Source organism: Streptomyces sp. PA03-6a (assembly GCF_033792765.1).
Taxonomy (GTDB): Bacteria; Actinomycetota; Actinomycetes; order Streptomycetales; family Streptomycetaceae; genus Actinacidiphila.
This window is the reverse complement of record NZ_JARAVK010000013.1, coordinates 1-55,841: the sequence shown is the minus strand read 5'-3', so window position 1 is coordinate 55,841 and position 55,841 is coordinate 1. Positions and strand designations below refer to the sequence as shown.

Below are 55,841 nucleotides of genomic sequence, written 5' to 3'. Positions count from 1 at the left end.
CCGTCGACCGAGGGGGCCAGCCGTCGGTGACGACGGTGGACGCGAACAGCCGGCGAGTCACCCTCGATCTCCCTCGTTGGCTGACGGTGGCGCACCAGGCGATCGTCGAGGACGGCAGCCCCGGTGCCGCCCTCGGCCGGTTCGACGAGTACCGCCGCTGGTACCGCGAGGGTATGGGCGGAGCCACCGGCGACGCGCCGGCCGAGGCCGTGGTGCGCCTTGCCGGGGACATGGTCGACGGAGCCGAGGTGGACGTGCGGCAGCTCCGTGAGGTGACCGCTCGTTGGATGGCCGCCCACGGCCGGGCCGTCTTCAACCTGATCGGTGACGAGGAGATGGATGCCGCCCCCCTGCTGGCCGGGGCGCTCGTGATGGACGCGCTCGCCGGCCGGGACCGGGACTGGGATCCGGTGGTCGTGCTGTACCTGCACCAGATCGGCCGACGTGCGGCGGCCAGCCTGCACACCGAGCAGCTCGCCACAGCGTGGGTGGGCGAGCCTGAGGTGCATCGTCTCGGCGGTGCGTGGGTCCGGCTGCGCGCGCTCTCCCTGGCTCGTGAGCTTGAGCCGCGGCAGGTGCGGCAGTTGCGTGAATTCTGCAGGGCGATGCTCACCAAACCGGTGCTGCGCAACGTCGAGAACGCCCTGGCGCCCGTGGCCCGTTCGTTGCTCGCCGCCGTCGGCGAACTCGAATCCGCTGAGGAGCTCCTGCGGGACGCGACTGTGCTGGCCGGGCCGGCGACGTGGGCAAGGACGTTGCTGCCTCCGTCCGGTCACGCGACCGCTCAGCCGACGCTGCTCGGGCGGCAGCGCGAACAGCTTCGGGCGCTGGCCGATCACGTGATCAACGACGCCGTTCCGCTCACCCTCCTTCCGGTGGTGGCACCACCGTTCGGGTCCGAGGGCGACCTGGCACGGCGGGTACTGCGCAACCTGCACGGCACCTCGGGCCCGTCCCCCGACTGACCGTGTGCGGCGCCGCAGCTGTCGGGGGGCCTGCGAACGGTCAGGCCCCCGGGGACCCCGGCGCGGTGGGGGAGGGGCGCCGTTCCAGGGCGGCGATCTGCTCGACGCGGCGCTGGTGCACGCCGCCCTTGAACGGGGTCTCCAGCCAGGCCGCCACGATCTCCTCGGCCAGGTCGGCGGTGAGCACCATCGCCGCCAGCACCAGCACGTTGGAGTCGTTGTTCCCCCGTGAGATGCGGGTGCTCCACACGTCGTGGCACAGGCCCGCCCGGATGCCGGGCATCTTGTTGCAGGCGACGGTCTCGCCCAGGCCGCTGCCGCCCAGGACGATGCCGCGGTCGGCGGCGCCGGCGACGACCCGGTCGCAGACGTCCGCGCACAGCGGCGGGTAGTCGACGGTGTCGGCGCTGTGGCTGCCGCGGTCGTCGACGGTGTGGCCGCGGGCGGTGAGCCAGGCGGTCAGCCGGGCCTTGAGGGCGACCCCGTTGTGGTCCCCGGCGATGGCGATGCGCACCGTGTCTCCTCCTTCGGGGGACGTCAGGCGGTCAGGTCGCGGGTGGTCTCGGCGAACAGGCCGTCGAGCGGCACCGCGCGGTCGAGGATGCGCTGGTCCACCGCGTGCCGCAGCAGTTCCTCCAGCACCGCCCTGTTGGGCTCGATGCCGTACGGCAGCGGGTCGGCGCCGGTGGTCTCCATGACCCGGCGGTACATGCCGTCCGTCGCCGTGCCCGAACCGCGGGTGCCGTCCCGCAGCCCCTCGACGTAGCGAGACTTGGCGCGCGCGAAGGCGTCGAAGACCTCGGCACCCAGTTCGGGCCGGGCGGCGAGGAGTTCGTCCTTGACGACGACGAGGTGGTTGACCGGGTAGAGCCCGCGTTCGCGCAGGGCCGTGAAGCCCGCCTCCTGCGCGTCGGGGATCAGCGGCGCCAGGGCGGGCGACTTGGGGGGCGGCCCGATGACGGCGGCGAGTTCGCCGGCGAGCAGCATCTGCTCCAGGGAGCGTCCCGGTTCCATCGGGACGACGTTGGCCGGCGGCCGGTAGTCGGCGACGTGCTCGTCACCGGAGAGCACCCAGGTCACCCGGCTGAGGTCGACCCCGTACTCGTCCCGCAGGACGGCCCGCGCCCACACGCCCGTGGTGACCGTGTAGCCGCGGCTCACGCCGACCCGGCGGCCCTCCAGGTCCTTGGGTCCGTGGACGTCCGAAGCGGGGTCGTGGTGGATCGCGCCGTGGTGGAAACCGCGGACGAGGAAGGCGGGGACGGCCGTGAACCGGGCGCCGTGCGCCTTCGCCACGAGGTAGGTGGTGAGCGCCATCTCGCTGACGTCGAACTCCAGCCCGCGGACCATGCGCCGGAAGGCGTCGACGAGGACGGGCACCTCCTCGAAGTCGAAGCGGAAGCCGTGCGGGGTGACGGCGCCGGTCTTGAGCGCCTCGTTGTTGCCCTGCGTGCGCGTGACCGTCCTGAGCCGCGCCGTGCCGTCCATGCCGTCCGCCCTTCTGACGCTTCCTGACACAGGGAAAGGTACCATGGTCAGACCATAAGGCCATAGACTAAGGTGCCTCGCGAACAGCCCCTACACGAGGAGAGGCCATGGCCGAAAAGGTGCTGGCGGCGGTCAGGACGGGCCCGGGCACGACCGAGCTGCGAGAGTTCGCGATGCCCGACGTCCCTGACGACGGAGCCCTGTTGAAGGTCGAGGTCGCGGGCATCTGCGGCACCGACGTGAAGATGTACCGCAAGCCGCCCTTCGCCGATCCCGTGATCATGGGTCACGAGAACGTCGGCGTCATCGCGCGGGCCGGCCGCACCTTCACCGAGCGCAAGGGCCTGCGCGAGGGCGACCGCGTCTTCGCCGAGCACTACGTCGGCTGCTTCCGCTGCGAATGGTGCCACCGCGGCGAGTACCGGCACTGCGAGGCCACCGACTGGCGCACCAACCCCGACGCCCGCCGCTACGGCTACACCTCGGCCGACCACCCCTACCACCTGTGGGGCGGCTTCGCCCAGTACCTCTACCTGCCCTGGAACGCCGTGACGCACCGCGTCCCCGACGGGGTCTCCGCCGAACTCGCCGGACTGGTCACGCCGTTGTCCAACGGCATCGAATGGGCCCTGGTCACCGCGGGCGTCGGCTACGCCTCCACCGTCCTCATCCAGGGGCCCGGGCAGCAGGGCCTGTCCCAGGTCGTCGCCTGCAAGCAGGCCGGCGCCGCCACCGTCGTCGTCACCGGCACCACCCGCGACGCTGCGCGGCTCTCCCTCGCCCGCGAACTCGGCGCCGACCACGTCGTCGACGTCCAGCGGGAGGACGCCCTCACCCGCGTACTGGAGATCACCGGCGGCCGCGGCGTCGACGTCGTCCTGGACTGCACCGCGGGCGCCGGCACCGCACCCGTCCTCCTCGGCATCGACGCGCTCAAGCGCCGCGAGGGCGTCATGGTCGTCCAGGGTGAACTCGCCGCCTTCCCCGACTTCCCCATGAAGAAGCTCACCGAGAAGTCCATCAGCCTCAAGAGCGCCCGCGGCCACAGCTACCGCTCCTGCGAACTCGCCCTCGAACAACTCGCGTCCGGACGCTTCCCCCTGGAGAAGCTGAGCACCCACAGCTTCCCGCTCGCCGAGGCCGACCGCGCCATCAGGACCGTCGGCGGGGAGACGGGCGAGGACGCCGTGCACGTCTCCCTGCTGCCGTGGGCGGCGGCATGAGCGTCGTCGTCCGCAACCCCCGCCGCGCCGACCGCGCCACCGTCGACGCCCTCGCCGCGTACGGCGTCGCCACCGTCCACGAGGCCCAGGGCCGCACCGGGCTGCTCTCCCCGGCGCTGCGCCCCGTCTGGCCGGGCGCGCACATCGCCGGCACCGCCGTCACCGTCGCCGTCCCGCCGGGCGACAACTGGATGATCCACGTCGCGGTCGAGCAGTGCCGCGACGGCGACGTCCTCGTCGTCGCCCCCACCTCCCCCTCGGAAGCGGGGTACTTCGGGGACCTGCTCGCCACCTCCGTCGCCGCCCGCGGGGTGCGCGGCGTCGTCATCGACGCCGGCTGCCGCGACGTCGCCGACCTGCAGCGGATGGGCTTCCCCGTCTGGGCACGGCACATCAGCGCCTTCGGCACCGTCAAGGAGACCCTCGGCGACGTCAACCTCCCCGTGGTGTGCGCCGGGCAGCACGTCGCCCCGGGCGACGTGATCGTCGCCGACGACGACGGCGTGGTCGTCGTCCCCCGGCTGCGCGCCGCCGACGTGCTGGCGGCCTCCCGCGCGCGCGAGGAGAAGGAGGCGGGCACCCGGGAGCGCTACGCGAACGGCGAACTCGGGCTCGACGTCAACGCCATGCGCGACCGCCTCGCCCGTAAGGGCCTGACCTATGCCGACGCCGACGCCGACCAGGAGGCCACCGGTGATCATTGACGTCCACGGCCACTACACCACCGCCCCGCCACAGCATCAGGCCTACCGCGACGCCCAGCTCGCCAGGCTCCGTGATCCCGCCCTCCCCGCCCCGGCGCCCACCGCCATCAGCGACGACGCCGTCCGGGAGAGCATCGAGGACCACCAGCTCAAGCTGCTCCGCGAACGCGGCGCCGACCTCATGCTCCTGTCCCCGAAGGCCTCGGGGATGGAGCACCACGTCCCCGACCGCGCGACCGCCCGCGACTGGGCCCGCGCGAACAACGACCTCGTCCACCGCGTCACCACCCTTTTCCCCCGGCACTTCGCCGGGGTGTGCCAGCTGCCCCAGACCCCCGGCGGCCCGCTCGACGACGCCGTCGCCGAACTGCGGCGCTGCGTCACCGGCCTCGGGTTCGTCGGCTGCAACCTCAACCCCGACCCCTCGGGCGGCCACTGGACCGCACCGCCGCTCACCGACCCGTACTGGTACCCCCTCTACGAGGTCATGACCGAACTGGACGTCCCCGCGATGATCCACGTGTCGGCCTCCTGCAACCCCGCCTTCCACGCCCTCGGCGCGCACTACCTCAACGCCGACACCTCCGCCTTCATGCAGTTCGTGGAGGGCGAACTCTTCGCCCGCTTCCCCGCGCTGCGCTTCGTCGTCCCGCACGGCGGCGGCGCCGTCCCCTACCACTGGGGCCGCTACCGGGGCCTGGCCGTCCGGCTCGGCCGCCCCGACCCCGCCGAACACGTCATGAAGAACGTCTGGTTCGACACCTGCGTCTACCACCAGCCCGGCATCGACCTGCTCCACCGGGTCGTCGACACCGGCAACATCCTGTTCGCCTCGGAGATGCTCGGCGCCGTCCGCGGCGTCGACCCCGCCACCGGCATCGCCTGGGACGACACCAAGCAGTACGTCGACCGGGCCGGCCTCACCGAGGGGCAACTGCGCAAGGTCTACGAGGACAACGCCCGGCGCGTCTACCCGCGCCTGGACGCCCGGCTCACAGCGGAAGGCAGGTAGCCCGCACCATGACCCGACTGCACCTCACCTTCGCCTGCGGCGACTACGACCACACCCGCGCCCTGGAGGAGGGCACGATCCGCCCCGACGGCATCGACCTGACCTACCTGCGGCTGCCCGTGGAGGAGACCTTCTTCCGGATGATGCGGCACCGTGAGTTCGAGGTCGCCGAGATGTCGCTCTCCTCGTACGTCCTGTCCCTCGGCGACGGCACCGAGCCCTCGCCCTTCGTGGCCCTGCCGGTCTTCACCTCCCGCATGTTCCGGCACGGCGCGCTGTACTGCCACGCCGACTCCGGCATCACCGGCCCCGAGGACCTGCGCGGCAAGCGTGTCGGCACCCCCGAGTTCCAGCTCACCGCCTGCGTGTGGATGCGCGGCATCCTCGCCGACCGGCACGGCGTCCCCTTCGACTCGGTCACCTACGTCACGGGCGGCCAGGAGACCCCCGGCCGCGTCGAGAAGGCCTCGGTCGACCTCCCCGGCACGGTGCGGGTCGAGCGCGTCCCCGAGGGCCGTACCCTCTCCGAGCTCCTCTCCTCCGGAGAGATCGACGCCCTGTGCACCCCCCGCGTCCCCGGTCCCTTCACCGCCGGCGACCCCCGGGTGCGCCGGGTGTTCCCCGACGTCGTCGCCGCCGAGAAGGAGTACCACGCGGCCACGGGGATCTTCCCGATCATGCACGTGGTCGTCGTCCGCCGCGACGTGTACGACCGTCAGCCCTGGGTCGCCCAGTCCCTGTACAAGGCGCTGCTCGCCGCCAAGGACGCCGCGTACGCCACCCTCTACGACACCTCGGCGCTGCGCTTCATGCTGCCCTGGCTCACCCCGCAGCTGGAGGAGGCCAGAGACCTGCTGGGCCGCGACTACTGGTCGTACGGGCTCGGCGCCAACCGCGACACCCTCGCCACCTTCCTGCGCTACCACCACGAGCAGGGCCTCTCCGGCCGCCGCTGGACCCCGGAGGAGCTCTTCGCCCCGGAGTCGCTGGAGGCTGCGGTCATCTGAGGGTGGGGTCCAGGTCCGTGAGCAGGCGCGCCACGTCCAGGCCCGTGGTGAGGTACTCCACGAAGGTCCCGTTGTTGAGCGCACAGGGCGAGCGCCGCTCCCGGACCAGCGCGACGGCGCCGGTCACCTCGTGGCCCCCGTCCACGAGCGCCTGCGCCACGACCAGCCCGGAACGGTTGTAACCGGAGTGGCAGCGCACCAGTGTGCGGCGTCCGCCCCGCACGGCCCAGGCGACCGTGCGGGCGAGCCGCTGCACCGCCTCGATCTGCCCCGAGGTGAGCGGCCCGTCCGGGATCTCGGCCACGAGGTGCTCCACGCCGGGTGCCGGGCCGTGCCCGGAGCGCGTGAAGAGGCTGACGACGAGGTCGAACTCGCAGCCCGCCACGGCCGGTTGCAGCTCGCCCCTGGCGTCGGTCCAGTAGTGGCCGCCCATCCACAGCCCCGGCACGACCTCGTTCCACGCCGCGCCCGGCCCCGGAACGTCGCGATCCTTTTGACGTGTCCTCATGTCGCAGCCCTCCGGTTCCTCCAACGCCGCCCGCCCGGGCAGGGGTTCCCTCTTCCGGAACCGGCTGCATGAACCGGCCTCACCCGGGAAGCCGAGCAGTACGGCCGCGCCGCGACCACCCACCCCCCCCGGTCGCCGGCGCGGCCCATCACGTCTGGCGGATCAGCCGGCCGCCTGGAAGGCCCGGCCCGCGGGGGTCGTGTGGGTGCCGTCGGTGAACAGGCCGCTGCTGGGTTTGGCCGGGTCCGCGCCGAGGCCGAACCAGGCGTAGCGCTGTATGTACGGGAGCGTCTCCAGGGCCTTGGTGGAGGCGGTGACGAAGGCGGCCTGCTGGTCCGGGGTGGGGAAACGGGTTCCGTGGGAGAAGTCGATCAGGGCGTACTCGGTCAGCCAGATCGGCTTGTGATAGCGCTGGTGGACCGCCTCCAGATAGGACGTCAGCTGAGACACGGCCTCCGCGGTGCGGAAGTCGCCGCCGTACCAGTGCAGGGTGACGAAGTCGACGCGGTAGCCCTTGGCCGCGGCGCCCGACATGAAGCGGTCGAGCCAGCCGCCGGGGGTGGCGCCGTTCGTGGCGACGGCCGGGCTGCCGAGGATCCGGCCGGCGTCCATCAGCCGCGGCCACTGGGTCAGGGCCTGCTCCACCGACATGTTCGACTGCTGGGCCATGTCGGGCTCGTTGAAGCCGAGCAGGTACGGGCCCTGCGCCTTCGCCTGGGCCAGGGAGTCCGCGGTGACGGAGGCGGGCCCCCAGATCATGGGAACGAAGCGGCCCGACGGCGGCGAGGCGACGTCCTGGTGGCCCGTGGACCAGGTGTAGTACCAGCTCGCACCGGACGAGGCGAGGGCCTTGCCCACGCCTGGGAAGGTCCACACACCGACGCCCTTCTTGCCGGACGAGGCGACCCGCACCACGGGTGCCTGCCGGGTCGTCTTGGGTGACGGGGCCTTCTTCGTGGGCTTCTTGGAGGGGCTCGGCGAGGGCGACGGGCTGGGGGAGCGGGGCGAGGCCGTCGCCGTGGCGGCCGTGGGGGAGGCCGCCGGGAGCGCGTCCGCCTGCGGCGCCGGCGACGGACCGGTCAGGAGCCGGGTGGCGACCAGCGCCGCGGCCACCACCGCCGCGACCGCCGCCCCGCCGAGGACGGGGGTCCGCAGCCCGCGCGACGCGGCCCGGCCGGTGGCCCGGTGGGCGCCGCGCGCGGCCGGACGGGGCACGGGTGCCGGCCCGGTCCCGGCCTGCCCGGTCACCGCGGCGACCACCCACCCCGGGTCCAGCGCCGACGGCACCGCGAGCAGCGGCAGCCCACTGAGCAGCCGGTCCATGGGGAGCAGCCCCTCCTCCATCCCGCCGCAGCCACCGCACCCGCGGATGTGCCGGGCGAACCGCTTGCGCCACAGCGGGCTCGGCACGCCGTCCCAGGTGGCGGCCGTCGCCCGCAACTCGCCGCAGCCGGGCGCCGCGGACAGCGCCCGGACGACCACGCGGGAGGCCTCCATCTGCTTCTTCATGCGCTGCACCCGTACCGCCGCGTGCCGGTCCGACAGGCCCAGCGCGGCGGCGAGGTCGGCCCGGTCCAGCTCCCCGGTCTCCTCCAGCCACCACAGCGACAGCAGTTCCCGATCGTCCTCGTCCAGCCACCGGGTGGCCTCGGCGACCTCACGGCGCTGCTCGGTGAGCCCGAGGCGCAGGATCGTCAGCCCCGCGAAGTCCAGCGCCGGGTCCGGTATGCGCTCGGCGTCCTCCAGGCCGGCGCTGCGGTGCCGGGCCGCGGCACGGTCCCGCTCACGGTCGCGGACCTGCCGGATCGTGATCGCCACCAGCCAGGACCGGAACGCCGCCGGGTCCCGCAGCTCCGACAGCCCCCGCACCATGCGCAACAGCGTCTCCTGTACGACGTCGTCGACGTCGGCATGGCCGTCCAGCGCCCGTCCGACGATGTTGTAGACCAGCGGCAGGCACTCCGCCACCAGCCGGTCGAGGGCCTGCCGGTCGCCCGAGCGTGCCGCCACCACCACCCCGGCGCCGGGTCCGCTCCGGTGCGTCTTGCGCATGTGGCCCCACTCTTCCCTACTTGCTCTCGCTGTCCACGACCGCGCGGCCGCCCGGCGACCGCGATGCCTCCACCTACAGGAGACGGGCCGCGCGCTCCCGGACAACACAAATCCCGCAGGGTCTGTCAGCGGATTTGTGTTGTCCGCCAGTGGCCCCGGCGGTCCCCGATACGTGCGTACGCACCAGGCGAGGACGAGGAAGGCACAAGAATGGCACGACACAGCCGGCACGGAACCGGATCCAGGACGGGGCGCGGACGGTGGGCGGCCGTCGCGGTGCTCGCGGCGGCCGCCGGGATCACGGTCACGGCGCTGATCGCCGGGGGCACGCTGTCACCGTTCCGGCCCGGCGGGGCGACGGCCGAAGGCGGGCGCGCAGCGACGACGGCCCACGGCACGTCCGCCGCCCCCTCCCGCGGGACGCCTCCGTCCGTGTCGCCCTCGCCTTCGGCCACGCTCCCCTCACCGAGCGCCCGTCCTTCGGGAACGCCCGGCCCTACGGCCGCCACCGCCACGAAGACCCCCGGGACGCGACGGACGTCCGCCGCCGGCGCCCCGCCCGGCGCGCGGCTGATCACCGTGGTCAACCACACGCAGGAAACCGTCTGGGCGGTCGTCACCGACTCGCCGGCCTATCCGCGGGGACGCCGGCTCGCCCCCGGGCAGGGCACCTCGCTCACGGTGCCGGACGGCTGGGGCGGCCGCATCTGGGGCCGGACGGGATGCGACTCCACGGCCGCGGGGCCCTGCCGTACCGGGGACTGCACATCGGTGTGCACCGGGCCCAACCCGCCCACCACGCTGGGGGAGTTCAGCTTCGACGCCTACGCGGGGATGGACTTCTACGACGTCAGCATGGTCGACGGCGCCAACCTGCCCATGTACATCAACATCTCCCACACCACCACCCGCGACCCGGTCAGCCCCGACGGCTGCTACCGCGGGGCGTGCACCGAGCCGGTCGACTGCCCTGCCGCCATGCGGGCGAAGGCCGGCGGGCAGGTGATCGGCTGCAAGCCGCCCTGTGCGGCCTTCGGCGGCGACGCCTACTGCTGCCGCGGTGCCTGGGCGGGCCGCGAGCACTGCGTGCCGTCGAAATGGCCCGTCGACTACACCCGGGTCTTCAAGGACGCCGCGCCGTACGCCTACTCGTACGCCTTCGACGACGCGGCGACCATGGCGTGCAAGGGCCGGTGCGACTACCGGGTGACCTTCGGCACCACGGGGTAGCCCGCGGCGCGCCAGGCGGCGTCGAGGGCACGGCGCAGCGCGGCGACGGCGTTCCCGGCGGCCGGGGTGGCGGCCGGGCGACGCGTCAGGCGGACTTCAGCACCTCGGGAGGCGCGGTGATCAGCGACTTGAGCGGTGTCCCGGTGTCGTCGGCCCGGGACGGGGGGATGGTCGCGTCCCGCGCGAGCGCCTTGCGCACCGCCATGTAGTCGGCCGGGCTGTTGACCGCGTCGGCCGCCAGCAGCCGGCCGCGCCGGTAGTAGAGGACCGAGAAGCGCTCGCTTCCGGGCTCGCCCCGCACCACGTACGTGTCGTAGCCGGTGGAGAGCCCGGCGATCTGCAGTTTGAGGTCGCCTTGGTGGGACCAGAACCACGGGACGCTCCTGGTCTCCCGGGGCCTGCCGAGCAGCGTGGCGGCGGCCACGGTCGCCTGCGCGACCGCGTTCTGCACGGACTCCAGGCGGACCCTGCCCTCGCCGGTCGTCGGGTGGGGCTGGACGGTGCAGTCCCCGGCGGCGGCCACCAGTGGTTCGCTGGTGCGGGCGTGGGCGTCGACCAGGATGCCGTTGTCGCACTCCAGGCCCAGCTGCTCGGCGAGTTCGGTACGGGGGACGACGCCGACGCCGACGAGGACGAGGTCGGCCGGCACGCGGGTGCCGTCGGCCAGGAGCACCGCCGCGACCTTGCCGTCGGCCCCCTCGAACGCGGACACCGCGTGGGAGAGCAGGACGTGCGTGCCGCGGCGCAGATGGGCCTGCCGGTAGAACTCCGAGACGACCGGGGCAACGGCGCGGGGGATGAGCCGCGGGGCCGCCTCGACGACGGTGACGTCCCTGCCGAGCGCCCGGGCCACCGCCGCGGCCTCCAGGCCGATGAAGCCCCCGCCGACGATGACGACCCGCGACGCCGCGCCGAGCCGTGACCGCAGGGCCGTCGCGTCGTCACGGTCGCGCAGGTAGCAGATCCCGCCGAGCCCGGAACCCGGCACCGTCAGCCGGCGCGGGCTCGACCCCACGGTGAGGGCCAGCCGGGCGAAGCGCAGCGTGCGCCCGTTCGCGGTGACCGCGGTGCCCGATCCCGGACGGTCCCCGGTGGCCAGCGACGCCTCCGTGACGCGCTCGCCGCTCACGAGGTCGATGCCCGCGTCGGCGTAGAAGGAGGGCGCGCGGAAGGCGAGCGACTCCGGCCCCACCTCCCCGGCGAGGAACTCCTTCGACAACGGGGGTCGCTGGTAGGGGGCGTGCTCCTCCTCGCCCACCAGGGTGATGGCTGAGGTGTCGCCCAACTGCCGCAGCGAGACGGCCAATTGGAGACCGGCCTGACTCGCGCCCACGATCAGCGTTCCGCTGCCCACTGTGGCCCCTCCCGGTTCCGGGTAACACGTTAATGTCAGACCATTATACCAATGGACTGCCTGCCGTGGGGTTGGTCGAGGGCGGAGGGGTGGCGGCGTCCCGAGTAGCTGCTAAAGTCGAAGCCATAACTTCTGTTCTAGCAGTCACCCGGAGTGCAGTGTGAGCGTCGCCCTGAACGAATCCCTCGCCGGCCGCCGTGCCCTGGTCACCGGAGGCACCAAAGGCGTCGGCGCGGCCATCGCCCGCCGGCTGGCCCAGGCCGGTGCGACCGTCCTGGTGACGGCCCGCCACGAGCCGGTGGACGCCGACCCGAAGACCTTCGTCGCGGCGGACCTGACCGCCCCCGAGGGGGCCGCCGCCGTCGTTCGCGAAGTGATCGACCGGGTGGGCGGGGTGGACGTCCTCGTCAACAACCTCGGCCACTCCGAGGCGCCCGCCGGGGGCTTCGCGGCGCTGGACGAGGACGACTGGGCGAAGGAGCTGAACACCAACCTCCTCGCGGCCGTCCGCCTCGACCGCGGCCTGCTCCCCGGCATGATCGAGTCCGGTGGGGGCGCCGTCGTCCATGTCACCTCGATCCAGAGCCGCATGCCGTTGTGGAACGGCACCCTCGCCTACGCCGCGGCCAAGGCCGCCCTGGCGACCTACAGCAAGGGCCTGGCGAACGAGGTCGCCCCGCACGGCGTCCGCGTCAACACCGTCTCGCCGGGCTTCGTCCGGACGGCGGCCGCCGACGCCCTCGTCGACCGCATCGCCCGCGAGGCGGGCATCTCGGCCGAGGCCGCCCTCGGACGCCTGATGGACTCCCTCGGCGGCATCCCCCTCGGCCGGCCCAACGAACCCGCGGAGGTCGCCGAGCTGGTGGCCTTCCTCGTCTCCGACCGCGCGTCGGCCATCGTCGGTGCCGAACACGTCATCGACGGCGGCACCGTCCCCACCCTCTGACCGGCCCTCACTCCCTGACCCGACCCCCTGGAGGACACGATGAACACCACCGGCCCGCAGTCCATCCCCACCACCGGCCTCCCCGAGGTGATCACCCGTTACCTGGCCGCCCACCGTGTGCGCGACACCGCCACCGCCCTTTCGGCCTTCACCGGCGACGCGGTCGTGACGGACGAGGGCGCGACACGGCACGGCACGGCGGCGATCCGGGAATGGCTGGAGACCGCGGCGACCGAGTACACCTACACCACGGAACTGACCGGCGCCGAGCGCGCCGACGCCCACCACTACGTCGCCGTCCAGCACCTCGAGGGGAACTTCCCCGGCGGCACCGTCGACCTGCGCTACCGGTTCGCCCTGCGCGACGGCCTCGTCGAACGCCTGGAGATCGGCGCCTGACCCCCGGAACCGTGCCCGACGGGTGGTGCCAGGGTTGCTGCTAACATGAAAGCCACGGCGTACGCCGACCCTGGCACCAACCGCACGGAGGTGGTCGACATGGTGAGCCGCATCCGGCTGGAGGACCGTGAGTGCCCGCTGTCGACGACCGTCGGGCACGTCGGCGAGTGGTGGACGCTGCTCATCCTGCACGACGCCTTCGACGGGTACACCCGCTTCGACCAGTTCCAGGAGAACCTCGGCATCTCGTCGAGCATGCTCACCACCCGCCTGAAGACCCTCGTCGAGGACGGGCTGCTGGAACGGCGGCCGTACCAGACCCACCCGACCCGCTACGAATACCTCCTCACCGACCTGGGCCGCTCACTGCGCCCGGTCGTCGTGGCCCTCGCCGCATGGGGCAACTCCCGCCTGACGCCGGAGCAGCGCAGCATGATCCTGGTCGACGCGGAGACCGGCGAGGAGGTCGAGCCGGTCGTGGTCGACGCCGCCACGGGCCGGCGGCTCGACGACAGCGAGGCCTTCGTCTACGCCGCGGGGCCCGCCGCGAGCGAGCTCATGCGCGCCCGCTACGCGGGCCGCGACCGTAGCTGACCCACCGGAGGAAGAGGTCCCGTGCCCACCGCGGACGAACTGCTCGGCCCCGCCGCCGTCGCCGGGCTCGCCGACTGCCTGGCGTCGGCCGGCCAGGCACCGATGGCCGCCGCGGTGCGCGAGGCACTTCCGGCGCTCGACGGCCTGGCACTGCGTGAACGCAGCGACCTCGTCCGGGACGCGATGCTCGCCTCCGGCCCGACCGATCCCGCGGCCCTGGAGGCCGTCGTACGGGCTGCGCTGCCCGACCCGCGCTTCACCGGCTGGATGATCTGGCCGGTCACCGAGGCGGTCGCCGCCCTCGCCTCCGGCACCCCCGAGGGCACGGCCTTCGAGGAGGGACTCCACCTGCTGGCGGACCTGACCCCGCGCCTGACCGCCGAGTTCGCCATCCGCCGCCTGCTCAACGCCGACCTCGACCGGGCGCTCGCCGTCGTCACCCGGTGGACCGAACACCCCGACGAGCACGTACGCCGCCTGGCCAGCGAGGGAACCCGCCCCCGCCTGCCGTGGGCGGTGCGCGTACCGGCGATCCTCGCCCGGCCCGAGGCGACCCTGCCGATCCTGGGCGCTCTCTACAAGGACCCCTCGGAGTACGTCCGCAGGTCCGTCGCCAACCACGTCAACGACATCAGCCACGCCCGGGTGGACCTGGCCGTGGAGACGGCCCGGCGGTGGTCGGTGGCCCCCGACACCCACACGCCCCGGCTCGTCCGCCACGCGCTGCGCACCGCCGTCAAGCGCGGCGACCAAGGAGCCCTGGCACTGCTGGGGTTCGAGCCCGCCACGGGCCTGACCGTCGAAGGGCCCTCCGTGGCCCGGCCCGTCGTCGAGGTGGGCGGGGAACTGCGCTTCGCCTTCACCCTGGAGAACCACGGCGAAACGCCGCTCCGCCTCGTCGTCGACTACGTCGTGCACTACCGCAAGGCCAACGGCACCACGGCGCCCAAGGTCTACAAGCTGACGACCCGCACCCTCCAGCCGGGGGAGCGGAGCGAACACACCGGCACCCGCTCGTTCAAGCCGATCAGCACCCGGGTCTTCCACCCCGGGGAGCACTCCCTCGAACTGCAGGTCAACGGCGAGTCGCGCGGCAAGGTGCCCTTCGACGTCGTCACCGTCTGACACACCGCTCGATACGCTGTGGCGTGTGAAGAGGAAGCAGGCGGCCGCCGAGCAGCCGACGCTGGACGCCGTCGCGGAGACGGCGCTCGCCGTCATCGACGAGGACGGGCCCGCCGGGCTCAGTTTCCGCGCCGTCGCCACGCGCCTCGGCGTCTCGCACGCCACGGTCTTCCGGCGCTGCGGCGACTTCGACGGGCTGCTGAGCGCCTGCGCCGACCACGTCGCCGCGTCACTGGCCCTGGTGCCCCTGGAGGGCGACTGGGCCGTCGCGACGGAAACCCGCTTCACCGGCCTGTACCGCCTGCTCACCCGGCACCCGGGACTGGTGGCGCTGCGCGCCGGCCGTTCCTGGCTGGGCCCGCAGATGCTGGGCCGGCTCGTCGAGCCGCAGATGGCCCACAGCGTCGCCGCCGGCATGGACGCCGGGACGGCCATCCGCGTCTACCGCCGGCTCTACCTGCTCACGCTCGGCGCCGTCGCCTTCGGCGACCAGCGCGACGAGAAGAAGGTCGTCGCCTCAGCCCGCACGGCCCTGGCCGCGCTCGACCCCGAGGACTTCCCCACGCTGACCGGTGCGATGAACGTCGTCCTCCCCGCCCTGGTCGACCACGAGGTCTACTACGAGGCGCTGCGGGCCCTCATCCACGCCGCCGGCGCCGAGCACCTACCGGCCGGGCACCGCTGACGGCACGCGGCCGTGGGCCGAGGTGCCGGGTCACGATCGTGCGCAGCCCTTCCACCTCCGGTCCGCCGCCCACGCCCCACTTCGGCAGCAGGCTCAAGCTGCCGAAGAGCCGCGGCGTCTCGACGTAGTGGGTGAGCGACGTCCAGGGCACCTTGAACTCGGTGAGGGCGGAGGCGGTGCGGATGCCGTCGTCGTCCACGGTGATGGTGCATTCGCCCTGGGACCGGGCGTACGCGGTCGCCTTCCGCAGTTGGCGCCGCAGGTCGAACACTCCGGCCACGAGCCAGGTCAGCGTTCCCAGGCCGCCGGCGGCGGTCAGACCGGCGATGTCGGCCGCATCGGAGGGAACACCCGCAGTCCGGCGATCACCGCGACCATGGCCGCGGCGAAGAACAGCGGGCCACGCCAGAGCTCGAGGCGGCACCTCTGCGCGCCGAGCAGCTCGGCGATGTCGTCCTTGCCCGGCAGCCAGGTGAACTCGACGGCTCGTACGCCGTCGTCGGCTTGCCCGGCCTCGCCGGAGTCCGTCGTGTGCATGTCGTTCGTCACCGCGGCATTCCACCGCCCGGGGGGCGGAGGGCGCCAGTGCCGTGACCCCCTGTCGGACAGGACGTCAGGCGGCGCGCGTCAGGTCCGACGGATCGGTGTTGGCCCCGCAGACGATGACGGCGACGCGCTCGCCGGGGGCGGGCCGGTGGGCGCCGCACGTGAGGGCGGCGAGGGCGGTCGCGGCGCCGTGCTCGACGGCGAGGCGGCGGTGGTCCCACAGCGTACGGCGGGCCGCGACGATCGCCTCGTCGGGGACGAGGACGGAGCGCACGCCGTCCTTCAGCGCCCACTCCAGGGCCGTGCGGGAGGCCCGGCGCGCGCCCAGGGAGTCCGCCGCGACGGAGTGGACGGGTACGTCCACCACCTCGCCGGCCGCGACGGCCGCGTGCAGCGCGCACGACCCCTCGGGCTCCACCGCCACCACCCGCACCCCGTGCTCCAGCGCGGAGGCCGCGACCCCGGCGAACAGTCCGCCGCCCCCGACCGCGACGACCACCGTGTCCAGGCCGGGGAGCGCCGCGACGATCTCCTCCATCAAGGTCGCCGCCCCGGCCGCAATGAGCGGATGGTCGTAGGCGTGGGACTCCAGCGCGCCGCTCTCGGCGGCGTACTTCTGCGAGGCCTCCAGGGCCTCGGCGTACTCGCTGCCGACTTGGCGCACCTCCGCGCCAAGGTCGCGCAGCTTCCCGACCTTGACCGCGGGCGCCGTCTCGGGGACGAAGACCGTGGCGGGGACGCCGTGCCGGGCCGCGGCCCAGGCACACGCCAGGCCTGCGTTGCCCCCGGAGGCGATGACCACGCCGGCCTCGGGCATGGCGTCCCGCTCGACGTGGCTGCGGACGAAGTTGAACGCACCGCGCGCCTTGAACGACCCCGTGTGCTGCATGAACTCCAGTGCCAGCACGCCCTGTACGGCGGCGCCGAACGCCCCCTGGTCCACCGGGGCGAGCGTGACGGGGCGGATGTGCCCGGAGATGCGGGCGGCTGCGGCCCGTACGTCGGCGTGGGTGATGGTCACGGTTCTCTCCGGGCGGGTGATGGAGTCGTCGTCCGGAGAAACAGTGTAACAACCACTGTTCCGGAAGATCGGGCCGCCGGCCGGACGATCAGCGGAGGACGAGCGGGTGCTCACCGGCCGGCACCAGCTCCCCGATGACCGGGGCACCGGGCACCTCCCCGGCCACCAGCAGGCCGCCGGAGGTCTGGGCGTCCGCCAGCAGCAACCGGGTCACCTCGTCGGCGCCGCCGAAGTCGGTGTGCGGGGCGACCCAGTCCAGGTTGCGGCGCGTGCCGCCGCTGACGTAGCCGTCCGTCGCGGCTTCCCGGGCGCCGTCGAGGTACGGGACCCCCGAGGCGTGGATCACGGCGCTCACCCCGGAGGCGCGGGCGAGCTTGTACAGGTGGCCCAGGAGCCCGAAGCCGGTCACGTCGGTCGCGCACACCGCGCCCGCCGCCAGTGCCTGCTCGGCGGCGTCGCGGTTGAGCGTGGTCATGGTCCGCACGGCCTGCGGGAAGACCTCGCCGGTCGTCTTGTGGCGGTTGTTGAGGACGCCCAGTCCCAGGGGCTTGGTCAGCGACAGCGGCACGCCGGGCCGGCCGGCGTCGTTGCGCAGCAGGTGGTCCGGGTCGGCGGTGCCGGTGACGGCCATGCCGTACTTCGGTTCCGGGTCGTCGACGCTGTGGCCGCCGCCCACGGCGCAGCCCGCCTCGGCCGCGACGTCCAGCCCCCCGCGCAGCACCTCCCGGGCCAGCTCCAGCGGCAGGACGTCCCGCGGCCAGCACAGGAGGTTGACGGCCACCAGCGGGGTGCCGCCCATGGCGTAGACGTCGGAAAGGGCGTTGGCGGCGGCGATCCGCCCCCAGTCGTACGGATCGTCGACCACCGGGGTGAAGAAGTCGGCGGTGGTCACCACCGCCCGCCCGCCGGATCCGCCGGGCAACCGGACGACGGCGGCGTCGTCGCCGGTGTCCAAGCCGACGAGCAGGTCGTCCCCGAGGGCGCCCGCCATGCCCCCGGGGGTCAGCCCCGCCACCATCTGCTCCAGTTCCCCCGGGGGGATCTTGCAGGCGCAGCCGCCGCCGTGGGCGTACTGCGTCAGCCGCACGCTGTCCTGCCGGACGCCGGTTTGCGTCATGGCTGTGGTGGTCCTTCCGCCGTGTGGCGCGTTGACTTGGGTGGGGGCCGGAGGTTCGATGGGCGTCCGGCCCGGCAGGGAGACGTCAGGGTGCCTGGTGGCCCTCCCGGTCTTCAAAACCGAGGTGTCCGAGCAACTCGGGCAGGCGGGTTCGATTCCCGTCCGTCTCCGCCGGCCGGTCCGCCGTCTCCGTGTCTCACCGCGCATCGCTCCCCTCCTCCGCGTCGGGGGACCCCGCGCAGCGCCGCAGCGCACCGTCCAGCCGGATGGTGCAGCCCTGCCGGTCCAGGTGCTCCAGCAGGGGGATGACGACGCGGCGGGTGGTGTCCAGGGCCCGGCGCGCCTCGCTCGCGGTGAACGGCTGCTCCAGCCCGGCCAGTACGGCCGCCGCCCGCGCGTCCGCGCCCGGCAGCAGCACGATGCCCTCGCCGATCCTCAGCAGCGCGCCCGCCGATTCGGCCGCCGCCAGGAGTTTCGGGGTCAGCCCGAGCCGCTCCAGCCGTTCGGCCTCCGGCGCGCGGAACGGCGTACGTGCCAGATCGGCGCGCACCGCCTCGACGGCGGCCTGGGCCGCGGGTGGCAGCGTCGGGCGCGCGTGGCTCCCGTACAGCCTGCCGTCGCCGTGCCGCAGGCCCGCTACGGCCGAGGCGAGTGCCTCCACCAGGGAACGGTCCGGCAGGCCGAGCGCCTGGCGGGCTGCCTCCAAGGGCATGCCCGGCTCCAACGGGTGACCTACGGCATGCTCCTCGACCGTCTCCCGCAGCCGCTCATGCAGCGCCGCCCAGTGCTCCGGGTCCGCCAGCCAGTCGCCCGCCACCGGGTCGCCCGGTGCCGGGACCCCCATGGCGAGCAGTTCCGCGCGCCGGACCAGGCCACGGCGGCGCAGTTCCGCCGGCCCGTCCGCGACCCCGGCGAAGGACCGGAGTTCGGCGGCCCGCGCCGCCGCCGCGCCGCGGCGGGTCAGGCGGGGCGGACGGACGTCGAGGACGGTGAGCCCCGCGGGGATGCGGTGCCGCCCCGGGTCACGCAACAGTGCCGTGTCGGCGACCCGTAGGGGCAGCGCCGTCGCCAGCCGCAGGCGCGCACTGTCCTTACCGAGCGGACGGACCGTCACCGGCACGGCGGCCGAGCCGGCGTGCAGCATGAGCTCGCGGGGCAGGTCGCCGGAGGGGTCACCGCGCAGCCGCACGTCGACGAGGTCGGTGGTCAGCCAGCGGTCCGGGGTGAGGAGCGCGTCCCCGCGCCGCAGGTCGCCCGCCGCGGGCCCGGTGACGTTCACCGCCACCCGGGCGACGGCGCCCACCTCCTGCCGCGGCTCCTTCAGGGACTCCAGGCCCCGCACGCGCAACGGCCTTCCGTCACGGGCGAGATGGAGGTGGTCGCCGACCCGGACGGTGCCCGCCGCGAGCGTGCCGGTGACGACCGTGCCGCGGCCCCGCACGGTGAACGCGCGGTCGACCCACAGCCGTACGTCCGCCGCCGGATCGGGGGCGGGCAGCCCGCGCGCCAGCCGGACCAGGGTCGCCCGCAGTGCGTCGAGGCCCGCGCCGGTGACGGGGCTGACGGCCACGCACTCCACGTCGCCGAGCGAGGACTCCGCGATGCGGGCCACGGCCTCCTTGCGTGCCGCGTCGGGATCGGCGAGGTCGCAGCGGGAGACGGCCAGGACACCGTGCCGCACGCCGAGGGCGTCCAGGACGGCGAGGTGCTCCTCGGACTGCGGCTGCCAGCCCTGGTCGGCGGCGACCACGAAGAGCACCGCGGGAACCGGGCCGACACCGGCCAGCATGTTGCCCACCAGGCGCTCGTGGCCGGGCACGTCCACGAAGGCCACGTCCCCCGCGCCGGGGATCCGCGTCCACACGAACCCGAGGTCCAGCGTCATGCCGCGCCGGCGCTCCTCCGCCCAGCGGTCGGGCTCCATCCCGGTCAGGGCCCGCAGCAGCGCGGACTTGCCGTGGTCGACGTGGCCCGCGGTGGCGACGACGTGCACGTCAGCCCCCCGTCCCCGGCAGGATGCCGGCCCGGCGCACGGCCACCGCCAGCTCCTCGTCCGCCTCCTCCGGCACCGCCCGCAGATCGAGCAGGCACCGGCCCTCCTCCACGCGGGCCACCACGGCGGGATCGGCCCGTCGCAGCAGGACCGCGTACGCGGCGGGCAGCGACACGGCGGCGCTGGGCAGGGTGACGCCGGGCGCACCGCCACCGCCGACGACCGCCTGCGTCTCGCACGCGTGGCTGTCGAACCCGTCGGCGCGCAGCCCGGCGGCGAGGCGTCCGGCGCGGTCCCGCAGCCGCGCGGGGTCGGCGTGCAGCGCCGTCCGGGTCGGGGTGGCGGGGCCGCGGACGGTCGCCTCCAGGGCCGCCAGGGTCAGCTTGTCCACGCGCAGCGCACGGGCCAGCGGGTGACGGGCGAGCCTGCGCACCAGGTCGGCGCGGCCCAGCACGAGGCCGCACTGCGGTCCGCCCAGCAACTTGTCGCCGCTGGCGGTGACCAGACAGGCCCCCGCGCGCAGCCAGCTCGTCGCGTCGGGTTCGTCCGGCAGCACCGGATCGGGCACCAGCAGCCCGGAACCGATGTCGGCCACCACGGGCACGCCGAGCCGCGCCAGTTCCGCGACGGGCACGTCCCGCGTGAAGCCGGTGATGCGGAAGTTGGAGGGGTGCACCTTCAGGACGAACCCGGTGTCCGGTCCCACGGCCGCGGCGTAGTCCTCCGGCGCGGACCGATTGGTCGTCCCCACCTCGCGCAGCCGGGCGCCCGTGGAGACCAGCAGGTCGGGCAGCCGGAAGCCGTCCCCGATCTCCACCAGCTCACCGCGGCTGACGACGATCTCCCGGCCCTGTGCGAGCGCCGTGGCCGCCAGCACCAGCGCCGCGGCGCCGTTGTTGACCACATGGGCCGCCTCGGCGGCGGGTACCTGCCGCAGCAGCGCCTCCAGCGCCGAACGCCCCCTGCGGGAGCGCGCGCCGGTGGCGAGGTCCAGCTCCACGTCCGTCGTCCCGGAGGCGGCCAGCACCGCGTCGCGGGCCGCCTCCGACAGCGGGGCACGACCGAGGTTCGTGTGCAGCAGCACGCCGGTGGCGTTGAGCACCGGACGCAGCCCGGCGGCGGTCGCCGGGAGCGCCGCGACGGCCCGCTCGGCGAGTTCGTCGACGGGGACCTCCCCTGACCGCGCCCGCTCCTGCACCCCGGCCACCACGTCCTTGACCACGGTCCGCCCGAGCCGCTCCGCGGCCGCGGCGAGCCGGGGGTCGGCGAGCAGCGTGTCCGTGCGTGGCACCCGGCGGCGCGCGTCGGCGGGCGGGGAGGGAGCGGTGGAGGTCGGGTCGCGGTCCATCAGCAGCACCTTCGCTCTGGCCTGGCTGCGGCCAAGGGTACGGCGGCGGTGGCCGCGGAGCGCTCCCGCCACACCGGCGCGCAGCCCGGTGCCGCGGGATGCTGTGGTCCGGGGCTTGCGGTTGCCGCAGCGGCAACTTCTACCGTCCTGACGAGGGCCGGAGGGACCGGCCCGAGGAAGCGGTCGTGAGGGAGCGGTGATGGAGTGGCCGATCGCGGAGGTCGCCCGGATGTCCGGCGTGACCGCCCGGACCCTGCGGCACTACGACGAGACGGGTCTGCTGCCGCCGGCCAGGACCGGCGCCGGCGGTCACCGCTACTACGGGCAGGCGCAGCTCCTGCGGCTGCAGCAGATCCTCGTCCTGCGGACGCTGGGGCTCGGCCTGCCCGAGATCGGCCGGGTCCTCGCCCGTCAGGTCGACGAGGTGGACGCGTTGCGCGGGCACCACCGGCGGCTGCTCGCCGAACGGGACCGGCTCGACGCACTCGCCCGCACCGTCTCCCGCACGATCGCCGGACTGGAGAAGTCCAGGAAGGACGGCACACCCATGGACGCCATCAACCGCCCCGACAACCTCTTCGAAGGCGTGCGGCCGGACCAGTACGGCGAGAGCCTGCGCGACTTCCCCGAGCACGCCGAAGCGGTCGCCCGCAGGACCGCCGGCATGAGCGAGGCCGAGATCGACGCCGGGCACCGCGAGCGCACCGCGCAGATGATCCGGCTGGCCGAACTGATGGCCGCGGGCGTCCCGGCCGACGGGGCACCCGCCCAGGCCGAGGCCGACGCCCAGTACCGCGCGCTCACCGCAATGCGCCCCGTCACCGCCGACGAGTACCGGGCGATCGGGCGCGCCTGCGTCGACAACGAGCAGTGGCGCACCGCGTACGAGGCGATCGCGCCTGGCCTCGCGGCCTACCAGCGCGACGTCAACCTGGCCTACGCCGACTCCCGGCTGGGCTGAGCACCCGGGCCCCGGTAGGGGAGGCGTGCCACGCCCGGCGGCCGGGCCGAACCGCGCCGGCTCGCAGGCGGGCGCGGGAACGGCCCGAGGAGGCGTCGTCCGTTCATGGCGCTGCACCACCGGGCACAGCGCCGTCCGCACACGCACCGGTGCCGGGGCCGCGGTGGTGGCGGCACCGGGGCACGGGCCAGTGCGGTGAGCGCGCCGCCCAGTGTGACGCACGCGGATGCCGTCCGCAGTCCGTCTCCGTCACGGGCCCGCTCGCGGGTCGATGGCCGGGAGGCAGCGATCTCGGCCGCCGTACCGACCACGTCGAGCCGCAGTGCGGCTGCGCCGGGCGAGGTCGGCACGGTCATCGCACCGCCAGGGTGAGGGCGGCCCGCCTCACGTCCCGGCGGGACCGTCGTCGCCCTCGGCGCGTGCCTGGAGGCGTTCGCGCTGGGGCTTCACCACGTAGGCGGGGTCCTTCGTCGAGGTGACGCCCGCCTCGAAGGTGCCGAAGCGCTGCAGCACGCTGCCCGCCATCAGGGCCAGTCCGCCCACGGCGGCGCAGACGCGGCTGCGCCGGGCGAGGGTCAGTGCGGTGAGCGCACCGCCCAGGGTGAGGTACTCGGACGCCTTGCGCAGGCGGTGCGGCCGGCCCGTGGTGTAGGCCTCCGTCACCAGGCCCGGGCGCCGGTCGATCAGGCGGGAGGCGACGACCTCGGCCGCCGCGCCGACCACGCCGAGCCGCCGCGCGGGGCCCGCCTCGGCCACGGGGGCCAGGAGCATGCCCAGGCCCGCGCCGCTCGCCGCCGCCGAGCCGGTGAAGACGAACGGCAGCTCGCGACGGGCGTCGTGCCACGCCGGTACGGCCGTCTGCGACAGGAGCACGGCCGTGTACGAGGCGACGCCCGGCGCGAGCAGGGCCGCCGACAGTCCGGCCGGGCGGGCGGCCGCGCGGAGCAGCTTCCCGGGCAGCGTGGCGCGCACGCCCGCGGGCAGCACCTCGGCCGCGGCCGCCAGGGCGCTGCCCGGCCCGTACGCGACGAGGATCCAGGTGCCCACCGACATGGGCGAACTCGGCTTGGCGACCCGCAGCATGTGGTGGAAGCGCTCCGGCCGCCCGAGGTCCGCGACGAGCAGGTACATGCTCGCGAGCAGGGCACCGAAGCCGCCGACCCGGCCCGCCCGGGCCAGCCCGGGACGCCGCGTCAGGTCCGCGCCCGCCGCGAGCAGCGCGGCGCCGGCCGACAGCCCGCCGGTGAACAGGTACGCGGGGATCTTCCACTCCCACACCGGCGGCTTGAGCACCGGACGCCCGTAGTACGAGCGGAACGTGGCCCGCGGAACCACGGGGCGTTCGCGGCTCCCGTCGTCGTCGCGGCCGCCCCGGCCGCGCCGCACGGCCCGGTCGCCGCTCACCGCCGCCGCCCGCCGAGGAACACCGCGGCCGAGGCCGCGAGCAGCGCCGACGCCGCCACGCCCGCGTGCTTCCACATCGAGGCCAGGTCGCGGGTCGGCACGACCGGGTCCGGCGGGAACCCGTACACCTCCGGGTCGTCGAGCAGCAGGAAGAACGCGCCGTCCCCGCCGACCCCGTCGCCGGGGTCGCGTCCGTACAGCTGGGCCTCGGGCACCCCCGCTTCGTGCAGCGTCTCCAGGCGCCGGTCGGCGCGTTCGCGCAGCTCGTCAAGGGGGCCGTACTGGATGGAGTCGGTGGGGCAGGCCTTGGCGCACGCCGGTTCCATGCCGTCGCGGAGCCGGTCGTAGCACATGGTGCACTTCCAGGCCCGGCCGTCGTCGGGCCGCCGGTCGATGACGCCGTACGGGCAGCCGGACACGCAGTAGCCGCAGCCGTTGCAGATGTCGGGCTGGACGACGACCGTGCCGAACTCGGTGCGGAACAGCGCACCGGTGGGGCACACGTCCAGGCAGCCGGCGTGCGTGCAGTGCTTGCACACGTCCGAGGACATCAGCCAGCGGAACTCGGTACGGGCCTCCGCGCCCGTCCCGGCGCCCGGCAGGTCGAAGGAGGGGAAGCCCAGGTCCACCGGGGCCGTGCCCAGGTCGCCGCCACCGCGCTTCGCGACTTCCAGGGCGTCGGCCACCACCTCCTCCGTCGCCTCCGTTGAGGACGGGCCCACGGGCAGCCCCGCCAGCCCCGCGTCCTGGCGGCCGAGCGGGCGCTGCTGCTCGATGAAGGCCACGTGCCGCCACGAACTCGCGCCGAGCATGCCGGTGTTGTCGAACGACATGCCCAGCAGGTCGATGCCGTCCTCGGGGATGGCGTTCCACTCCTTGCAGGCCACCTCGCACGCCTTGCAGCCGATGCACACGGAGGTGTCGGTGAAGAAGCCCATGCGCGGCGGGTGGTCGCGGTGGCCGGCGTCCTCGGCGGGGTCCGCGAGCGGCCCGTGGAAGCTGTTGTCGTGGGTCATGACGGCTCCTCCGGCGGGTCCGGTTCGAGGTGCGCCCGCTCGGCGCGGCCGCCGGCCGTCGCTATGCGGGTGCCGGTCTCCGGCGTGATCCCGGCGCGGCGGCGGTAGTCCTCGACGTACGCGAGCAGTTCGGGCCCCCGCGGGCGCCGCCCGGGCCGGACGTCGCAGGTCAGCACCTTGCTCTCCTGGATGAACACGTTCGGGTCGGCCACCACGCCGATCAGGTCGTTGACCACGTCGCCCTTGGTGAGCCCGGTCTGGCCCCAGTGGTAGGGCATCCAGACCTGGTGGACGACCCGTCCGTCGACGCGCAGCGGCGCCATCCGGTCGGTCACCATCACGCGCGCGTCGACCGCGGTCCTGCTGGTGACCACATGGGCCCAGTCCAGGTGGCGCAGCCCGCGCTCGGCCGCCAGCTCCGGCGAGACCTCCACGAACAACTCCGGCTGGAGCTCCGCCAGGTAGGGCAGCTGCCGGCTCATCGCGCCCGCCGTGTGGTGCTCGGTCAGCCGTGCCGCGGTGAACACGTACGGGAACACCTCGGAATGCGCCTCGGGCGGAGCCGGGTTGGACGGGTTGTCGGGGCGACCGTAGACCTTGCGCACCGGGTTGCCCTGCTGGCCGTAGAGCAGGTTGCGCATCGGCGACTCGTGCGGCTCGTAGTGCGTGGGCAGCGGGCCGTCCGCGAGCCCGGCCGGGGCGAACAGCCAGCCCTTCCCGTCGCGCATCATGATGAACGGGTCGTCGCCGTCGAGCGCCTCGACGCCCGACGCGCCCTCCGGTGCCCGGTAGTCCGGCGGCTTGTTCCGCTCGAAGTCCGGGGTGTCGTGGCCGGTCCACTCACCCGCCTCCGCGTCCCACCAGACCAGCTTCTTCCGCTCGCTCCAGGGCCGGCCCTGCGGGTCGGCGGAGGCGCGGTTGTACAGCACCCTGCGGTTGAGCGGCCAGGTCCAGCCCCATTCGGCGTCGTACGGGCCCGTCTCGAAGCGGGAGGTCCGGCGCCGGGACTGGTTGGTCTCGTTCGCGTAGACGCCGCTGTAGATCCAGCAGCCGCAGGCGGTGGTGCCGTCGGCCTTCAGGTCGAGGTAGCCGTCGACCGTGCGGCCGGTGCGCAGGTCGATGCCGTTGATGTGGCGCAGCACGTCCGCCGGGGACGGCTCGTCGCCCTCCGTCTCGTAGTCCCAGGCCAGGTCCAGCAGGGGGCGGTCGCGCTCGTCGGTCGAGCCGGCCAGCTTCTCCTTCAGCAGCACGCCCAGTCGGTGGAAGAACCACAGCTCCGAGCGCTGGTCCCCGGAGGGTTCGACGGCCTGGTCGCGCCACTGGAGCATCCGCTGCGTCTGCGTGAAGGTGCCGGCCTTCTCCACGTGCGAGGCGGCGGGGAAGAAGAACACCTCGGTGCGGCACCGCTCGGTGGCGATCTCCCCGGTCTCGATCTCGGGCGCGTCCTTCCAGAACGTGGCGCTCTCGATCATGGTGAGGTCGCGGACGACCAGCCAGTCGAGGTTCGCCATGCCCAGGCGCTGCAGCCGGCCGTGGGCCGAGCCGACCGCGGGGTTCTGCCCGAGCAGGAAGTAGCCGAAGACCTTCCCGCCGTCGACCATGTCCATCACGGTGCGGTAGGTGCCGTGGTCACCGTTGATCCGGGGCAGGTAGTCGAAGCAGTAGTCGTTCTCCGCGGTCGCGGCGTCGCCCCAGTACTCCTTGAGCAGCGAGACCGTGTAGGCGTCGGCGTTGCCCCAGAAGCCCTTCTGCCCACGGCCTCGGATGCCGTCGAGGTACGTGGCCAGGCCCTCGTGGGCGACGTTCGGCATCGGCAGGTAGCCCGGCAGCAGGTTGAACAGCGTGGGCACGTCGGTGGAGCCCTGGATGCTGGCGTGTCCGCGCAGCGCGAAGATCCCGCCGCCCGGGCGGCCGATGTTGCCCAGCAGCAGCTGGACGATCGACCCGGCCCGGATGTACTGGGCGCCCACCGAGTGCTGGGTCCACCCGACGCTGTACACCAGCGCGGTGGTGCGGTCCCGGCCGGAGTTCTCCGTCCAGGCCCGGCACACCTGGAGGAACAGCTCCTGGGGCACGCCGCAGATCCGCTCCACCATCTCGGGGGTGTAGCGGGAGAAGTGCCGCTTGAGCACCTGGAACACGCAGCGCGGGTGCTCCAGCGTGGGGTCGGATGCGATCCGGCCGGTGGCGTGCTCGACGAACGGGCCCTTGGCGCCGTGCTGGTAGGGCTCGCAGGTCTCCTTCGCATGGTGACCCGGCCTGGCCTCCGCCGGGACGCTCGCGTACGTCCAGCTCGACGCGTCGTACGCGGCGGTGTGCGGGTCGTACCCGCTGAACAGCCCGTCCAGGTCCTCGGTGTCCTGGTAGCGCTCGCCCAGCAGGAAGGGCGCGTTGGTGTACGCCTCCACGTACTCCCGGAAGTCGAGGTCGTGCGCGAGGACGTGGTTGATCACGCCGCCGAGGAACGCGATGTCGGTGCCGGCCCGGATGGTGACGTGCTGGTCCGCGTGCGCGCTCGTCCGCGTGAACCGCGGGTCGATGTGGATGACCCTGGCGCCGCGCGCCTTGGCCTCGACGACCCACTGGAACCCGACCGGATGGGCCTCGGCCATGTTGGATCCCATGATGACGATGCAGTCGGAGTTGACCAGGTCCTGCTGGTAGTCGGTGGCGCCGCCACGTCCGAACGAGGCTCCCAGACCGGGAACCGTGGCGGAGTGTCAAATGCGGGCCTGATTCTCGATCTGCAGGGCGCCCAGGGCGGTGAACAACTTCTTGATGAGGTAGTTCTCCTCGTTGTCCAGCGTCGCCCCGCCGAGACTGGCCAGGCCCATGGTGCGGCGCAGCGTCCTGCCGTCCGCGTCCGTGTCCTGCCAGCCCTTGCGCCGTGCGTCGAGCACCCGGTCGGCCACCATGTCCATGGCCGTGTCCAGGTCCAGCTCCTGCCAGGCGGTGCCGTACGGCGGGCGGTAGAGCACCCGCTGCTCCCGCTGGGGCCCGGTGACCAGCTGCTTGCTGGCCGAGCCCTTCGGGCACAGCCGGCCGCGGGAGATCGGGCTGTCGGGGTCGCCCTCGATCTGGACGACCTTCTCGTCCTTGACGTACACCCGCTGCGCGCAGCCCACGGCGCAGTAGGGACACACCGAGCCGGCCACCCGGTCGGCGCTCTCCGTGCGGGCCCCGAGCGTGGCCGAGCGGGCCGACTGCGCGGCCTTCCCCCGGCCCAGCGGGTCCGTCCCGGTGAGCTGCCGGTACACCGGCCATGCCTCGATCCACCGTTTCACGCCCATCCGCGTGCTCCTTCGTGCGGGGGCCGTGCCCTTCATCCGCCTTTTCGACGCTACCGCTCGGGGGGCCGCCCGCAAGTCCGTGGCGGCTCCCGGTTCAGGCGAGGGCGCCGGCGGCCGCGGCGAGCAGCCCGGAAGCACGGTCAACGTCGTCCGCGGTGGTCCAGCGCCCCACCGACAGGCGTACGGCGGCCTGGGCGCGGGCCTCGTCCAGGCCCATCGCGCGCAGCACCGGGGACGCCGTACGACTGCCGCTGTGGCAGGCCGAGCCGGTGGAGGCCGCGAGCCGGGGCACCGAGGCGAGCAGTTCGTGGGCCGGGACGCCGTCGATGCTGACGTTCAGCGTGGTGGGCAGGCGGTGGCGGACGGACCCGTTGAGGTGGACCCGGCCGGGCAGCGCCCGCGTCAGGCCCTGGTGCAGGCGGTCGCGCAACGCCTCGGCCCGCGCGGCCCCGCCGTCGGCGAGTTCGGCGCCGGCCAGGTCGGCGGCGGCCCCCAGCGCCACCGCGAGGGCGACGTTCTCGGTGCCGGCCCGCAGCCCGCCCTCCTGCCCGCCCCCGTACACCAGGGGCTCCAGGCGGATCCCCGGGCGCACGTACAGGGCGGCGACCCCCTTCGGCGCGTACATCTTGTGCCCCACCACCGTCAGCAGGTCCACCCCCATCCCGCGCACGTCCAGCGGGACCTTCCCGGCGGCCTGGGCGGCGTCGCAGTGGAACAGCGCGCCCCGGGCGCGGGCGAGCCGGGCGAGTTCCGCGACGGGCTGCAGGGTGCCGGTCTCGTTGTTGGCGGCCATGACGGAGACCAGCACGGTGCGCCCGGTGAGGGCCGCGGCCAGCGCGGCCGGGTCGACCCGGCCCTCCCCGTCCACCGGCAGGTACGTCACCCGCACCCCGTGCAGCCGCCGCAGTGCGCGGCAGGTCTCCAGCACCGCCGGGTGCTCGGTGACCTGGGTGATCACATGCGGACGGTCGGTACCCGCGGCGAGCACCGCACCGCGCAGGGCGAGGTTGTCCGCCTCGGACCCCGAACCGGTGAACACGATCCCCTCCGCGGTCGCCCCGATGAGCGCCGCGACCTGGCGGCGCGCCCGCGCCAGCGCCGCGGCCGGCTCCGCGGCCCAGGCGTGCCCGCTGGAGGGGTTGCCGAACCCGGTGGTGAGGCAGGGCCCCATGGCCTCCACCACCCTCGGGTCGACGGGCGTGGTGGCGTTGTGGTCCAGGTAGACGCGGTCCCCGCCGAGGCCGGGATGCGGCGGCACCTTCATGGGCGAGGGTCCTTCCGGAGGGGGTGCGGTCAGCCGATCGCCGGCTGACCGCCGTACGCGTCCAGGACGGCGCCGGTGACGTATCCCGCGCGGTCCGAGGCGAGGAAGACGATTGCCTCGACGATCTCGTCGACCTCGGCGACCCGGCCCAGGACGGTGTTCCGCGCGACGGCCGCCAGCGCGTCCTCGCCCATCCCGACGGTTCCGGGGGTGCGGACAGGACCGGAGGCCACGGCGTTCACCCGTACTCCGCGGGCGCCGAACTCGTCGGCCCACACGCGGGTCATGAGCTCCAGCGCCGCCTTGGAGGCCCCGTAGGCGGCGGCCCCACGGGCGGGGACGCTCGCCGCCAGGGTGCTCAGGTTGACGACGGCACCCCGGCCCCGCGCGGCCATGCCGGGCGCGAGGGCCCCGACCAGCAGCAGGGGCGCGCGGGCGTTGACGGCCATGTGGAGGTCGAACATCCCGGCCGTGGTGTCGGCGGCGCCCGCGAACCGGTAGATGCCCGCGTTGTTGACCAGCACGTCCACCGCGCCCGCCGCCTCGGCGAGGCGCAGCACGTCGCCGGGGTCGGACAGGTCGGCGGCGACGAACCGGGCGCGCCCGCCCGCGTCCGCCACCTCCGCGACGACCTCCGCACCGCGCTCCGCGTCCCGCCCGTGGACGACGACCTCGGCTCCCAGTGCCGCCAGCCGCAGCGCGACCCCCCGCCCGATCCCCGCGGTGGCGCCCGTGACGAGGGCGGTGGATCCGGAGAACTCCTGGGTCACGGCTGGCTCCTCGGGGCGGTGAAATGAGTGGCGGACACATACGCTCCGTGTCCGCGCTGGTTGTCTACCTCACGTACCGTCACCCCCGAGGTCGGCTCGCCGCCCGGGCGGCCGTTCGGGGCGGCCGCCGCCGCGGCCCGGTGGTCACCGCGCCGTCGTTCAGCCCTCTCCCTCCAGGACGCCCGCGAAGTGCCGGAACCCGGTCCGTTCCCGGTGGATCGCCCACAGGGTGCGCGCCAGCGCGGCCGGATCGTTCCTCGGATGCCCGGGCGCGATGACCCCGGGGATGATCATCTGCGCGACGTGGATGGCCTCGGCGGCCAGCGTGTCGTGCAGCATCCGCGCGTAGGCGGTCTCGGCCGCGTACGCCACGGAGGTCCCCGCGCGGGCCGGCAGCGGCCGTACCGCACTGCCGCCGTTGACGAAGAGGATCGTGCCCCGGCCCAGGAAACGCATGTCGGGCAGCACCGCGTGGACGGCGGTGACCACGCCGTACAGGGAGAACTCCAGCGGTCCCGCAAAGTCGGCGGGCGTGCTGTCGAGGAGGGGCTTCATGAAGTCCCGGTGCGGCGCCGGACTGTACTGCAGCACCTCGATCGGCCCGAGCGCTGCCGCGGCGGCGTCCAGCGCGGCCCCGAGGGCGACCGGGTCGCGGACGTCGGCGGCGAACCCCCGCGCGGTCACTCCGTCCTTGTCCAGGTCGGCCGCCAGGCAGTCCACGCGGTCCTGGTCGCGGGAGACGAGCGCGACGTCGAAGCCGTCGCAGCCGAACTGGCGTGCCGCGGCGGCGCCCAGACCCTGCCCCGCCCCGACGATGACCATGGTCGTCATGTCAGCGCGGCACGAGCTTGAGCGTCGCGGCGCGCGCGGTCCCGGCCACCATGGGCTCCACGTACTCCGCGCTGTAGTGGCCGTACTTGCCGCGGTAGGCGGCGTCGAGGCGTTCGTTGACGTCCGGGTCGTCGACCTCGACGAAGGTGACGTCCCGCTCGACGCCGCCGGCGGTGATCCGGCCCTCGTGCCGCGCCTGCGCGGCGCGGAACCAGGTGCCGCCGCGCCCACGGTAGGCCCGTACGTACAGGTCGGCGCCGTCGCGGACCACCCAGATGGTGGTCGGCGGGTCCAGCGTGCCGGGGTTACGCCGCGGCGCGATGGCGAGCTCGTCGGCGTGCTCGATGCGGTCCAGTTCGTCCTTCGTCCACGTCGTCATCGGCGCGACTCCTCGGCGGTGGCGGGAACCAGGTCCGTGCGTCCTGCTGCAATGATCGACAATTTCGGCCCCCGCCTGTAGCCGCGTGGGGCCAGACGGGTACCCGACCGGGCGGTTCACTCCACGGGAGGGTCTGCGGTGGCTGCCGGGGCGATTGCCGGGGAGCGTGTAGGGATCGCCAGCGGGAGATGCCGGGAGGGTGTGTGGGGAGGGCCGACGACGAGATCTTCGGTGGCCTGGCCGAGGTGGGCTGGTACGTCCGGCTGCTCCCGGTCGTGGTACTCGTCGGCGGTCTCGTCATGGACTTCCTCACCCCGAGGCAGTACACGAGCGCGTCGTTCTACTCCGTCGCCCCGGTGCTCGCAGCTCCGCTGCTGTCGATGCAGGGCACCATGGTGGTCGGTCTGGCGGCGATCGTCGCGGACGCGGCGATCCTGGCCCACTTCGGCCGGCTGCGGGGGCTGAGCGGGATGAGCGAGCTGCTGACCGTCTCGCTGGTCGCCGTGGTCGCGGTGTTCATCAACCGGCTGCTGGAGGCGCGTGAGGACCGGTTGCGCTCCGCCCGCTCGATCACCGCGGCCGTCCAGCGGGCGGTGCTCCCCGAACCGCCCGCGCGGGTCCGGGACCTGCGGATCGCGGCCCGCTACGAGGCGGCGGAGGCCGAGGCGGAGATCGGCGGGGACCTGTACGCCGTCCAGGACACGCCGTACGGGCTGCGCTGCATCGTCGGGGACGTACGGGGCAAAGGCCTGGACGCCGTGGAGGCGGCGACGCTGGTCCTCGGCAGCTTCCGGATGGCGGCCGACGAGCAGGCGACCCTGGCGGACGTGGCGGGGCACATGATGCGGGCCCTGTGGCGGGAGTTGGGCCGGCGCGAGGAGGGCGAGCAACTGGAGTGGTTCGCCACCGCGGTCCTGGTCGAGTTCCCGCAGCGCGGCGACCACGTCCGGTTGGTGAACCTCGGTCACCCGGCACCGCTGCTGCTGCGGCGCGGAAAGGTGCGCGCCGCCGAGCCCGCGCAGTACGGGCTGCTGCTGGTGGAGGGCCTGGGGGAAGGGGAGGCCGTGGTGGACACGGTGCCGTTCCCGCCGGGTTCGACCTTGCTGCTGTGCACGGACGGCGTCACCGAGGCCCGCGACGCCAAGGGGCGCTTCTACGACCCGCTGGCGCGGCTGGCCGGGGTGGAGCGCGGCGGGCCGGCCGAGTTGCTGGAGGCGCTGCTCGACGACGTGCACCGGCACGCGGGCGGTCCGACCGACGACGACATGGCGCTCCTCGCGGTGGCGCGCGACAGCTGAGGCGGCGCCCGCCCGGCCCTCGCGCGGTCCGTCGCCCACCGGGCGAGTCGCCGACCGCCTCGGCCCCGCCCGTGTGGGGGCCGTGTGGTTCGCCATGGCCGCTGTCGGCATCTGCCTGCTGGGCGTCCACATGCGTCGGCGGTCACCTTCGTCGTGGCCGGCGGCTCCACGACGGAGAACCGCGCCGCAGCTCTGGGCCGGCCCGCCGGACAGGCCGCTTCGCCACGGTCATGATCGGCCTCACCGGCCTCACCGGCCTCACCGGCCTGCGCGGCCCGCGTCCCACCTCCCGGAACCCCACCGACCAGCCGCTGTCCGCCACCGGCTGACCGCGCGGGCACGGCGCCGCGGGACGCCTCCCTTGTGCGGTCCCGCGGCGCCGCGGCCAGGCCCGTGAAATGCGGTGGAGCCGGACGGAGCCCGCTGCTTAAGGTCGGCGGATGAGCACACGCACCTTCCGCGTCACCGTCCGCGGCGCCTTCGACGGACTCACCGCCGAGCAGCGCGCCGAACTCCTCGCCCGCGCACCGGAACACGACGTCCTGCACGCCGCCTTCACCCCCGGGGGCCACCTCAGCTACGACATCGCGGCACGCCCCGCCTTCACCTTCCGCTTCGTGGACTCCGGCGAGGCGGAGGAGGACATCCTCGACGCGACCGAACGCGCGGAGGAGGCGGCCAGGGTCTGGCTGGACGAGCGCGGCTACGGCTACAAGAACCTCAGGTCCCAGGCCGAGGACCTCTCCCAGGCGCCGCTGGGCAAGCGGCAGCGCCGCGCCGCGGCGCAAGGGCACGCCTGACGTCCCGACCCCGCCCCGCCCCGCGCCCACGGCGCTGTCAACCAGCGTTGACAGCGCCGTGTCTGTCAACGTAAATTGACAGACATGACCGAGGCAACCGATCTCGCCGAGCGGGCGGGCGACCGCGACCCGAGGGTCGGGCTGCGGGCCGTCGCCGCGCTGCGGCGGCTGCTGGAGCAGCTGGAGACCGTACAAGTCAGGAGCGCGCGGGCGCAGGGGTGGTCGTGGCAGGAGATCGCCCACGAACTCGGCGTCAGCAGGCAGGCCGTGCACAAGAAGTACGGGAGGCATTGAGGATGTTCGAGAGGTTCACCAAGAGCGCGCGCGAGGTCGTCGAGGGCGCGGTCGGGCACGCCGAACGGGCGGGCGACCCGACGATCGGCGAGGAGCACCTGCTGCTGTCGCTGCTCGACCTGGAGGGCACCCGGGCCTCCGCCGCCCTGGCCGCGCTCGGCGTCGACCGGCGCCGCGAGGCGCTGGAGGAGGCGCTGGGGGAGACCCGGCGGCGCGGCGGGGTCTCACGGGCCGACGCCGAGGCGCTCGCCGGGCTCGGCATCGACGTCGCCGCGATCGTCGCCCGCGTGGAGGACGCCCACGGCACCGGTGCGCTCGCCGCCCGCCGCGGGCCCCGGCGGTGGCGGCCCGCGGGACGACGCCCCTTCACCCGCGGGGCCAAGGGCGTCCTGGAGCGCTCCCTGCGCTCCGCCGTGGCCCGGGGCGACCGTCACATCGGCGACGAGCACGTCCTGCTCGCCCTCACCATCGGCCCCGGCGTGGTCGCGGACGTCCTCGCCGAGCACGGGGCGTCGTGGGCCGACGTCGAGCGTGTGCTCGCGACGGACGGCCAGGGCCGGGCCGAGGCGAGCTGAACGCCCGCTCCCGGCGGGCAAATCGGTTGAGCGGCCGACGGCGACCGTGCTAACCCTTTCGGGTTCCACGACGTCGATCATGCCGACCCGAAGGAGGCCGCCCCCATGGTGCCCGGACGACTGGTGAAGTTGCGCCCGATGGAGCCCGCGGACGCCGAGGCGCTGTGGCGCTGGAACCACGACCCCGAGGTCATGCGCTGGATGGACGACGACTACGCCCAGCCCCTCGCACAGGTGAGGAAGCGCATGGAGGAGCGGCCCCGCAACGCCTACGGCGACGTGCTCTACGGGATCGAGGTGCCGCAGGACGGCCGGCTGATCGGCCTGGTGCGGCTGCGCGACGCCGAACCCGAGACCGGATGCGCCGAACTCGACATCTACCTCGGTGAGAAGGAGTACTGGGGCCGCGGCTACGCCACCGACGCCATGCGCACGATGTGCCGCTACGGCTTCGAGAAGATGCGCCTGCACAAGATCTCGCTCACCGTCGTGCCCGAGAACGAGGCGGCGCACCACGTCTACCGGAAGGTCGGCTTCGTCGAGGAGGGCCGGCTGCGGCAGGTCTTCCGGCGCGACGGCCGGTGGTACGACATGTTCACCATGGGCCTCCTCGAGGGCGAACTCCTCGACTGAGCCGCGGGGCCGCCACGGTGGGACGCCCCGGCACGCTGATCGCGCACGGCGTGCGCTTGACGTAGCCTGGGGCGTCCATCAGCAGTGATCCGCAGACGGCACAGGGGGCCGGCGTGACGACAGCAGCATGTCCCGATCTCGAGCAGGCCCCGGCCGACGTCGCGGCCGCGCCGCCGGTCGACGGCTGCGCCGACTGCCTGGCCGCCGGACACCACGACTGGGTCCACCTGCGGCTGTGCCTCACCTGCGGCCACATCGGATGCTGTGACAGCTCGCCGGGCCGGCACGCCACCGCGCACCACGAGGCCACCGGCCACCCCGTGATCCGCTCCTACCAGCCCGGCGAGAACTGGCGCTGGTGCTACGTCCACGAGTCGATGGGCTGAGGCCCTTGCCCACCGCTACTCGCGCTGCAGCGCCGCCTCCTCCAGGTCCAGTTCGCGCATGACGCGGCGCAGCACCTCGTCGTCGATGAGCCGTTCGTCGCGGAAGCGCACGAACTCCTGCCGTTCGGCGTCCAGCATCGCGCGGCGCAACCGCCGGTAGGCCACGCTCGGCGGCTCGGCGCCCCCGCCGGTCGGGCCGCCCAGCCGTTCCCAGGCGGCGTTGCGGCGGGCCTCCGCGGTCTGCCGCAGGGTCTCCAGCACGGCCTGGTGGGAGCGCTTGTCCCCGCCCAGCTCCTCCAGGCGCGCCAGTGCCGCCCGGGCGGCACTGTGCTGCGCGCTCGCCTCGGCCAGGGCGTCCTCGTACGCCTCCTTGTTGCAGATGCCGAGCCGCCGGATGAGCGGGGGCAGCGTCATCCCGTGCAGCAGCAGCGTGGCGACCGTGACGAAGAAGGTCAGGAACAGGATCTCGTCGCGCCCGGGGAACGGCGCGCCGCTGTCGGTGGTCTCCGGCACCGCGAAGGCCGCGGCCAGCGAGACCACGCCGCGCATGCCCGCCCAGGAGAGCACCACCGGGTACTGCCACGGGGGGTACGGGTCGCGTGCCCGGATCCGCGGGAACACCAGCCGTGGCAGGTAGGTCGCGGGGTAGACCCACACGACGCGCGCCAGGACGGTCACCGCCGTCAGCGCGGCACCGGCCGCGACCAGCCGCCCCACGCCCGTGTCGACCGTGTCGACGATGCCCCGCACCTGGAGGCCGATCAGGGCGAAGACGAGGGCCTCCAGCACCGTGTCCAGGGCGCTCCACACCGCGTACACCTGCAGCCGGGAGGTCGCCTCCGTGTCGGGGGACCGGTGTCCCAGGTAGAGGCCGGCCACGACCACGGCCAGCACTCCCGAGGTGTGCGCCTCCTCGCCGACGAGGTAGGCGAGGAACGGCACGAGCAGTCCGAGCGCGCTGGCCAGGTCCCCGGGCAGGAACCGGTGCCCGATGCGGGCCAGCCAGCCGATCGCCAGACCGATCAGCGAGCCCCCGACGGCCGCCATCAGGAAGACCCCGACGCCCTGCAGCAGGGTGTAGCCGGCGCCGGCCACGGACGCGATGGCCACGCGGTAGGCCGTCAGCGCGGTGGCGTCGTTCACCAGGCTCTCGCCGCCGAGCACGGTCAGCAGCCGGCGCGGCAGCCCCAGCCGGCGTCCGATGGAGGTCGCCGCGACCGCGTCGGGCGGCGACAGCACCGCGCCGAGCACCAGCGCCGAGCCCAGCGGCAGTCCCGGCACCAGCCAGAACGCGGCGTAGCCGATCGCGACCGTGGTGAACAGCACCAGCCCCACGGCCAGCAGCCCGATGGGGCGCAGGTTCTCCCGGAAGCGCAGGTAGGAACTCTCCCGTGCCGAGGAGTACAGCAGCGGGGGCAGGACCAGCACCATCACCAGCTCGGGCTCGATGGCGTACGCGGGGATGCCCGGCACGAAGGACGCGCACAGGCCGACGGCGACCAGCAGCAGCGGGGGAGACACCCCCAGACGCCGGGCGACGGCGGTGACCAGCACCGCACCGACCATGAGCGCGACGAGCGCCAGCCCCTCCACGGACGTCTCCTCCACCCCTGTGGCGGCACGCGCCGCACGTGTGGCTCGACTGTACTGGTGCGCACCGGTGACGCGGCCGGGTCTCAGCCCTCGGTGGTGGCGGCTCCCGGCACGGCGCCGGGGAGGCCGATGAACATCGTCCGGTGCAGTGCCTGGACGTGTTCCTGGGCGACCGCGGCGGCCGCCGCGCGGTCGCCCTGCCGCAGGGCGCGGACCAGGGCCCGGTGCTCGGCGTTGGAGGCGCGCAGCGCGTCGAGCGGGTAGGGCAGGTAGTACCGGTAGAGCTCGCGGACGACGGCGGCGTACGGGACGACGACCGACGGTGTCCCGGTGGCGGAGGCGACGGCGAGGTGGAACTCCTCGTCATGGCGGTGGAACTCGGCCCAGCTGGTCACCGCGTCCATGAGGTCGACCAGCCGCTCCAGTTCGCGCAGCGCGGAGTCGTCGGCGTGGCCGGCGGCGAGATGGGCGATGCCGCACTCCAGGACCAGCCGGTGGTCGATCAGCCGGCGCACCGCGTCGGTGTCGGAGCGGTAGCTGCCGACGGCGCTGACCGAACCCTTCGCCGGTTGCCGGGCGACCAGTGTGCCGCCGTTGCGGCCGCGGCGGCGCTCCAGCAGCCCGTCGTCGCACAGGGCCACCAGGGCCCGGCGCACCGTGATCTCCCCGACGTCCAGCGCCGCGGCGATCTCGCCGGCGGCGGGCAACCGCTCCCCGGGGGCGAGCAGGCCCAGGTCGATGGCCATGGCTATCCGGGCGCGGACGGTGTCCAGCGCGGACAGGCGGCGGATGCCGCCGAGGGCCGGGGTGCTCAGGGGCGGGCCGGCGGCTGCCGTGACCTGGCCGGTCCGGTTCTCCGTGTCGGGCATGGGACCGACTGTAGTACCGGAAAACATCTCACCTTGAGCACTCTTGTTTATCTGATCAGAATGCTCTAATTTCCTCAGCACTCGAACGAAGCAGGTGCACCATGTCCCGACCCCTTCCCGTGACCCTCGCCCAGGCCGGGCCCCGCCCCGCCGGGGAACCCGTGTCCGGCTTCGCGGAAGAGGCGGGGACCCTGCTCGCGCGCTTCCCGCAGACCCGGCTGCTGGCCTTCCCCGAACTGCACCTGTTCGGCGCGGACGGCGGGCCGCAGGACACCGAGCGGCTCCTGCGCGATGCCGCGCAGCCGCTGGACGGACACCTCGTACGGGAGCTCGGCGAGATCGCCGGGGACCTGGGCGTGTGGCTGCTGCCCGGCAGCATCTGCGAACGCGGCCCGGAGGGCGAGCTGTTCAACACCGCGCTCGCCTTCTCGCCCGAGGGGCGGCTCGTCGCGCACTACCGCAAGGTCTTCCCCTGGCGGCCCCGCGAGCCCTACACCCCGGGCGACCGGTTCGTGGTCTTCGACATCCCCGAGGCCGGCCGCGTCGGATTCTCCATCTGCTACGACGCGTGGTTCCCCGAGGTCGCCCGGCACCTGGCCTGGATGGGCGCCGAGGTCATCGTCAACCCGGTCATGACCACGACCGGCGACCGCGCCCAGGAACTCGTCCTGGCCCGTGCCAACGCCATCACCAACCAGGTCTACGTGGTCAGCGTCAACACCGCCGGCCCGCTCGGCACCGGCCGCAGCCTCGTCGTCGACCCCGAGGGACGCGTCCGCACCGAGGCGCCCGACAGCGCCGCCACCGTCCTCACCGACGTCCTGGACCTGGACGACGTGACCCGCGTCCGCACCTACGGCACGGCCGGCCTCAACCGCATGTGGTCCCAGTTCACCGACACCGACCGCCCCCTCGAACTCCCGCTGTACGACGGGCGCATAGACCCTCGCAGCTGGCGCCCCGCCCGCCGCGGCTGACCCTCCCCGGAGCCCCACGATGACCGACCACGCCGCGCGCGCCGCAACCACCCCCGCGCTGTCCCGCACCCTCGGACTCAGAGCCGTCGTCTCCTTCGGCCTGGCCTACATGACCCCGCTGATCGTTCTCGGCACCTTCGGCGTCGTCGCGGAGAAGACCGGCGGCGCGGTCCCCACCGCGTACGCCCTGGCACTCGTCGCCATGCTCTTCACCGCCTACAGCTACGGGAAGATGGCCGCCGAGCACCCCGTCGCCGGCTCCGCCTACACCTACGTACGGCGCTCCATCGACGGACGGGCCGGCTTCCTCGTCGGCTGGGCCACGCTCCTGGACTACTTCTTCCTGCCCATGGTCATCTGGCTGATCGGCGGCGCCTACCTGCAGGCGCAGTGGCCCGGCGTGCCGATGTGGGTGTGGATCCTCGCCTTCATCCTCACCACCACCGCGCTCAACCTGCTCGGCATCCAGGCCGCGGACCGGGCCAACTCCCTGCTGATGGCGTTCCAGATCCTCGTCATCGTCATCTTCGCGCTGCTCTCGCTGCGGCACGTCTTCCACATCGAGGGCGCCGGCGGCCTGTTCAGCACCGGGCCGTTCCACAACGACGCCACCACGCTGGCCGGGATCTCCGGCGGCGCGGCCATCGCGGCGTACTCCTTCCTCGGCTTCGACGCCGTCACCACGCTCACCGAGGAGACCGTCGAGCCCCGCAGGACCATGCCCCGCGCGATCCTGCTCACCGCCCTGATCGGCGGCGGCATCTTCGTCGCGCTCGCCTACACCACCCAGCTCGCCCACCCCGGCAGCCGGTTCGACGACCCGAGCTCGGCCGCCTTCGAGATCGCCAGGACCATCGGCGGCGACCTCTTCTCCTCCGTCTTCCTCGCCGGACTCGTCGTCGCCCAGTTCGCCTCCGGCGTCGCCGCCCAGGCCAGCACCTCCCGCCTGCTGTACGCCATGGGCCGCGACGACGTCCTGCCGCGCAAGGTGTTCGGCTACCTCCACCCCCGCCACCTGACGCCGGCCCTCAACATCCTCCTGACCGGCGTGGTCGGGCTGATCGCCCTCCGCCTGGACGTCGCCACCTCCACCTCCTTCATCAACTTCGGCGCCTTCACCGCCTTCACCTTCGTCAACCTCAGCGTGATCGCGACGTACCTGCGCAAGCGCCGCGCGGGCGAGCACGCGGGCGTGTTCGCCTACGTCGTCGTCCCCGCCGTCGGCGCCCTGATCGACCTCTGGCTCCTGCTCCACCTCGACGGCAAGGCCCTCACCCTCGGCGTCATCTGGCTCGCCCTCGGCGTCGCCTACCTCGCCTACCTGACCCGCGGCTTCCGCAGGCCGCCGCCGGAGCTCACCTTCGACGAGCAGCACGGCACCGCGAAGGCCGTCTGACGTCCCGGCGGTCCCGCTGTCGGTGCCCACTCCTACAGTCGCGGCATGACGACTTGGATGCGCGGATCGTTCCCCGGGCACGAGGTGAATCTCGTCTTCGCCCGCGGCATGACCCTCGACGCGCTGACGCGGCGCCTACGGGGCGCGCAGCGGGAACCGCTCATGCTCGGTGAGGCGGGCGCATGGGCGTGGGCGGTTCACGACATGCACGACTACGACGCCGATGACTACGACGGAGTGGACTACAACCGCCTGTGCCGTGACGGCGCGGAGGTCGTCGTGTTCGAGACGGAGCCCTGCAGCGCGAAGGCCCATCCGCCGTCCTTCACCTACTTCCGCGACGGCCGCACGGTCCTCTACCTCTCCTTCGGCAGCCCGCAGCTTCGCAGCGGAGAGAACCCCGACCACCTCTCGCCCGAACTGCTGGCCGCGAACCTCATCGGTCCGGACTCGGAGTGCGCGCGGGAGGCCGACCCCGGTCACGACTGCTTCGACCACCGGGACGAGGACCACGCGCGCCTCGTGCGGGCGATCGCCGGTTTCTTCATCCTCCCCTCGCCGCCCCTGTCCCCGGAGGTCTGCGCCTGATGGCCTGGCTCAATCCGAACACGTTCGTCACCTTTGTGAGGGGCATGACGCTGCCGACGGTCGCCGCCGTCTACGCCGAGGCCGGCCGGCCGGCCCTCGCGAGCGGATCAGGGGCGGGCTGGGTCTGGCTGACCCACGACGCCTGCAGTGCTCCGCGCCGGTCGCAAGCCTGGGAACTGGCGCGCGATCTCACCGGCTTCCGTCACGCACATCGTGCGAGCGACCCTGGAGGTGCGCCGGTGGAAAGTGTCTTCCTGGCCTCCACGCCCCCATGCACCTGCCCGCACGGGCAGGACTACGTGGTCCCCCACTGCGCCGAGCACCCGATCCAGTTCACCCACGCTTCCGGCGGATTCGAGGGGACCTACTTCAACTTCGGCATGCGACGCGAGTCCCGGCGCGCCGGCGGCTCGGCCGACCTGCTCGTCCGTGAACTCCTGGACGCGGGCATCGTGGGCCGCGACACCCCGCGGTACGACGCGGACCCCGCCTTCAACGCCGACGGCACCCACACCGTGCGCATCATCGCCGACCACTTCGGGCTGCCCTCACCGCCCCTCGCGCTCGCGCCGGCGGGGTGAGACCGCAGCGTGGCGACCCGGTTCACCGGGCCGGTCAGCGGCCGGCCGCGCGGAGCCGGGCGAGGGTGCGCAGGCCGCGTTCGAGGACCTCGGGATCGTCGTGTGCGGCGCCGTACCGGATGCCCGAGACCGCGTCCAGGGCGGAGTCGACAGCCAGGCGTTCGTGCTCGAGCGGGGTGAGCTCCCGCCCGTAGCCGGTCAGGAAGGCCTCGTGGAGGTCCGGACGGCCGGACCAGGCGTCGGAGAGCCGTACGACGTCACGGAGCGCCGGCTGCGGCTCGCTGCGCTCGAAGTCGATCACGGCGAGCCGGCCCGACCACAGCAGGTTGCGCAATTGGAAGTCGCCGTGCGTGGGCACCAGGTCGAGAGCGGGAAGCGCGGCTGCCCGGGCCGTCAGCGCGCGGACGAACTCCTCGTCACCCGGGGCCAGGTGGCAGCGGGCGCCGTCCAGGTGCAGGTCGAGCTTCCCCGTGGCAGGCCCCTTGTCCCCGGAGGCGGGCCGTGGCGGTGCGCTGCCGTGGACGGCGGCGGCGAGCGCGCCGACGCGGACGAAGATCGCACGTTCCTCCTCCGGGGGCCGGACGCCGACGTGGAGCGGGCGTCCGGGGACGGCGGTCACGACGACCGCGCGCAGCCGCTCGTCGGCCGCCACCAGGCGTGGCGTGGCGGCTCCCAGGGTCGGCACCCAGGTCCGGTAGGCCGTCACCTCCCGGTGGTGGAAGCGGTCGTTCTGGTGGATCTTGACGTAGCCGACGAGGCCGTCCGCACCGCGGACCCGCCACACCCGACTGCTCTGGCGGGGCCAGGACGTGTCCGTCCACCGTTCGATCGAGCCGACGGCGCGTTCCGCGAACCGTCGCACCGCGGTTTCCGGCAGGCCCGGTCCGCAGGTCATGCCCAACCCGACTCGGTGTAGTGGCGGCCGGCCCGGATGCCCTCGATCGCGGCCCGGGTGTACGGCACGAGGCGTTCGGGGAGGGCGTCCGGGTGCCACCAGCGCCAGGACAGGCACTTGTCGGGCTCGCGGACCACCGGTTCGCCCTGCCAACGGCGTACGCGGAAGACGAGTTGCAGCCGGGGGCGGCCGCCCGGCGCGTCGATGAGGTGCACGGCGTGCGCGAACTCGGCGTCCTCCGGGCTGATCCGCAGGCCCGCCTCCTCGTCCGCCTCGCGGACCAGGCACGCGACGGCGCTCTCCTGCTCGCAGTGCCCGGCGGGGAAGTGCCACTCGCCGCCGGCGAATGCGGAGCCGGGGTGACGCAGTCCGAGCAGGACCTCGCCGCCGGGGTTCTCCAAGTACAGGTGCGCGCCGACGACGTGGAGGACGCCCCGCCCGGCCGCCCGGACCCCGGTGCCGGGCGGCACGGCCGGGCCGGCGTGCCGGCGGACGAGCTCCAGGGTCGCGTGGCCCAACCGCAGCCGCGGCATGACCTCGGGCCGGAACCAGCGCAGCAGGACGCCTTCGCTCGGCTGCAGGGCGTCGGGATCGCCGTTCCAGCGGCCGGTGAACACCTGGACCGGCAGGAGCGACCCGTCCGGCTCGTGGACGTGCTCCACCGCGAAGGCGCGCAGCACGGGCAGGTCGAGCCCCGCCTCCTCGCGCAGTTCACGCCGGGCGGTCGCCTCCAGGGACACGTCGCCCGGCTCACTGCCGCCGCCGAGCAGTGACCAGGCGCCGGGGTTCCGGATGTCCGGGCGGTCGTCGCGAAGGTGCAGGAGGTACTCGCCCCGGTCGTTGTGGATGAGCACCGAGGTCTTGCGCGGTTCACCGGCGGCCGGTGCACCGTCGTGGATCGACGTCAAGCGAGCCTCCAGGGGAGCTCCGGGGGTGTGCGGTCACCAAGGTCAACGAGCGGGGACGGCCGACGGGAGGGCAGGTTCCGGCCTTTCTGCGCGCCCCTGCCCGGGCCGCCCGCACGAGTGGGCAGGGGTGGCGCCAACTCGCCGCTTCACCAGCTAAGTTGTGTGCTGATCAGTTCGCGTATTCGAGTCCCCAGGGGATGGCCATGACCAGCGGCAGCGACGCTCCCGACGACTACGACTCCGCCGAGCAGCTCCGCCGGCGGATCGACACCACCAAGGCGCACCCGGCGCGCGTCTACGACGTCTTCCTCGGCGGCAAGGACAACTACCCCGTCGACCGTGAGGCGGCCGCGGCCGCGCTGGCCGCCAATCCCCGGGGCTACCTGGACGTGCGGCACAACCGGGACTTCCTGCGCCGCGCGGTGAACCACATCGCGGGGGAGACCGGCACACTCCAGTTCCTCGACATCGGCACCGGACTGCCCACGCAGGAGAACGTGCACCAGATCGCGCAGCGGATCGCCCCCGAGGCGCGGGTCGTGTACGTCGACAACGACCCCGTCGTCCTGGCCCACGCGCGCGCCCTGCTGACCAGCGGCCCCGAGGGGCGGACCGACTACATCGACGCGGACCTGCGCGACCCCGCCGCGATCCTGCGCCAGGCGGCCGGCACGCTGGACTTCACCGAGCCCGTCGCGCTCGTGCTCGTCGCCGTCCTGCACTTCGTCGAGGACGACGAGGCGTACGGCATCGTCAAGCACCTCGTCGACGCGCTGCCCTCGGGCAGCCACGTCGTGCTGAGCCACCTCACCTCCGACCTCAACGCGGAGCAGATCGCCAAGGTCGCCAAGACCTACCAGGACCGCGGCTTCTCCTTCGTGCTCCGCGAGCACGCGGAGGTCCTGCGCTTCGTCACGGACAACGGCCTGGAGATCGTCGAGCCCGGGCTCGTCCCCGTCCACCACTGGCGCCCCGACGACGTCGACGACACCTTGGCCACCCACGCCGACGCCTCGCCGGAGTTCGTCGAGGGCCTCGAGGACATCGACGCGATCCGCTACCGGAGCATCACCGACGTCACCGACGCGGACATCAACGTCTACGCCGTGGTGGCCCGCAAGCCCTGACCCCGCCGTGCCCGGCGCCGCCCCTCCCGGACGGGGGGGGCGGCGCGGTCGTCAGCCACGGCGGTAGATCGTGATCGAGTGCCCCACCTCGTCGATCGGCTCGCTGCCGGCGATGAGCTCGGCCAGCCGGCCCTCGGCCTTCGCGACCGAGGAGTCCGACACCACGAGCAGCCCGTGGACCTGGTCCTCGGGGACCTGGCGCGGATCGGCGGCGTGGATGCCGTAGTGGGCGGGGACCCCGCTGCCCTTGTAGACCAGCCAGACCCGCTCGCCGGGGTAGCGGTCGCGGAGCCGGTCCGCGAGGCGGCCCAGGTCCTGGCCCCAGTCGACGTTGGAGTCGTGCAGGCGCAGATGGGTCCGGGACGTGCCGCCGAAGGCCTCGTTGGAGTACTGCAGGTAGTACGGGAAGGTCCGCAGCGAGCTGACGGCGACGAAGGCGACGAGGGCCGTCGCCGCCACGTCCGCCCACCGCCGTCGCAGGGCGGTGACGCAGGCCGCGGCGACCGCCCCGAACATCGGCAGGAAGACCACGTAGCGGACGCCGAAGTCCCGTGAGCCGGTCATGGCGGCGGCCGTCAGCACGGCCGCCGGGACGAGCAGGTACGGGGCTGCGGGGCGCAGCCGGGGGAGGGCGAGCAGCGCGGCGGTGCCGGCGAGCCACAGGGCCAGCATGCCGAGCGGAGCCTTCACCAGCACCGCGGCGGGCAGGTAGTACCAGAGCGCCCCGCGGTAGTGGCGGCCGAAGAGGAAGCCCTCGAAGGTCGAGTCCTCGAAGCCGAACTGGACGGCCATCCCGTCCCGGTACGCCCGCGGGAGCGGGAGCGCGTCCACGGCCCAGCCCCGCAGTCCGTGCAGGGCCGGCAGGGTCTCCGGCGCGGTCCAGCGCAGACGCGGGTCGACGAGGAGGTAGGCCGCCCACACCACCGCGACGGCGACGAGCCCGACCCCGCCCGCCGCGATCGCGGCACGCCGCAGCGACCGGACGGTGCCGCGCCGCTGCGCGCCCCGCGCACCCATGTGCCACACCGACAGCGCAGCCAGGAGCAGCAGGACCGGCACCGCGGGGAGCGTGCTCATCCGCGTGGCGACCGCCGCGCCCAACGCCGCACCGGCGAGCGGCAGGTACCGCCGGGGACGCTCCCGGGCCCGCCACAGCGCCCACACCGACGTCAGCAGGAAACCGGCCGCCGGGACGTCGAGGGTGGCGAGCGAGCCGTGCGCGATGACGTCCGGCGAGAACGCGTACAGGACGAGCGCGAGCAGCCCCCCGGCGGGCCCGGTGAGATCGCGCGCGAAGGCGAGCACCACCAGCCCGAACAGCAGGGTCAGCGCGATCACCGGCAGGCGGGCCGCCAGCATCAGACGCCAGGGATCGTTGCCCGACTCGTAGAGCACGCTGCGGCCGAGCTCCGTCTGGTCGCCCTCGAAGGCCGGGTCGAGGTGGGGGTGGGCGAACGCCAGACCACCGGCGATGACGAGCTTGCCGAGCGGCGGGTGCTCGGGGTTGAAGCGCAGGCTGTGCTCGCGCAGATAGACCGTCGCGGTGCCCACGTACACCGGCTCGTCGATGGTGGGCGTCTGCTGGACGGCCGTGGTGACCATCGCGAACGCCATCTGCGCCAGGAGCACGAGCACGGCCAGGACGTACAGCGGACGCCGGTGGCGCAGACCGGCCGGGAACCCGCGCACCGGCACCGTGGCGATGGTGGTGGGCGTCGCCGGTTCGGGGGACACCGCGGCGGGCGAGGGCCGTTCCTGCGTCATCGTGCGCTTACCCCGTCGCCTGTCCCTGTGGCGCCACCGCTGCGCGCCGGCGCCCTCCCGGTGGGCGCCGCGGGACACACTAGCCCCGCCGTCGTCACGGCGCGTGGGGTTCGGGGTGTTGCGCGGGACGTGTGCCGGACGCCGTACCGTGGGCGCATGGCAGTCCCCGAGCTGATCCGCATCGTCTCCCGTTCCTCCCCGATGGCGCTGGCCCAGGTCGAGCGCGTACGCGCGGGACTGGCGGCGCTCCACCCCGGCATCCGGACGGAGGTCGTGCCCGTCACCACGTCCGGTGACCGCTGGATGGGCGACCTGGCCCAGCTCGGCGGCAAGGGCGCGTTCACCAAGGAGGTCGACGCCACGCTGCTGGAGGGCCGGGCCGACCTGGCCGTCCACTGCGTGAAGGACGTCCCCGCCGACCGGCCGCTGCCCGCCGGGACGGTCTTCGCCGCCTTCCTCAAGCGGGACGACATCCGCGACGCCCTGGTGCACCCCGGCGGCCTCACCCTCGACCGGCTCCCGCCCGGCACGCGCATCGGCACCTCCTCCGTACGCCGCATCGCGCAGATCATGGCCTCGCACCCGCACCTCACCTGCGTCCCCATGCGGGGCAACGCCAACCGCCGCCTGGAGAAGCTCGCGGCGGGCGACGCGGACGCGCTGCTGCTGGCCGTGTCCGGGCTCGAGCGGATCGGCAGGACCGACGTGATCAGCGAGGTGCTCCCGGTCGAGACGATGATCCCGCCGATCGGCGCGGGCGTCCTCGCCCTGCAGTGCCGGGAGGGCGACGCCGACACGATCGACGTCGTCAGCGACCTCGGCGACCCGGCCGCACACCGGGAGACCACGGCGGAGCGGATGTTCCTCCACGTCCTGCAGGGCCACTGCAACAGCCCCATCGCCGGCTACGCCCACGCCGAACGCGACGGCCGGCTCTCGCTCCGGGCCCGGGTCTTCTCCCCGGACGGCAAGACCGTCCTCGACGCCCACGAATGGGCAGGTCCGCTGGACCCCGCCACCCTCGGGACGTCGGTCGCGGTGGCACTGCTGCGGCAGGGTGCGCGCGAGCTGATCGACAGCATCGGCCACTGACGGGACCCGGGCCGCCGTCGACGCCCGGACCGCGGCGGGGAGACTGGTGGGCGCTGCCCGTCGTCCGTCACCGTCCTGGGAGAGCCGATTGTCCCGCCGCGACCCCCGTGTGCTCGTCTACACCCGCACCACCGACTACCGGCACGAGTCGATCCCCGACGGCGTCAGGGCCCTCACCGAGCTGGGAGCCGGGAACGGCTTCCGGGTGGACGCCACCGAACGGCCCGAGGACTTCGAGGGGGCCGGCCTGCGTGCGTACGACGCCGTGGTGTTCCTCTCCACCAGCGGGGAGGTGCTCAGCGACGCGGGCCGGGACGCCCTCGCGGCGCACCACGCCGACGGCGCGGGGTTCATGGGCGTGCACGCCGCCGCCTGCACGGAGTACGACTGGCCCTACTACGGGGAGCTGCTGGGCGCGCGCTTCACGGGGCACCCGCCCCTGCAGGCGGGCACGGTCCTCGTCGAGGACGCCGCCCATCCGGCCACCGCGCACCTCGGCGCGGCGTGGAAGGTCACCGACGAGTGGTACGACTTCGACCGCAGCCCCCGCCCCGGGGTGCGGGTCCTGGCCTCCGCCGACGAGTCCTCGTACACGGGCGGCTCGATGGGCGCGGACCATCCGCTGGTGTGGTGCCACGAGTACGGCGGAGGGCCCGTCTTCTACACCGCGCTGGGGCACTCCGCGCAGGCCTACCACGACGCGGCCTTCCGGGCCCATCTGCTCGGCGGGCTCCGGTCGGTGCTGCCCGGGGCGACGGACTGAGCGGGCGTCGGCGCGCGGCCTCAGAGGCGTCGCAGCACGGCGACCACCTTGCCCAGGATGACCGCCTCCTCGCCGGGGATCGGGTCGTAGGCGGGGTTGTGCGGCATGAGCCAGACCCGGTCGCCCTCGTGCTTGAGCCGCTTGACGGTGGCCTCGCCGTCGATCATCGCGGCCACGATGTCGCCGTGGTCGGCGGCGTCCTGGCTGCGCACCGTGACCCAGTCGCCGTCGCAGATCGCGACGCCCGTCATGGAGTCGCCGACGACCTTGAGGGCGAACAGCTCGCCCGCGCCGACGATCTGCCGGGGGAGCACGAAGACCTCGTCGACCTGCTCCTCGGCGAGGATCGGGATGCCGGCCGCGATCCGGCCGATCACCGGCACGCGCGCGGACGGGGAGGCGCTGACGGGCTCCGCACCCGGCTCGGAGTCGTGCTGGGACGGCCAGGAGCACCGCACACGGTAGGCGCGGGGCCGGTGCGGATCCTGCTCGAGCACGCCCTTGCGCTGCAGCACCGCCAGCTGGTGGGCGACGGAGGAGGTGCTCGCCAGCCCCACGGCCTCACCGATCTCGCGCATCGACGGCGGGAAACCGCGGCTCTCCACCGAGCCCAGGATCGCCTCGACGATACGGGTCTGACGGTTGGTCAGCCCGTCGGGGCCGGGGTTGTCCGAGCCCTGCGGGCGCCCGCGGCGCACTGTCGTCCTGGTGGGCTCCATGCCCCGTCCCTCCCTGTGCGGATCTTGCTGCGATACGTAACGTTACCCTGCTCCACGGCGTTTTTGGAACGCGTGTGCGAAATTCCGTGAAGATCTGTGAGCACGCCGCGCGGAACCGGCCGGGATCACCCGTGGAATCCCGCTGTCACAAACGGAGCCACTGCCCGGTCAGACTTTGGGGCCCGTGCGTCCGGCGCCGGCGACCGGAATGGGTCCGCAATGGCTCCGGAATTCCCCGACCCGGCGGGCAGGCCCCCCGCGGGCCCGCCACGGCAATTCGCGCGAGGCGCGGGAAATGCCTGCCGTACGGCGGCGGCGCTCCTCAACCGCGCCGAATGGGGCCAGGGCGAAGTGGCCCCGGGCCCGGCGGAAATCGCCCTCTGTGTAGGCTGGAACGGGCAGTCGGGCGGATCTGACGGTGGAGGAAAACGCGACGATGCAGCCAGGCGACGCGGAACGCGACGGCTCGCTCGACGAGGCCGCGGAGGTGTTCACGGCCCTGCGCCCCCGGTTGTTCGGCATCGCCTACCGGATGCTCGGCAGCGCCGCGGAGGCCGAGGACGTCGTCCAGGACGTCTGGCTGAGGTGGCAGGCCGCCGACCGCGACGCCGTGGAGAATCCGACCGCGTTCCTGACCACCGCGACGACCCGGCTGGCGATCAACGTCACCCAGTCCGCCCGCGTGCGGCGCGAGGGCTATGTCGGGCCCTGGCTCCCGGAACCGGTCGACACGCGCGCCGACCCCGTACTCGGCGCCGAGCGCGGCGAGGCGGTGGAGTTCGCGGTCCTGCTCCTGCTGGAGCGGCTGACGCCCACCGAGCGCGCGGCGTACGTGCTGCGCGAGGCGTTCGACTACCCGTACCGGGAGATCGCCACCGTGCTGGACCTGAGCGAGGCCAACTCCCGCCAGCTCGTCAGCCGCGCCCGCAAGCACATCGCCGCCGGGCGGCGCGAACAGGTGGGGAGCGCGGAGCACCGCCGGCTCCTCGAGGCGTTCGTGGCGGCGGCCAGGGCGGGCGACCTGGCCGGCCTGGAGAAGCTGCTCGCCACGGACGTGGTGAACTACGGCGACGGCGGCGGCGCCGTGCGCAACGCCTCCAAGGTCCCCGTGGTCGGCAGCGCCAAGGTGGCGAGGTTCGTCACCGCCTTCGCCCCGCGCTTCTGGCCCGACACCGAGGTGGTGTGGGTCGAGGCGAACGGGCAGACCGCGGCGCTCGTGTCCCAGGCCGGCACGCCGATGGCCCTGCTGGCCATCAGCGCCTCCGAGCAGGGCATCGACCAGCTCATGTGGGTGCTCAACCCGGCGAAGCTGACCGGCTTCAGCTCCTTGGCGGCGGGCCCGGACGCGCCGTCCGCGTAGGACCGGGCCCGGGGCGGCGCCCCGGGCCGCACGTGGCGACCGCCCGGCCTACGGTCAGAGGTCGGACGCTGCCCGGCCCGGGGCGATGTCGCCCGCCCGCAGCAGCCGGAGGAAGGCCTTGAGACCCGTGATGATCTCCTCGTTGTCCGTGAGCCGGTTCACCGTGGCCTCGAACTCCCGTGCCAGCGCGGTGATCCGGCGGTCGGTGTCCTCGGCCCGCTCGTAGACCGACACGCCCAGCACGTCCACCGTGCGCCGCAGCTCCGCCAGGGCCCGGTACTGCTCCTCGGCCTTCTCCTCAAGGACCTTGATGCCGCTGTCCGTGCGCTCGACGCCCTTCTTGAGCTCCAGCACGTCGTCGCGTGGGTAGGTGACGTCCTTCAGCAGGGTGCCCAGCCGCTGCCGCAGCTGCCCGAACCACGCGCCCGCCGGGCGGAACACCGTGCTGAGCAGGAAGAACCCGGCGATCCAGTACCCCGCGCCGTGACCGGTCGCGAGCGTCACCGCCACCACGCCGGCCGTCGTCAGCAGGTGCCCCGCCAGGGCGACGCGCAGCATCGTCCGGGCGATCCGCGCGGCCTCGGCGTCCCGCGCCTGGGGGACCACCAGCCCCTTCTCCCGGCTCACGGCGATCTCGGCCAGCACCGCGTGCGCCCGGAAGTGGACGTTCCACGGCACCGTGAGCAGCACCAGCAGCCACAGCAGGCAGAGCACCCCGGCGCCCACGCCCAGGACCACCGGCAGCGGCGCGCCCACCGCGTAGACCAGTGCCAGCACCCCCGCGGTCACCGCCAACGCCAGCACCGCGCCAAGGAATCTCCCCATGGCCGTCTCCAACCTCCTTCGTCCGAGCGTTCGTTGCCGCCATCGTCCCGCCCGGTCGGCCCGCGGGCATGAGTACGGCTACTCACCCCGCCTGCGCCCCGGTGCTGTGGCGCCGGGGCCGGTGGGACCGAAGCGCATGCCTGCCGGAGAAGCGGGCAGCAACCGCGTGAATCCGTCCGCCGGAACGTGATTCCCCTGCCCCACGTGGCATGCGACAGGAAGGTCGTGCTCCCAGGAGGTCAGCGATGGTCCCGGTCCACCACCTCACGGCCGCCGTCGCGGACCGGGAGGTCTTCTACCGCGAGGCGGGGCCCCGCGACGCCCCCGTCGTCGTCCTGCTGCACGGCTTCCCCGCCAGCTCCCACATGTTCCGGCACCTCATCCCGCTGCTCGCGGACCGCTACCGGGTCCTCGCGCCCGACCACATCGGCTTCGGCCGGTCCTCGATGCCGTCCCTGCAGGACTTCCCCTACTCCTTCGACGCCCTGGCCGACGTGACGGCCGCCCTGCTGGAGCACCTCGGCGTCGGACGCCACGCGATGTACGTCCACGGCTACGGGGCGGCGATCGGCTGGCGCCTGGCACTGCGCGCCCCGGCGCGGATCACCGGGATCGTCACGCAGAACGGCAACGCCTACGCGGAGGGCCTGCTCGACTCCTTCTGGTCCGACGTGCGCGCCTACGCCGCCGACCCGTCACCGGGGAACGAGAAGGCCGTGCGCTACGCCCTCACCCCGGACGCCGTCCGCTGGCGGTACCTCAACGGCGTCCCCGACCCGGGCCTGGTCAGCCCGGACACCTGGGCCCACGACGTCGCGCTCCTGCAGCGTCCCGGCAACGACGAGATCCAGCTGCGGCTGTTCCGCGACCACCCGCGTGACGTGGACCTCCAGCCGGCGCTGCACGAGTACTTCAGGGCCGGCCAGGTGCCGCTGCTGGCGGTGTGGGGCGCGAACGACGAGGTCTACGCCCCGGTCGGCGCCCGCGCCTTCCTCGGCGACCTGCCCGAGGCCGAGGTGCACCTCCTCGACACCGGGCACTTCGCCCTGGAGAGCCACCTGGACTCCGTCGCCGGGTACGTGCGGGGCTTCCTCGGCCGCGTCGTGCCCTGACCCCGGGTGGCCCGGGTGCGCTCAGCGGGGCCGGGTGATCGTCCGGTGCGCGACGTACGCGTCGACGCCGGCCGTCCCGTCGAGGCCCGCCGGAGCCCCGTTGACGGTCACCGGGCCGGTGCGCAGCCTGCGCGCGACGGCGACGGCGCGTTCGGGGTCGGGGTCGACACGCCGCCGGACACGCGGTACTCGCAGTCCTCGGCGATCCGTACCGCGTCGTCGTCCCCGTCGTGCGGGATGACCGTGACCACCGGGCCGGAGACCTCGTCCTGCGCGATGCGCATGCGGGGGTCGACGTCCGCGAAGAGCGTCGGTGCCACGTAGTAGCCCTCCTCAAGGCCCGCGGGGACCCGGGGACCGCCGGTCACCAGCCGGGCGCCCTCCTCGATGCCCAGCTCGATGTACGACATCGCCCGCTGCTGCCGCTCGCGGCCGGCCATCGGCCCGATGGTGGTGTCCGGTGCCGCCGGATCACCGGCCTTCAGGGACGTGACGGCTTCCTCGACCGCCGCGACGACCTCCTCGTACCGGCGGCGCGGGGCGAGGACACGGGTCCGCGCGGCGCACGTCCCGCCGTCGTCACCGGGCGACGCGAACAGCCCCCGCACCGTCCGCGGGACGTCGGCGTCGTCCAGGACGATCGCGGCCGCCTTGCCGCCCAGTTCCAGCCGGACCCGCTTGAGCTGCTCGCCGGCGAGGGCGGCGACGCGGCGGCCGGACCGGGCGGAGCCGGTGAAGGCGATCGCGTCGACGTCCGGGTGGGTGACCAGGTACTCGCCGGTGTCCCGGTCGGCGGGCAGTACGCTCAGCGCGCCCTCGGGCAGTCCGGCCCCGGCGTACAGCTCGGCCAGCAGTCCCATACCCAGCGAGTTCTCCGGCGTGACCTTCAGGATGACGGTGTTGCCCGCCAGGAGGGCCGGGGTCAGCCGCGCCGTGGCGGCCGAGAACGGGCACTGCCAGGGGATGACCGCCGCGACCACGCCTACGGGATCGCGCCGCACGATGGTGTCGAACCCCGGGGTGGGGTCACTGGGATGGACGACCTCCTCCCAGCCGAGCTCCTCGGCGGCCTTGAGGCAGGCGTCGACCCGCCGCGTGAGCGAGGCCTGCTCCGCATCGGTGAACCGGCGGGGCGTCCCGGTCGCGGCGGACACCCGCGCGGCCGCCTCCTGCGCACGCTCCTCGCGCAGCCCGTTCACCCGCCGGATCACCTCCTGCCGTTCCTTGGGGTCCAGGTGCGGCCACGGCCCGCTGTTGAAGGCGGCGCGCGCCGTGGCGACGGCGGCGTCGGCGTCGCCCGGCGCGGCCTGGGCGGCGCGGCCGATCAGGGAGCGGTCGTGGGGTGAGCGGATGTCCAGCAGCCCGGGATGCGCCGGGGCGGTCCAGGCACCACCGATGTACAGCCTGTCGTACACGATCATCGAGTGTTCCTCTCGGAGTCCGGGTCCTGGACGGTCCTGTCGCTCCGCGGAATCGACGGGATGCCCGATATAGGCTCGTTGGCAGTGACTTCCGTGATCGGCCCGCACGGGGCGCTCCAGCGCGGGGCGGGCGGGCCGACCGCAGGACGGAGCGGGGAATGAGCGCAGCGCGCGGAGCGGGCGCCCGGGCGGCCGAGGGGACCGACGAGGCGCCGCGGCCCGGGCAGGGCCGCAGGCCGGCCGCCCTGGTCCGCGGCGAGGTGCTCGCGGCCGCGCGTGAACTGCTCCTCGCCGAGGGCATGGCCGCCTTCACCGTCGAGAAGGTGGCGCGGCGCTCCGGGGCGAGCCGGATGACCATCCACAAGTGGTGGCCGTCGCGGGGCGCGCTGGCCCTCGACGCCTACGTCGCCGTCGTCGAGGAGCGTCTGGTCTTCGAGGACACCGGCGACATTGAGGCGGACCTGACGGCCCACATGCGGAACTTCGTACGGCATCTGTGCGGCACCCCCGCGGGACGGGTCGTGTCCGAGCTCATCGGCTGCGCCCAGACCGATCCCCCTCTCGGCGAGCTGTTCCGCGAGCGCTACTCCGGGCCGCGCCGCGCGCGCATGGCCGCCGTCCTGGAGCGGGCGCGGGACCGGGGCCAGCTGGCGGCGGACATCGATCCGCAGGTGCTGATCGACCAGTTGTGGGGGGCCTGCTACTTCCGGCTCCTGGTGGCCGACCACCCCGTCAGCGAGGGGTTCGCGGAGACCATCGTGCGCAATCTGCTGCACGGCGTGGGCGGCCATGTCACGGGCCCGGCATGAAGACGGCCTTGGTCTCCAGGTAGGCCTCCAGCCCCTCGGGGCCGCCCTCGCGCCCCATGCCCGAGGACTTCCGGCCGCCGAACGGGACCGAGGGTGCCAGTTCGAATCCGTTGACGCTCAGCTGGCCTGTCGTCACCCGGCGCGCGACCTCGTAGGCGCGTTCGGGATCGGCACCGTGGACGCTGCCGCTGAGGCCGAAGTCGGTGGCGTTGGCGATCGCCACCGCCTCGTCGACGTCCTCGTAGGCCTGGACGGTCACGACCGGGCCGAAGATCTCCTCGCGGGCGATCGTCATGCCGGGCTCGACGTCGGCGAACACCGTGGGCAGCACGTAGTGGCCGTGCTCGTGGCCCGGGCTGCGGCCGCCGCCGGTCACCACCCTCGCGCCCTCGCGGCGGCCGCTGTCGATGTAGCCCAGGACGCGGCGCAGCTGCCGGGCGTTGAGGACGGGGCCGACCTGCGTCGTACGGCTCCAGGGGTCGCCGACCCTGAGCAGGCGCACGCGGTCGGCGTACGCCCCGAGGACCTCCGTGATCCTGGAGCGCGGCGCGAGGATGCGGGTCTGGGCGAAGCAGATCTGTCCGGCGAAGGGCATGCTCAGCGGGGTGAGGGTGTCGAGGGTGTCCTGCAGGTCCACGTCGTCGAGCAGGATCGCGGCGGACTTGCCGCCCATTTCGAGGGTGACCCGGGCGAAGCGCTCCAGTGCGGCCGTGGCGACGGCACGGCCCGTCGGCACGCTGCCGGTGAAGCTGATCTTGTCGACGCCGGGCGAGGCCACCAGCGCCTGCGACTCCTCGCGATCCGCCGTGATCACGTTGACGACCCCCGGCGGCAGTCCGGCCGCCTCGGCGCACTCGGCGACCACCAGGGCGTCCAGCGGACTCTCCGGCGGTGACTTCACGACCACCGTGCAGCCTGCCGCCAGGGCCGCGGGGATCTTGTGCGCGAAGATGTTGAAGGTGGCGTTCCACGGGGCGAACAGCGCGGCGACGCCGACGGGTTCACGGGTCACACGGGCGTGCCCCCGGGAGGTGGGACGGCGGTCCTCGAACGCGTACGAGCCGGCGAGCTTGGCGAAGTAGTCGAAGCGGCTCTGGCCGGCCTGGACGAGTCCCTCGGCGAAGGCGACCGGCGCCCCGACCTGGGCCGTCCACAGACGGGCCAGCAGCGGCAGCCGCCGGCGCACCTGGTCGGCCAGCCGTCTGAGGTGTGTGGCGCGTTCGGGCGCGGACATCCGCGGCCAGGGGCCCTCGTCGAAGGCCGTGCGCGCGGCGGCGACCGCGCGTTCGACGTCCCGGGTGTCCGCGAGCGGCACGTGCAGCAACTCCTCCTCCGTGGAGGGGGAGACGATGGGTGTGCGGCGGGTCCCGCTGGGGGAGACCCAGCGGCCGCCGATGTAGAAGCCCTGGCCGGTTCCCGCGGAGACTGCTGAGGACAGGTCGAACATGGCGCTTCCCTGAGGTCGGCCGGACCGCCGCCACCCCATCGGCCGGATCCGGCGATATGAGCACAGTGTCAATATAGTACTTAAGGAATGTTTCACGGGAAACATTCCTTATCGGGCAATTCGCCGTACGCAAGTGATGTGCCGGGGCGCGAGGGCGCGAGGGCGCGAAGAGCGGAAGCCGCGCCCACCGGTCTCCCGTGGGCGCGGCTTCCGCTTCCGTGAGGTGCGCGACCGGCCAGTCGCTGGTCAGAGGCCTGCTGTGGCCGGTCGCCAGATGTTCGGCCGGTGTCGGGGGCCAGTCGAGGACCGGTCCCCGGTCGGGGTGTTACCGGCCGCCACCGCCGCCGCCCTGTCACTTATACACATCTCAAGCTAAC

The 55,841-nt window shown here is 73.8% G+C and carries 54 protein-coding genes, 1 tRNA gene and 1 pseudogene (1 of these 56 running past the window's edge); 29 read left to right on the top strand and 27 right to left on the bottom strand.

The features are described 5' to 3' along the window. A protein-coding gene (locus PV350_RS05605) for a hypothetical protein (protein ID WP_500333049.1) crosses the window boundary here: on the top strand, positions 1-965 show its 3' portion. The gene continues 8,413 nt to the left of window position 1, outside the view; only the last 965 of its 9,378 coding nucleotides appear in the window; its start codon lies off the left edge, out of view; the stop codon is at positions 963-965. Between the two features lie 40 nt (positions 966-1,005). Here PV350_RS05605 and PV350_RS05600 read toward each other — a convergent pair whose 3' ends face one another. Together PV350_RS05600 and PV350_RS05595 are read right to left on the bottom strand one after the other, a co-directional pair. Beyond that, positions 1,006-1,479, bottom strand: a complete 474-nt coding sequence (locus tag PV350_RS05600) for an RpiB/LacA/LacB family sugar-phosphate isomerase (protein ID WP_500333048.1) — start codon at positions 1,477-1,479, stop codon at positions 1,006-1,008. A gap of 23 nt (positions 1,480-1,502) precedes the next feature. Further along, a complete protein-coding gene (locus PV350_RS05595; RefSeq protein WP_500333047.1) occupies positions 1,503-2,453 on the bottom strand; it encodes a substrate-binding domain-containing protein in 951 nt (316 codons plus the stop codon). Between the two features lie 107 nt (positions 2,454-2,560). On the opposite strand from PV350_RS05595, the gene PV350_RS05590 reads away from it, so the two are divergent. Genes PV350_RS05590 through PV350_RS05575 form a run of 4 tightly spaced genes read left to right on the top strand, consistent with a single transcriptional unit; the run spans position 2,561 to position 6,399 of the window. Beyond that, on the top strand, positions 2,561-3,676 hold the full coding sequence (locus PV350_RS05590) for a zinc-dependent alcohol dehydrogenase (RefSeq protein WP_499509325.1): 1,116 nt from the start codon (positions 2,561-2,563) through the stop codon (positions 3,674-3,676). Continuing rightward, positions 3,673-4,380, top strand: coding sequence for a 4-carboxy-4-hydroxy-2-oxoadipate aldolase/oxaloacetate decarboxylase (locus tag PV350_RS05585; RefSeq protein ID WP_499509324.1), 708 nt, complete (start codon positions 3,673-3,675; stop codon positions 4,378-4,380). Before PV350_RS05590 ends, PV350_RS05585 begins: the two co-directional genes overlap by 4 nt. After that, positions 4,370-5,392: an amidohydrolase family protein gene (locus PV350_RS05580; protein WP_499509323.1), complete on the top strand. Its 1,023-nt coding sequence runs from the start codon at positions 4,370-4,372 to the stop codon at positions 5,390-5,392. Before PV350_RS05585 ends, PV350_RS05580 begins: the two co-directional genes overlap by 11 nt. An 8-nt stretch (positions 5,393-5,400) precedes the next feature. Beyond that, the gene (locus PV350_RS05575) at positions 5,401-6,399 is read left to right on the top strand and encodes a substrate-binding domain-containing protein (RefSeq protein ID WP_500333046.1); all 999 of its coding nucleotides are present in this window, start codon (positions 5,401-5,403) and stop codon (positions 6,397-6,399) included. On the opposite strand, the gene PV350_RS05570 is transcribed toward PV350_RS05575, so the two are convergent. Together PV350_RS05570 and PV350_RS05565 are read right to left on the bottom strand one after the other, a co-directional pair. Continuing rightward, entirely contained in the window at positions 6,392-6,907 is a 516-nt protein-coding gene (locus PV350_RS05570; protein ID WP_500333045.1) for a protein-tyrosine phosphatase family protein, read from the bottom strand. The two genes, PV350_RS05575 and PV350_RS05570, sit on opposite strands and share 8 nt — an antisense overlap. 162 nt (positions 6,908-7,069) lie before the next feature. Next, a complete protein-coding gene (locus tag PV350_RS05565; RefSeq protein WP_500333044.1) occupies positions 7,070-8,959 on the bottom strand; it encodes a sigma-70 family RNA polymerase sigma factor in 1,890 nt (629 codons plus the stop codon). A gap of 210 nt (positions 8,960-9,169) precedes the next feature. Between PV350_RS05565 and PV350_RS05560 the strand changes: the two genes are divergently transcribed. Further along, a complete protein-coding gene (locus PV350_RS05560; RefSeq protein ID WP_500333043.1) occupies positions 9,170-10,189 on the top strand; it encodes a thaumatin family protein in 1,020 nt (339 codons plus the stop codon). A gap of 85 nt (positions 10,190-10,274) precedes the next feature. On the opposite strand, the gene PV350_RS05555 is transcribed toward PV350_RS05560, so the two are convergent. Beyond that, on the bottom strand, positions 10,275-11,543 hold the full coding sequence (locus PV350_RS05555) for an NAD(P)/FAD-dependent oxidoreductase (protein WP_500333042.1): 1,269 nt from the start codon (positions 11,541-11,543) through the stop codon (positions 10,275-10,277). 160 nt (positions 11,544-11,703) lie between these two features. Between PV350_RS05555 and PV350_RS05550 the strand changes: the two genes are divergently transcribed. The 5 genes from PV350_RS05550 (at position 11,704) to PV350_RS05530 (ending at position 15,292) form a co-directional block, all read left to right on the top strand. Next, the gene (locus PV350_RS05550) at positions 11,704-12,489 is read left to right on the top strand and encodes an SDR family oxidoreductase (protein ID WP_500333041.1); all 786 of its coding nucleotides are present in this window, start codon (positions 11,704-11,706) and stop codon (positions 12,487-12,489) included. A 39-nt stretch (positions 12,490-12,528) separates the two neighbouring features. Beyond that, positions 12,529-12,888: a nuclear transport factor 2-like protein gene (locus tag PV350_RS05545; protein ID WP_500333040.1), complete on the top strand. Its 360-nt coding sequence runs from the start codon at positions 12,529-12,531 to the stop codon at positions 12,886-12,888. A gap of 99 nt (positions 12,889-12,987) precedes the next feature. Further along, a complete protein-coding gene (locus PV350_RS05540; protein ID WP_499516703.1) occupies positions 12,988-13,482 on the top strand; it encodes a winged helix-turn-helix transcriptional regulator in 495 nt (164 codons plus the stop codon). Between the two features lie 21 nt (positions 13,483-13,503). Beyond that, complete coding sequence (locus PV350_RS05535) at positions 13,504-14,607, top strand: DNA alkylation repair protein (RefSeq protein WP_500333039.1); 1,104 nt, start codon at positions 13,504-13,506, stop codon at positions 14,605-14,607. 25 nt (positions 14,608-14,632) lie between these two features. Then, a complete protein-coding gene (locus PV350_RS05530) occupies positions 14,633-15,292 on the top strand; it encodes a TetR/AcrR family transcriptional regulator (RefSeq protein ID WP_499509314.1) in 660 nt (219 codons plus the stop codon). Here PV350_RS05530 and PV350_RS05525 read toward each other — a convergent pair. From PV350_RS05525 to selD, 4 genes are all read right to left on the bottom strand, one after another. Then, positions 15,246-15,572: a YcxB family protein gene (locus PV350_RS05525; protein ID WP_500333038.1), complete on the bottom strand. Its 327-nt coding sequence runs from the start codon at positions 15,570-15,572 to the stop codon at positions 15,246-15,248. The genes PV350_RS05530 and PV350_RS05525 overlap by 47 nt on opposite strands. Before the next feature lie 35 nt (positions 15,573-15,607). Beyond that, positions 15,608-15,841: a hypothetical protein gene (locus PV350_RS05520; RefSeq protein WP_499509312.1), complete on the bottom strand. Its 234-nt coding sequence runs from the start codon at positions 15,839-15,841 to the stop codon at positions 15,608-15,610. A 64-nt stretch (positions 15,842-15,905) separates the two neighbouring features. Further along, positions 15,906-16,859 carry a threonine/serine dehydratase gene (locus PV350_RS05515; RefSeq protein ID WP_499509311.1) on the bottom strand — a complete coding sequence of 318 codons (954 nt, stop codon included), beginning with the start codon at positions 16,857-16,859 and terminating at the stop codon, positions 15,906-15,908. Positions 16,860-16,947: 88 nt separating this feature from the next. Further along, complete coding sequence (gene selD, locus PV350_RS05510; protein ID WP_500333037.1) at positions 16,948-17,976, bottom strand: selenide, water dikinase SelD; 1,029 nt, start codon at positions 17,974-17,976, stop codon at positions 16,948-16,950. Between the two features lie 78 nt (positions 17,977-18,054). Between selD and PV350_RS05505 the strand changes: the two genes are divergently transcribed. After that, positions 18,055-18,147, top strand: a tRNA-Sec gene (locus PV350_RS05505). 25 nt (positions 18,148-18,172) lie between these two features. Here PV350_RS05505 and selB read toward each other — a convergent pair. Together selB and selA are read right to left on the bottom strand one after the other, a co-directional pair. Next, positions 18,173-19,969, bottom strand: a complete 1,797-nt coding sequence (selB, locus tag PV350_RS05500; RefSeq protein WP_499509309.1) for a selenocysteine-specific translation elongation factor — start codon at positions 19,967-19,969, stop codon at positions 18,173-18,175. A 1-nt stretch (position 19,970) separates the two neighbouring features. Continuing rightward, on the bottom strand, positions 19,971-21,317 hold the full coding sequence (gene selA / locus PV350_RS05495; RefSeq protein ID WP_500333036.1) for an L-seryl-tRNA(Sec) selenium transferase: 1,347 nt from the start codon (positions 21,315-21,317) through the stop codon (positions 19,971-19,973). A 199-nt stretch (positions 21,318-21,516) separates the two neighbouring features. On the opposite strand from selA, the gene PV350_RS05490 reads away from it, so the two are divergent. Then, the gene (locus tag PV350_RS05490) at positions 21,517-22,278 is read left to right on the top strand and encodes a MerR family transcriptional regulator (protein WP_499509307.1); all 762 of its coding nucleotides are present in this window, start codon (positions 21,517-21,519) and stop codon (positions 22,276-22,278) included. 384 nt (positions 22,279-22,662) lie between these two features. On the opposite strand, the gene nrfD is transcribed toward PV350_RS05490, so the two are convergent. The 7 genes from nrfD to PV350_RS05455 form a co-directional block, all read right to left on the bottom strand. Then, the gene (gene nrfD / locus PV350_RS05485) at positions 22,663-23,682 is read right to left on the bottom strand and encodes an NrfD/PsrC family molybdoenzyme membrane anchor subunit (protein ID WP_499509306.1); all 1,020 of its coding nucleotides are present in this window, start codon (positions 23,680-23,682) and stop codon (positions 22,663-22,665) included. Next, on the bottom strand, positions 23,679-24,698 hold the full coding sequence (locus tag PV350_RS05480) for a 4Fe-4S dicluster domain-containing protein (RefSeq protein WP_499509305.1): 1,020 nt from the start codon (positions 24,696-24,698) through the stop codon (positions 23,679-23,681). Before PV350_RS05480 ends, nrfD begins: the two co-directional genes overlap by 4 nt. Next, complete coding sequence (gene fdh / locus PV350_RS05475) at positions 24,695-27,988, bottom strand: formate dehydrogenase (RefSeq protein ID WP_500333035.1); 3,294 nt, start codon at positions 27,986-27,988, stop codon at positions 24,695-24,697. The genes PV350_RS05480 and fdh overlap by 4 nt, the downstream gene beginning before the upstream one ends. Positions 27,989-28,082: 94 nt before the next feature. Continuing rightward, complete coding sequence (locus PV350_RS05470; RefSeq protein ID WP_500333034.1) at positions 28,083-29,252, bottom strand: cysteine desulfurase family protein; 1,170 nt, start codon at positions 29,250-29,252, stop codon at positions 28,083-28,085. A gap of 29 nt (positions 29,253-29,281) precedes the next feature. Then, positions 29,282-30,022, bottom strand: a complete 741-nt coding sequence (locus PV350_RS05465; protein ID WP_500333033.1) for an SDR family NAD(P)-dependent oxidoreductase — start codon at positions 30,020-30,022, stop codon at positions 29,282-29,284. A 159-nt stretch (positions 30,023-30,181) separates the two neighbouring features. Further along, on the bottom strand, positions 30,182-30,853 hold the full coding sequence (locus tag PV350_RS05460) for an SDR family NAD(P)-dependent oxidoreductase (RefSeq protein ID WP_500333032.1): 672 nt from the start codon (positions 30,851-30,853) through the stop codon (positions 30,182-30,184). Position 30,854: 1 nt separating this feature from the next. Then, positions 30,855-31,232, bottom strand: coding sequence for a DUF2255 family protein (locus PV350_RS05455; RefSeq protein ID WP_500333031.1), 378 nt, complete (start codon positions 31,230-31,232; stop codon positions 30,855-30,857). A 203-nt stretch (positions 31,233-31,435) separates the two neighbouring features. Between PV350_RS05455 and PV350_RS05450 the strand changes: the two genes are divergently transcribed. The 6 genes from PV350_RS05450 (at position 31,436) to PV350_RS05425 (ending at position 35,218) form a co-directional block, all read left to right on the top strand. Beyond that, on the top strand, positions 31,436-32,530 hold the full coding sequence (locus PV350_RS05450; protein WP_500333030.1) for a PP2C family protein-serine/threonine phosphatase: 1,095 nt from the start codon (positions 31,436-31,438) through the stop codon (positions 32,528-32,530). 440 nt (positions 32,531-32,970) lie between these two features. Beyond that, positions 32,971-33,330 carry a DUF6204 family protein gene (locus PV350_RS05445; RefSeq protein ID WP_500333029.1) on the top strand — a complete coding sequence of 120 codons (360 nt, stop codon included), beginning with the start codon at positions 32,971-32,973 and terminating at the stop codon, positions 33,328-33,330. 84 nt (positions 33,331-33,414) lie between these two features. Next, entirely contained in the window at positions 33,415-33,624 is a 210-nt protein-coding gene (locus PV350_RS05440; protein ID WP_018557908.1) for an HTH domain-containing protein, read from the top strand. A gap of 2 nt (positions 33,625-33,626) precedes the next feature. Next, entirely contained in the window at positions 33,627-34,199 is a 573-nt protein-coding gene (locus tag PV350_RS05435; RefSeq protein WP_499509296.1) for a Clp protease N-terminal domain-containing protein, read from the top strand. 105 nt (positions 34,200-34,304) lie between these two features. Continuing rightward, on the top strand, positions 34,305-34,832 hold the full coding sequence (locus PV350_RS05430) for a GNAT family N-acetyltransferase (RefSeq protein WP_499509295.1): 528 nt from the start codon (positions 34,305-34,307) through the stop codon (positions 34,830-34,832). Between the two features lie 113 nt (positions 34,833-34,945). Beyond that, the gene (locus PV350_RS05425) at positions 34,946-35,218 is read left to right on the top strand and encodes a UBP-type zinc finger domain-containing protein (RefSeq protein WP_500333028.1); all 273 of its coding nucleotides are present in this window, start codon (positions 34,946-34,948) and stop codon (positions 35,216-35,218) included. Between the two features lie 15 nt (positions 35,219-35,233). Here PV350_RS05425 and PV350_RS05420 read toward each other — a convergent pair whose 3' ends face one another. Together PV350_RS05420 and PV350_RS05415 are read right to left on the bottom strand one after the other, a co-directional pair. Then, positions 35,234-36,811: a Na+/H+ antiporter gene (locus PV350_RS05420; protein ID WP_499509293.1), complete on the bottom strand. Its 1,578-nt coding sequence runs from the start codon at positions 36,809-36,811 to the stop codon at positions 35,234-35,236. Between the two features lie 83 nt (positions 36,812-36,894). Continuing rightward, on the bottom strand, positions 36,895-37,680 hold the full coding sequence (locus PV350_RS05415; protein ID WP_499509292.1) for a FadR/GntR family transcriptional regulator: 786 nt from the start codon (positions 37,678-37,680) through the stop codon (positions 36,895-36,897). A gap of 101 nt (positions 37,681-37,781) precedes the next feature. Here PV350_RS05415 and PV350_RS05410 point away from each other — a divergent pair, with 101 nt between their 5' ends. The 4 genes from PV350_RS05410 to PV350_RS05395 are packed head-to-tail and all read left to right on the top strand — an operon-like array spanning position 37,782 to position 41,222. Next, the gene (locus PV350_RS05410; RefSeq protein ID WP_500333027.1) at positions 37,782-38,657 is read left to right on the top strand and encodes a carbon-nitrogen hydrolase family protein; all 876 of its coding nucleotides are present in this window, start codon (positions 37,782-37,784) and stop codon (positions 38,655-38,657) included. Between the two features lie 19 nt (positions 38,658-38,676). Beyond that, positions 38,677-40,053, top strand: a complete 1,377-nt coding sequence (locus PV350_RS05405) for an APC family permease (protein WP_500333026.1) — start codon at positions 38,677-38,679, stop codon at positions 40,051-40,053. Between the two features lie 45 nt (positions 40,054-40,098). Further along, a complete protein-coding gene (locus PV350_RS05400; protein WP_499509289.1) occupies positions 40,099-40,641 on the top strand; it encodes a hypothetical protein in 543 nt (180 codons plus the stop codon). A gap of 44 nt (positions 40,642-40,685) precedes the next feature. Further along, the gene (locus PV350_RS05395; RefSeq protein WP_500333025.1) at positions 40,686-41,222 is read left to right on the top strand and encodes a hypothetical protein; all 537 of its coding nucleotides are present in this window, start codon (positions 40,686-40,688) and stop codon (positions 41,220-41,222) included. A gap of 34 nt (positions 41,223-41,256) precedes the next feature. Here PV350_RS05395 and PV350_RS05390 read toward each other — a convergent pair whose 3' ends face one another. Both PV350_RS05390 and PV350_RS05385 read right to left on the bottom strand, forming a co-directional pair. Then, positions 41,257-42,084: a phosphotransferase family protein gene (locus PV350_RS05390; protein WP_500333024.1), complete on the bottom strand. Its 828-nt coding sequence runs from the start codon at positions 42,082-42,084 to the stop codon at positions 41,257-41,259. A gap of 29 nt (positions 42,085-42,113) precedes the next feature. Continuing rightward, positions 42,114-43,025, bottom strand: a complete 912-nt coding sequence (locus tag PV350_RS05385) for an NUDIX hydrolase (protein ID WP_500333023.1) — start codon at positions 43,023-43,025, stop codon at positions 42,114-42,116. Positions 43,026-43,228: 203 nt separating this feature from the next. Between PV350_RS05385 and PV350_RS05380 the strand changes: the two genes are divergently transcribed. Beyond that, the gene (locus PV350_RS05380; protein ID WP_500333022.1) at positions 43,229-44,152 is read left to right on the top strand and encodes an SAM-dependent methyltransferase; all 924 of its coding nucleotides are present in this window, start codon (positions 43,229-43,231) and stop codon (positions 44,150-44,152) included. Between the two features lie 51 nt (positions 44,153-44,203). Here PV350_RS05380 and PV350_RS05375 read toward each other — a convergent pair whose 3' ends face one another. Beyond that, positions 44,204-45,916 carry an ArnT family glycosyltransferase gene (locus PV350_RS05375; protein ID WP_500333021.1) on the bottom strand — a complete coding sequence of 571 codons (1,713 nt, stop codon included), beginning with the start codon at positions 45,914-45,916 and terminating at the stop codon, positions 44,204-44,206. Positions 45,917-46,072: 156 nt separating this feature from the next. Between PV350_RS05375 and hemC the strand changes: the two genes are divergently transcribed. Both hemC and PV350_RS05365 read left to right on the top strand, forming a co-directional pair. Beyond that, complete coding sequence (gene hemC, locus PV350_RS05370) at positions 46,073-47,008, top strand: hydroxymethylbilane synthase (RefSeq protein ID WP_500333020.1); 936 nt, start codon at positions 46,073-46,075, stop codon at positions 47,006-47,008. Positions 47,009-47,096: 88 nt separating this feature from the next. Further along, positions 47,097-47,771 carry a ThuA domain-containing protein gene (locus PV350_RS05365; RefSeq protein WP_500333019.1) on the top strand — a complete coding sequence of 225 codons (675 nt, stop codon included), beginning with the start codon at positions 47,097-47,099 and terminating at the stop codon, positions 47,769-47,771. A gap of 20 nt (positions 47,772-47,791) precedes the next feature. On the opposite strand, the gene lexA is transcribed toward PV350_RS05365, so the two are convergent. Next, entirely contained in the window at positions 47,792-48,490 is a 699-nt protein-coding gene (lexA, locus tag PV350_RS05360; protein ID WP_499509281.1) for a transcriptional repressor LexA, read from the bottom strand. A 436-nt stretch (positions 48,491-48,926) separates the two neighbouring features. Here lexA and PV350_RS05355 point away from each other — a divergent pair, with 436 nt between their 5' ends. Continuing rightward, positions 48,927-49,850, top strand: a complete 924-nt coding sequence (locus tag PV350_RS05355) for an RNA polymerase sigma-70 factor (protein ID WP_499509280.1) — start codon at positions 48,927-48,929, stop codon at positions 49,848-49,850. Positions 49,851-49,904: 54 nt separating this feature from the next. Here PV350_RS05355 and PV350_RS05350 read toward each other — a convergent pair whose 3' ends face one another. Then, positions 49,905-50,675, bottom strand: coding sequence for a hypothetical protein (locus PV350_RS05350; protein WP_500333018.1), 771 nt, complete (start codon positions 50,673-50,675; stop codon positions 49,905-49,907). 245 nt (positions 50,676-50,920) lie between these two features. Between PV350_RS05350 and PV350_RS05345 the strand changes: the two genes are divergently transcribed. After that, positions 50,921-51,787, top strand: a complete 867-nt coding sequence (locus PV350_RS05345) for an alpha/beta fold hydrolase (RefSeq protein ID WP_499509278.1) — start codon at positions 50,921-50,923, stop codon at positions 51,785-51,787. A 21-nt stretch (positions 51,788-51,808) separates the two neighbouring features. On the opposite strand, the pseudogene PV350_RS05340 reads toward PV350_RS05345, so the two are convergent. Further along, positions 51,809-53,208: pseudogene (locus tag PV350_RS05340) on the bottom strand (aldehyde dehydrogenase family protein). A 158-nt stretch (positions 53,209-53,366) separates the two neighbouring features. Between PV350_RS05340 and PV350_RS05335 the strand changes: the two are divergent. After that, positions 53,367-54,017, top strand: coding sequence for a TetR-like C-terminal domain-containing protein (locus PV350_RS05335; protein ID WP_499509276.1), 651 nt, complete (start codon positions 53,367-53,369; stop codon positions 54,015-54,017). Here PV350_RS05335 and PV350_RS05330 read toward each other — a convergent pair. Then, positions 54,001-55,464 (bottom strand): aldehyde dehydrogenase, encoded by a 1,464-nt coding sequence (locus tag PV350_RS05330; RefSeq protein ID WP_499509275.1) that lies wholly within the window; start codon positions 55,462-55,464, stop codon positions 54,001-54,003. The genes PV350_RS05335 and PV350_RS05330 overlap by 17 nt on opposite strands. Positions 55,465-55,841 lie beyond the last annotated feature (377 nt).

Excerpts from the sequence above, each read along its gene's own strand:
- PV350_RS05595 (WP_500333047.1), bottom strand. The coding sequence starts at position 2,453 with ATGGACGGCACGGCGCGGCTCAGGACGGTCACGCGCACGCAGGGCAAC.
- PV350_RS05590 (WP_499509325.1), top strand. The coding sequence starts at position 2,561 with ATGGCCGAAAAGGTGCTGGCGGCGGTCAGGACGGGCCCGGGCACGACC.
- PV350_RS05585 (WP_499509324.1), top strand. The coding sequence starts at position 3,673 with ATGAGCGTCGTCGTCCGCAACCCCCGCCGCGCCGACCGCGCCACCGTC.
- PV350_RS05575 (WP_500333046.1), top strand. The coding sequence starts at position 5,401 with ATGACCCGACTGCACCTCACCTTCGCCTGCGGCGACTACGACCACACC.
- PV350_RS05570 (WP_500333045.1), bottom strand. The coding sequence starts at position 6,907 with ATGAGGACACGTCAAAAGGATCGCGACGTTCCGGGGCCGGGCGCGGCG.
- PV350_RS05565 (WP_500333044.1), bottom strand. The coding sequence starts at position 8,959 with ATGCGCAAGACGCACCGGAGCGGACCCGGCGCCGGGGTGGTGGTGGCG.
- PV350_RS05560 (WP_500333043.1), top strand. The coding sequence starts at position 9,170 with ATGGCACGACACAGCCGGCACGGAACCGGATCCAGGACGGGGCGCGGA.
- PV350_RS05545 (WP_500333040.1), top strand. The coding sequence starts at position 12,529 with ATGAACACCACCGGCCCGCAGTCCATCCCCACCACCGGCCTCCCCGAG.
- PV350_RS05540 (WP_499516703.1), top strand. The coding sequence starts at position 12,988 with ATGGTGAGCCGCATCCGGCTGGAGGACCGTGAGTGCCCGCTGTCGACG.
- selD (WP_500333037.1), bottom strand. The coding sequence starts at position 17,976 with ATGACGCAAACCGGCGTCCGGCAGGACAGCGTGCGGCTGACGCAGTAC.
- selA (WP_500333036.1), bottom strand. The coding sequence starts at position 21,317 with ATGGACCGCGACCCGACCTCCACCGCTCCCTCCCCGCCCGCCGACGCG.
- PV350_RS05490 (WP_499509307.1), top strand. The coding sequence starts at position 21,517 with ATGGAGTGGCCGATCGCGGAGGTCGCCCGGATGTCCGGCGTGACCGCC.
- PV350_RS05480 (WP_499509305.1), bottom strand. The coding sequence starts at position 24,698 with ATGACCCACGACAACAGCTTCCACGGGCCGCTCGCGGACCCCGCCGAG.
- PV350_RS05470 (WP_500333034.1), bottom strand. The coding sequence starts at position 29,252 with ATGAAGGTGCCGCCGCATCCCGGCCTCGGCGGGGACCGCGTCTACCTG.
- PV350_RS05460 (WP_500333032.1), bottom strand. The coding sequence starts at position 30,853 with ATGACGACCATGGTCATCGTCGGGGCGGGGCAGGGTCTGGGCGCCGCC.
- PV350_RS05455 (WP_500333031.1), bottom strand. The coding sequence starts at position 31,232 with ATGACGACGTGGACGAAGGACGAACTGGACCGCATCGAGCACGCCGAC.
- PV350_RS05445 (WP_500333029.1), top strand. The coding sequence starts at position 32,971 with ATGAGCACACGCACCTTCCGCGTCACCGTCCGCGGCGCCTTCGACGGA.
- PV350_RS05440 (WP_018557908.1), top strand. The coding sequence starts at position 33,415 with ATGACCGAGGCAACCGATCTCGCCGAGCGGGCGGGCGACCGCGACCCG.
- PV350_RS05435 (WP_499509296.1), top strand. The coding sequence starts at position 33,627 with ATGTTCGAGAGGTTCACCAAGAGCGCGCGCGAGGTCGTCGAGGGCGCG.
- PV350_RS05430 (WP_499509295.1), top strand. The coding sequence starts at position 34,305 with ATGGTGCCCGGACGACTGGTGAAGTTGCGCCCGATGGAGCCCGCGGAC.
- PV350_RS05415 (WP_499509292.1), bottom strand. The coding sequence starts at position 37,680 with ATGCCCGACACGGAGAACCGGACCGGCCAGGTCACGGCAGCCGCCGGC.
- PV350_RS05410 (WP_500333027.1), top strand. The coding sequence starts at position 37,782 with ATGTCCCGACCCCTTCCCGTGACCCTCGCCCAGGCCGGGCCCCGCCCC.
- PV350_RS05405 (WP_500333026.1), top strand. The coding sequence starts at position 38,677 with ATGACCGACCACGCCGCGCGCGCCGCAACCACCCCCGCGCTGTCCCGC.
- PV350_RS05400 (WP_499509289.1), top strand. The coding sequence starts at position 40,099 with ATGACGACTTGGATGCGCGGATCGTTCCCCGGGCACGAGGTGAATCTC.
- PV350_RS05395 (WP_500333025.1), top strand. The coding sequence starts at position 40,686 with ATGACGCTGCCGACGGTCGCCGCCGTCTACGCCGAGGCCGGCCGGCCG.
- PV350_RS05380 (WP_500333022.1), top strand. The coding sequence starts at position 43,229 with ATGACCAGCGGCAGCGACGCTCCCGACGACTACGACTCCGCCGAGCAG.
- PV350_RS05375 (WP_500333021.1), bottom strand. The coding sequence starts at position 45,916 with ATGACGCAGGAACGGCCCTCGCCCGCCGCGGTGTCCCCCGAACCGGCG.
- hemC (WP_500333020.1), top strand. The coding sequence starts at position 46,073 with ATGGCAGTCCCCGAGCTGATCCGCATCGTCTCCCGTTCCTCCCCGATG.
- lexA (WP_499509281.1), bottom strand. The coding sequence starts at position 48,490 with ATGGAGCCCACCAGGACGACAGTGCGCCGCGGGCGCCCGCAGGGCTCG.
- PV350_RS05355 (WP_499509280.1), top strand. The coding sequence starts at position 48,927 with ATGCAGCCAGGCGACGCGGAACGCGACGGCTCGCTCGACGAGGCCGCG.
- PV350_RS05350 (WP_500333018.1), bottom strand. The coding sequence starts at position 50,675 with ATGGGGAGATTCCTTGGCGCGGTGCTGGCGTTGGCGGTGACCGCGGGG.
- PV350_RS05345 (WP_499509278.1), top strand. The coding sequence starts at position 50,921 with ATGGTCCCGGTCCACCACCTCACGGCCGCCGTCGCGGACCGGGAGGTC.
- PV350_RS05335 (WP_499509276.1), top strand. The coding sequence starts at position 53,367 with ATGAGCGCAGCGCGCGGAGCGGGCGCCCGGGCGGCCGAGGGGACCGAC.
- PV350_RS05330 (WP_499509275.1), bottom strand. The coding sequence starts at position 55,464 with ATGTTCGACCTGTCCTCAGCAGTCTCCGCGGGAACCGGCCAGGGCTTC.